This window comes from Lactobacillus sp. UMNPBX1 (genome assembly GCF_002554085.1).
Classification (GTDB): Bacteria; Bacillota; Bacilli; order Lactobacillales; family Lactobacillaceae; genus Lactobacillus; species Lactobacillus crispatus.
Genome location: NZ_PCZI01000006.1, coordinates 57,672 through 104,275 on the forward strand (window position 1 = coordinate 57,672; position 46,604 = coordinate 104,275).

General features: G+C 37.9%; 54 protein-coding genes and 1 other annotated feature (1 of these 55 only partly in view). Of the genes, 45 read left to right on the plus strand and 9 right to left on the minus strand.

The genetic code is table 11. The features are described from left to right. On the minus strand, window positions 1–478 hold the 5' end (the start) of the coding sequence (locus CP352_RS04895; protein WP_013086967.1) for a C69 family dipeptidase. 935 nt of this gene lie to the left of the window's left edge; the window shows 478 of its 1,413 coding nt (coding positions 1–478); it begins with the start codon at window positions 476–478; its stop codon lies off the left edge, out of view. Between the two features lie 108 nt (window positions 479–586). Here CP352_RS04895 and CP352_RS04900 point away from each other — a divergent pair, with 108 nt between their 5' ends. The 8 genes from CP352_RS04900 to CP352_RS04935 all read left to right on the plus strand — a co-directional run bounded on the left by CP352_RS04900 (window position 587) and on the right by CP352_RS04935 (window position 6,800). Next, window positions 587–829 carry a hypothetical protein gene (locus tag CP352_RS04900; RefSeq protein ID WP_005721791.1) on the plus strand — a complete coding sequence of 81 codons (243 nt, stop codon included), beginning with the start codon at window positions 587–589 and terminating at the stop codon, window positions 827–829. Between the two features lie 127 nt (window positions 830–956). Beyond that, on the plus strand, window positions 957–1,580 hold the full coding sequence (locus CP352_RS04905; RefSeq protein ID WP_065990758.1) for a TetR/AcrR family transcriptional regulator: 624 nt from the start codon (window positions 957–959) through the stop codon (window positions 1,578–1,580). Between the two features lie 218 nt (window positions 1,581–1,798). Next, window positions 1,799–2,440 (plus strand): IS607 family transposase, encoded by a 642-nt coding sequence (locus CP352_RS04910; protein WP_089143626.1) that lies wholly within the window; start codon window positions 1,799–1,801, stop codon window positions 2,438–2,440. Then, window positions 2,421–3,665, plus strand: a complete 1,245-nt coding sequence (locus CP352_RS04915) for a transposase (RefSeq protein ID WP_233186910.1) — start codon at window positions 2,421–2,423, stop codon at window positions 3,663–3,665. The genes CP352_RS04910 and CP352_RS04915 overlap by 20 nt, the downstream gene beginning before the upstream one ends. Window positions 3,666–3,883: 218 nt before the next feature. Next, window positions 3,884–4,423 (plus strand): NADPH-dependent FMN reductase, encoded by a 540-nt coding sequence (locus CP352_RS04920; protein WP_089143628.1) that lies wholly within the window; start codon window positions 3,884–3,886, stop codon window positions 4,421–4,423. Between the two features lie 13 nt (window positions 4,424–4,436). Beyond that, window positions 4,437–4,985 carry an NADPH-dependent FMN reductase gene (locus tag CP352_RS04925; protein ID WP_005720960.1) on the plus strand — a complete coding sequence of 183 codons (549 nt, stop codon included), beginning with the start codon at window positions 4,437–4,439 and terminating at the stop codon, window positions 4,983–4,985. 91 nt (window positions 4,986–5,076) lie between these two features. Further along, on the plus strand, window positions 5,077–5,868 hold the full coding sequence (locus tag CP352_RS04930; RefSeq protein WP_089143629.1) for a tyrosine-protein phosphatase: 792 nt from the start codon (window positions 5,077–5,079) through the stop codon (window positions 5,866–5,868). Window positions 5,869–5,870: 2 nt separating this feature from the next. Then, window positions 5,871–6,800: an FAD:protein FMN transferase gene (locus CP352_RS04935; protein WP_005720962.1), complete on the plus strand. Its 930-nt coding sequence runs from the start codon at window positions 5,871–5,873 to the stop codon at window positions 6,798–6,800. A 92-nt stretch (window positions 6,801–6,892) separates the two neighbouring features. Here CP352_RS04935 and CP352_RS10990 read toward each other — a convergent pair whose 3' ends face one another. Further along, window positions 6,893–7,060, minus strand: coding sequence for a putative holin-like toxin (locus CP352_RS10990; protein ID WP_158182144.1), 168 nt, complete (start codon window positions 7,058–7,060; stop codon window positions 6,893–6,895). A 156-nt stretch (window positions 7,061–7,216) separates the two neighbouring features. Then, complete coding sequence (locus CP352_RS04945; RefSeq protein ID WP_005720964.1) at window positions 7,217–7,753, minus strand: CvpA family protein; 537 nt, start codon at window positions 7,751–7,753, stop codon at window positions 7,217–7,219. Window positions 7,754–7,914: 161 nt separating this feature from the next. Between CP352_RS04945 and rsmG the strand changes: the two genes are divergently transcribed. The 11 genes from rsmG to CP352_RS05000 all read left to right on the plus strand — a co-directional run bounded on the left by rsmG (window position 7,915) and on the right by CP352_RS05000 (window position 18,919). Further along, entirely contained in the window at window positions 7,915–8,637 is a 723-nt protein-coding gene (rsmG, locus tag CP352_RS04950; protein WP_065990754.1) for a 16S rRNA (guanine(527)-N(7))-methyltransferase RsmG, read from the plus strand. A gap of 17 nt (window positions 8,638–8,654) precedes the next feature. Continuing rightward, entirely contained in the window at window positions 8,655–9,491 is an 837-nt protein-coding gene (gene noc, locus CP352_RS04955) for a nucleoid occlusion protein (RefSeq protein WP_065990753.1), read from the plus strand. Between the two features lie 18 nt (window positions 9,492–9,509). Next, window positions 9,510–10,289, plus strand: a complete 780-nt coding sequence (locus CP352_RS04960) for a ParA family protein (RefSeq protein WP_005721788.1) — start codon at window positions 9,510–9,512, stop codon at window positions 10,287–10,289. Continuing rightward, the gene (locus CP352_RS04965) at window positions 10,267–11,154 is read left to right on the plus strand and encodes a ParB/RepB/Spo0J family partition protein (RefSeq protein WP_057726584.1); all 888 of its coding nucleotides are present in this window, start codon (window positions 10,267–10,269) and stop codon (window positions 11,152–11,154) included. Before CP352_RS04960 ends, CP352_RS04965 begins: the two co-directional genes overlap by 23 nt. Further along, window positions 11,147–11,410 carry a DUF951 domain-containing protein gene (locus CP352_RS04970; protein WP_005723772.1) on the plus strand — a complete coding sequence of 88 codons (264 nt, stop codon included), beginning with the start codon at window positions 11,147–11,149 and terminating at the stop codon, window positions 11,408–11,410. The genes CP352_RS04965 and CP352_RS04970 overlap by 8 nt, the downstream gene beginning before the upstream one ends. 53 nt (window positions 11,411–11,463) lie before the next feature. Further along, window positions 11,464–12,564, plus strand: a complete 1,101-nt coding sequence (ychF, locus tag CP352_RS04975; protein ID WP_005720971.1) for a redox-regulated ATPase YchF — start codon at window positions 11,464–11,466, stop codon at window positions 12,562–12,564. An 8-nt stretch (window positions 12,565–12,572) separates the two neighbouring features. Beyond that, the gene (locus CP352_RS04980) at window positions 12,573–13,358 is read left to right on the plus strand and encodes a DUF1129 family protein (RefSeq protein ID WP_089143632.1); all 786 of its coding nucleotides are present in this window, start codon (window positions 12,573–12,575) and stop codon (window positions 13,356–13,358) included. A gap of 146 nt (window positions 13,359–13,504) precedes the next feature. Next, window positions 13,505–15,229 (plus strand): ABC transporter ATP-binding protein, encoded by a 1,725-nt coding sequence (locus tag CP352_RS04985; protein ID WP_057726581.1) that lies wholly within the window; start codon window positions 13,505–13,507, stop codon window positions 15,227–15,229. 21 nt (window positions 15,230–15,250) lie between these two features. After that, entirely contained in the window at window positions 15,251–17,104 is a 1,854-nt protein-coding gene (locus tag CP352_RS04990) for an ABC transporter ATP-binding protein (protein ID WP_089143669.1), read from the plus strand. Between the two features lie 63 nt (window positions 17,105–17,167). Further along, window positions 17,168–17,500, plus strand: a complete 333-nt coding sequence (locus tag CP352_RS04995; protein WP_089143633.1) for a hypothetical protein — start codon at window positions 17,168–17,170, stop codon at window positions 17,498–17,500. Window positions 17,501–17,677: 177 nt separating this feature from the next. Next, entirely contained in the window at window positions 17,678–18,919 is a 1,242-nt protein-coding gene (locus CP352_RS05000; protein WP_089143634.1) for an RNA-guided endonuclease TnpB family protein, read from the plus strand. 223 nt (window positions 18,920–19,142) lie between these two features. Here CP352_RS05000 and CP352_RS05005 read toward each other — a convergent pair whose 3' ends face one another. Further along, entirely contained in the window at window positions 19,143–19,436 is a 294-nt protein-coding gene (locus CP352_RS05005; protein ID WP_081307150.1) for a toxin-antitoxin system HicB family antitoxin, read from the minus strand. Between the two features lie 187 nt (window positions 19,437–19,623). On the opposite strand from CP352_RS05005, the gene CP352_RS05010 reads away from it, so the two are divergent. The 25 genes from CP352_RS05010 to CP352_RS05140 all read left to right on the plus strand — a co-directional run bounded on the left by CP352_RS05010 (window position 19,624) and on the right by CP352_RS05140 (window position 42,854). Next, window positions 19,624–20,310 (plus strand): response regulator transcription factor, encoded by a 687-nt coding sequence (locus CP352_RS05010; RefSeq protein WP_005720977.1) that lies wholly within the window; start codon window positions 19,624–19,626, stop codon window positions 20,308–20,310. Window position 20,311: 1 nt separating this feature from the next. Next, window positions 20,312–21,466 carry a cell wall metabolism sensor histidine kinase WalK gene (locus CP352_RS05015; protein ID WP_005723778.1) on the plus strand — a complete coding sequence of 385 codons (1,155 nt, stop codon included), beginning with the start codon at window positions 20,312–20,314 and terminating at the stop codon, window positions 21,464–21,466. Between the two features lie 52 nt (window positions 21,467–21,518). Next, the gene (locus tag CP352_RS05020) at window positions 21,519–23,090 is read left to right on the plus strand and encodes a UDP-N-acetylmuramoyl-L-alanyl-D-glutamate--2,6-diaminopimelate ligase (protein ID WP_005720979.1); all 1,572 of its coding nucleotides are present in this window, start codon (window positions 21,519–21,521) and stop codon (window positions 23,088–23,090) included. Window positions 23,091–23,099: 9 nt separating this feature from the next. Continuing rightward, window positions 23,100–23,849 (plus strand): aspartate/glutamate racemase family protein, encoded by a 750-nt coding sequence (locus CP352_RS05025; protein ID WP_089143635.1) that lies wholly within the window; start codon window positions 23,100–23,102, stop codon window positions 23,847–23,849. A 141-nt stretch (window positions 23,850–23,990) separates the two neighbouring features. Continuing rightward, window positions 23,991–24,314: a bacteriocin immunity protein gene (locus CP352_RS05030; protein WP_023488155.1), complete on the plus strand. Its 324-nt coding sequence runs from the start codon at window positions 23,991–23,993 to the stop codon at window positions 24,312–24,314. Window positions 24,315–24,462: 148 nt separating this feature from the next. Further along, window positions 24,463–24,687 carry a hypothetical protein gene (locus CP352_RS05035; RefSeq protein ID WP_005726533.1) on the plus strand — a complete coding sequence of 75 codons (225 nt, stop codon included), beginning with the start codon at window positions 24,463–24,465 and terminating at the stop codon, window positions 24,685–24,687. A gap of 281 nt (window positions 24,688–24,968) precedes the next feature. Further along, window positions 24,969–25,154 carry a hypothetical protein gene (locus CP352_RS05045; protein ID WP_005720986.1) on the plus strand — a complete coding sequence of 62 codons (186 nt, stop codon included), beginning with the start codon at window positions 24,969–24,971 and terminating at the stop codon, window positions 25,152–25,154. Window positions 25,155–25,361: 207 nt separating this feature from the next. Continuing rightward, the gene (locus tag CP352_RS05050) at window positions 25,362–26,765 is read left to right on the plus strand and encodes an FAD-binding oxidoreductase (RefSeq protein WP_089151075.1); all 1,404 of its coding nucleotides are present in this window, start codon (window positions 25,362–25,364) and stop codon (window positions 26,763–26,765) included. A 146-nt stretch (window positions 26,766–26,911) separates the two neighbouring features. Beyond that, window positions 26,912–29,218: a glycoside hydrolase family 31 protein gene (locus CP352_RS05055; RefSeq protein ID WP_089151074.1), complete on the plus strand. Its 2,307-nt coding sequence runs from the start codon at window positions 26,912–26,914 to the stop codon at window positions 29,216–29,218. Between the two features lie 164 nt (window positions 29,219–29,382). Continuing rightward, a complete protein-coding gene (locus CP352_RS05060; RefSeq protein ID WP_061205100.1) occupies window positions 29,383–29,568 on the plus strand; it encodes a hypothetical protein in 186 nt (61 codons plus the stop codon). 227 nt (window positions 29,569–29,795) lie between these two features. Continuing rightward, window positions 29,796–30,353 (plus strand): hypothetical protein, encoded by a 558-nt coding sequence (locus tag CP352_RS05065; RefSeq protein WP_061205101.1) that lies wholly within the window; start codon window positions 29,796–29,798, stop codon window positions 30,351–30,353. Window positions 30,354–30,368: 15 nt separating this feature from the next. Next, window positions 30,369–30,578 (plus strand): helix-turn-helix transcriptional regulator, encoded by a 210-nt coding sequence (locus CP352_RS05070; RefSeq protein ID WP_065990707.1) that lies wholly within the window; start codon window positions 30,369–30,371, stop codon window positions 30,576–30,578. 132 nt (window positions 30,579–30,710) lie between these two features. Next, the gene (locus tag CP352_RS05075; RefSeq protein WP_089145816.1) at window positions 30,711–30,905 is read left to right on the plus strand and encodes a hypothetical protein; all 195 of its coding nucleotides are present in this window, start codon (window positions 30,711–30,713) and stop codon (window positions 30,903–30,905) included. A gap of 33 nt (window positions 30,906–30,938) precedes the next feature. Then, the gene (locus CP352_RS05080; protein WP_089151073.1) at window positions 30,939–31,361 is read left to right on the plus strand and encodes a hypothetical protein; all 423 of its coding nucleotides are present in this window, start codon (window positions 30,939–30,941) and stop codon (window positions 31,359–31,361) included. Window positions 31,362–31,631: 270 nt separating this feature from the next. Next, the gene (locus tag CP352_RS05090; RefSeq protein ID WP_233186911.1) at window positions 31,632–31,859 is read left to right on the plus strand and encodes a hypothetical protein; all 228 of its coding nucleotides are present in this window, start codon (window positions 31,632–31,634) and stop codon (window positions 31,857–31,859) included. A 39-nt stretch (window positions 31,860–31,898) separates the two neighbouring features. Then, entirely contained in the window at window positions 31,899–32,795 is an 897-nt protein-coding gene (locus tag CP352_RS05095; RefSeq protein ID WP_089145322.1) for an ABC transporter ATP-binding protein, read from the plus strand. Further along, a complete protein-coding gene (locus CP352_RS05100; RefSeq protein ID WP_198995328.1) occupies window positions 32,788–34,002 on the plus strand; it encodes an ABC transporter permease in 1,215 nt (404 codons plus the stop codon). The genes CP352_RS05095 and CP352_RS05100 overlap by 8 nt, the downstream gene beginning before the upstream one ends. Before the next feature lie 308 nt (window positions 34,003–34,310). Beyond that, entirely contained in the window at window positions 34,311–35,066 is a 756-nt protein-coding gene (locus CP352_RS05105; protein WP_005721017.1) for a DeoR/GlpR family DNA-binding transcription regulator, read from the plus strand. Window position 35,067: 1 nt separating this feature from the next. Next, window positions 35,068–35,982 (plus strand): 1-phosphofructokinase, encoded by a 915-nt coding sequence (gene pfkB / locus CP352_RS05110; protein ID WP_013086927.1) that lies wholly within the window; start codon window positions 35,068–35,070, stop codon window positions 35,980–35,982. Between the two features lie 20 nt (window positions 35,983–36,002). After that, window positions 36,003–38,000 (plus strand): fructose-specific PTS transporter subunit EIIC, encoded by a 1,998-nt coding sequence (locus CP352_RS05115; RefSeq protein ID WP_098034883.1) that lies wholly within the window; start codon window positions 36,003–36,005, stop codon window positions 37,998–38,000. Between the two features lie 193 nt (window positions 38,001–38,193). Next, a complete protein-coding gene (locus CP352_RS05120) occupies window positions 38,194–38,472 on the plus strand; it encodes a helix-turn-helix transcriptional regulator (protein WP_041811225.1) in 279 nt (92 codons plus the stop codon). A 253-nt stretch (window positions 38,473–38,725) separates the two neighbouring features. After that, entirely contained in the window at window positions 38,726–39,619 is an 894-nt protein-coding gene (locus CP352_RS05125; RefSeq protein WP_061205106.1) for a metal ABC transporter solute-binding protein, Zn/Mn family, read from the plus strand. 27 nt (window positions 39,620–39,646) lie between these two features. Further along, window positions 39,647–40,294, plus strand: coding sequence for a metal ABC transporter ATP-binding protein (locus tag CP352_RS05130; protein ID WP_089147708.1), 648 nt, complete (start codon window positions 39,647–39,649; stop codon window positions 40,292–40,294). After that, window positions 40,294–41,088 carry a metal ABC transporter permease gene (locus CP352_RS05135; RefSeq protein ID WP_061205108.1) on the plus strand — a complete coding sequence of 265 codons (795 nt, stop codon included), beginning with the start codon at window positions 40,294–40,296 and terminating at the stop codon, window positions 41,086–41,088. Before CP352_RS05130 ends, CP352_RS05135 begins: the two co-directional genes overlap by 1 nt. Before the next feature lie 251 nt (window positions 41,089–41,339). Then, window positions 41,340–42,854 carry an L-lactate permease gene (locus CP352_RS05140; RefSeq protein ID WP_098034884.1) on the plus strand — a complete coding sequence of 505 codons (1,515 nt, stop codon included), beginning with the start codon at window positions 41,340–41,342 and terminating at the stop codon, window positions 42,852–42,854. An 85-nt stretch (window positions 42,855–42,939) separates the two neighbouring features. On the opposite strand, the gene CP352_RS05145 is transcribed toward CP352_RS05140, so the two are convergent. The 5 genes from CP352_RS05145 to CP352_RS05165 form a co-directional block, all read right to left on the minus strand. Next, window positions 42,940–43,416, minus strand: coding sequence for an S-ribosylhomocysteine lyase (locus tag CP352_RS05145; protein ID WP_068813222.1), 477 nt, complete (start codon window positions 43,414–43,416; stop codon window positions 42,940–42,942). Between the two features lie 57 nt (window positions 43,417–43,473). Then, entirely contained in the window at window positions 43,474–44,592 is a 1,119-nt protein-coding gene (locus CP352_RS05150) for a 5-methyltetrahydropteroyltriglutamate--homocysteine S-methyltransferase (RefSeq protein ID WP_098034885.1), read from the minus strand. 216 nt (window positions 44,593–44,808) lie between these two features. Further along, window positions 44,809–45,057 (minus strand) — a binding site (T-box leader). A gap of 115 nt (window positions 45,058–45,172) precedes the next feature. After that, window positions 45,173–45,580: a type II toxin-antitoxin system death-on-curing family toxin gene (locus CP352_RS05155; protein ID WP_089143643.1), complete on the minus strand. Its 408-nt coding sequence runs from the start codon at window positions 45,578–45,580 to the stop codon at window positions 45,173–45,175. Between the two features lie 3 nt (window positions 45,581–45,583). Then, the gene (locus tag CP352_RS05160) at window positions 45,584–45,799 is read right to left on the minus strand and encodes an AbrB/MazE/SpoVT family DNA-binding domain-containing protein (protein ID WP_005723825.1); all 216 of its coding nucleotides are present in this window, start codon (window positions 45,797–45,799) and stop codon (window positions 45,584–45,586) included. A 147-nt stretch (window positions 45,800–45,946) separates the two neighbouring features. Further along, complete coding sequence (locus CP352_RS05165) at window positions 45,947–46,141, minus strand: hypothetical protein (RefSeq protein ID WP_065990698.1); 195 nt, start codon at window positions 46,139–46,141, stop codon at window positions 45,947–45,949. Window positions 46,142–46,303: 162 nt separating this feature from the next. On the opposite strand from CP352_RS05165, the gene CP352_RS05170 reads away from it, so the two are divergent. After that, a partial coding sequence (locus CP352_RS05170; RefSeq protein WP_143465300.1) for a helix-turn-helix domain-containing protein occupies window positions 46,304–46,604 on the plus strand: 301 nt, incomplete at its 3' end.

Consider the following 46,604-nt stretch of genomic DNA (forward strand, 5'->3'; position numbering starts at 1 on the left):
TTCCGTCAGCTTCTGCTGCACCATATTTTTCTACAATTTCTCCTAAGCGCTGAACGCCTTCACGTGCGGATTTAACATAAGGTAAAACTACGGTGACCATTGCTTCTTCTAAGATTCCTTTGTCAGTATCAAAGGGGTCAACAGCTAAAACGCGGTCATTTGCGTAGGCACTTTCGGTGGCGCTCATTGCCACATGATATTCATTAATTCCGTCTTCTTCGAACACTCCGTACTTATCTGTCCATTCTGGGGTTGAAGAATAAGAGTAGCTAGCTGTTGGTAAATCCATTTCAAACTTATTGTCTTTGGATTTAAAATGGTTTTTCTGTACATTATCTCGATGTGGATTAAAGGCTAAATGCTTAGGCCAAGCAGTCTTAGCATCTTCATTACGACCGATGATGATACTGCCAGAAAGAGAGGCCTTTTTCCCGATTAAAATTGAGGTGCATGATGAGCGCCAAGCTGAAACTTTCATTGATAAAAACACGCTTTCTAATTCTTTTGATTTTGTAATATAATTATAATAGAAATTTTTAAATTTTTAATTTTATTTGTTTTAGAACAAAAAAGAGGTTGCAATAGAATGAGTAGTAAACCAGAAAATAAATCGATTGAATTGACAACGGATTATGCAAATCATTCGATTAATATGAAGTTCTCAGATAACCTGACAGATGATCGTGAACGCGGCTATATTTTATCTGCTGCATTCTTTTCGTTTTGTGCTGCACAAGGATTGGACAAGCAAGCAGTTATTGAAATGGCTTCTTCACATTATGATCAATTTACAGGAGACAACGGCTCATCGCTATTTAAGCGATTATAATATTTTTTAATAAGTTAGTGTATAAGACTTGCAATTGTTATTTTTTTGGATATATTATATTGATGAAGAAAAGAAAACAAGTGTATTGAAAAGCACATGTTTTATACAATGATTGAGGTGCATTAAAATGGCAAGAAAAAAAGAAATTAGTAAAGACAAAATTTTAGATACAGCCTACAAGATGGCAATCAAGGATGGTATTGAAGGTTTGACTGCTCGTGGCATTGCTAAAGCAGGACACTTCTCAACCCAACCTTTGTATCTAGAATTTAACAACATGGATGATCTTCGCAATCAAGTTTTGAGAAGAATCTCTAATGACTTGAGAACTCATACTTTACAACAAAAGTACGTTGGTGAACCTTTGATTGACTTGGATTTGTCATACATTGATTTTGCTCAAGCTCATGTTAACTTGTTTAGAGCAATGTTCGTTGATGGCAAGTTTGGTAGCAAGATCATCGCTGACACTTTGATGGAGCTTGGAACTGAAAAGTTCAAGGAACAATATCCTGATGTTGATTACGATGATCAAAAGATTCATGACATCGTAATTGCTAACTGGATTTCTACTACAGGTATGGCTGCATTGGTTGTTAATGAGATTGCAAGCTTCAGCCAAACTCAAATCGTCAATGTGTTGAATGCTCAAATCCACGATGCTATGCTTAACAATCGTCTCAGCGAAACTCAAGAAAACCCAATGTTTGCTGCCGACGAAGAAGCTTCGCTTAAGGATAACTTGGCATAGAAATTTCACCAATCATTTGTGCTTTTCATTCAGTAGAGGGCGCCTTCATTATCGAAGGCATTTTTTCTTGTTGTTATTAAAATTAAAATGACATAAATTAAGCTACATTAGTCTATAATGATAACTAAGAGTTAATTACTAGTACATCAAAGCATATATAGTTGTGTATGATAATCTATAATTATAAAATAGACTTATTGAAAGGGTAAGTTTATTTTATGGAAAAAATTTTAAAAATTGGCGAAGCTGCTAAAATGCTTGGCGTTCAAGTTCATACTCTGCAAGTTTGGGATAAAACTGGAAAGCTTAAAGCTCATCGTACTCCAACCAATCAGCGTTTTTACTATGAATCTGAAATTCGAAAAGTTATAGGATTGCCGACTGAACCGCCAATAAAAAGGATCAATGTTGCTTATGCTCGTGTGTCTTCACATGATCAAAAGAATGACTTAGCTCGACAGCTTGAGTATATTAAAAATTTTGCACAAGGCAATCAAATACCTCTTGATCGTGAAATAACCGACATTGGCTCAGGTTTAAACTATAAAAGATCTAAGTGGAATAATCTCCTTGAAGATGTTGAAAATAAGAAAATAGCTAATATCTACATCACCTATAGAGACAGATTTGTAAGATTCGGGTTTGACTGGTTCGAACGATTTTGCAAGCGTCATGGTACTAATATTGTTGTTTTAAATGATGTTGATACTTCACCAGACAAAGAATTGGTTAGCGATTTAACATCAATCATACACGTATTTTCATGCCGACTTTATGGTTTAAGAAGATATGAAAAGAAAATCGAAAACGATAAGCATTTGAAAGGAGATGAAAATAAGAATGACAAGGATAGTGACTAGAACCTATCGTCTTTATCCAGACAAAACCATGAAAATTGTGCTTGATCAGCTTTGCGATTATCGCAGATGCTGCTGGAATCAAGCATTGGAATTATGGAATGATCTTTATGATGACAGAAGAATTCTGCCTTTTTACGCTTATCGCTTTGTTCCTAATAAGAATGGCATCAAAGAAGAAAAGATTAATCTTAAGACAATGCCCAATTGGCGTCTGGTTCGCAACATGATGGTTGAGCAGAAGCAGGACTGGCAATATCAGTATTCTGCGCATTTGCTTCAACTGGCGGTTCAAGATTTAGGCAAAGCCTGGCAGGCATTTTTTGATAAATCACAAGCCAGACAAGGCAAACCCGGCTTTAAGTCCAAGAAGCTTCCTAAACAGGGTTTTAAAAGCGATCAAGCAAAGTTAAAAGACGGCTTGCTCTATCTTGAAAAATCACGAGAATACAAAGGCGAATGGCATCCAATCAAATTTAAAGGCAGAATACTTTCTGACAAGTTTGGCGTTCTTTCTATTACAAGAAAGAACGATAAATATTACCTGTCCATTCCTTTCAAGGTTGAAGATGCCAAGCCTTGGCCAAAGTCTGGAAAATATACAGCAGTTGATGTCAATGTCGGCCACTTCAATTATACTGAGGGCAAGCAATTGGTTCTGCCCAAAAGCCTGACTAAATCATATAAGAAGATTGCATTCTATCAAAGAATGCTGGCTAAAAAGAGAACCGTCAATGGTCTGATTAAAGGCACGCAATCAAACAGATACGCTAAAGCGAGAGCCAAGCTGCAGCGTGAGTATGAAAAGTGTGCCAATATCCAAAAGGACCTGATGCATAAGTTCACTATTAAACTGGTTAAAGACTATGACAAGATCGTCATTGAAGAGCTGTCGGTTAAAGACATGCTCATGAGTCACGCAGCTTCTAAAGGCGTGCATCGGTCTATGTTTGGAACTTTCAGACAGCTTTTGGCTTATAAGTGTGAATGGTATGGCAAGGAATTGATTGTTGCCAACAAGCTTTATCCATCAACGCAAAGATGTGCCAATTGCGGATTCGTCAAAAAAGGCGATGAAAAGATCACCTTAAAAGGCAATCAAAAGCATGGCACCAAGCACAATGAATATGTCTGCTACAAATGCGGATATAAAAATGACCGCGATCAAAACGCGGTCAAAAACCTGTATGCTTTAATTGAGCATCCGGAGCTGAACAAAGCAGCTTAAAGATAAAACAAATTATTAAAAACGAGGCTGGGCTTACAGCCTTTATGTCGGAAGAGTCGGTCAATGCGATTGCCTCACTGGATGAGATATCGGAATACTGATGAGGACGCCGATAAGAAAAATGCAAATACGTTAGACCATAATGCGTACAAATTAAACAAGATACTGTACACATTTATATACATTTTTCATAGCAGGATTTTTGAAAGGTGGTTTTTATGAAGGTATTAGCTTTATCGGGCTCCAATGCCGATAACTCATTTAACGAAAAATTACTTAAAGTCATTATTAAGGACTTAGGCGATAAGTATGATTTTGACTTTGCGACTGTTAAGGGCTTGCATATGTATAAAGAAGGCGTTGATGCTCCTGCTAGCGTATTAGCTTTAGGTAAAAAAATTGCTGATGCAGATATGGTTTTGATCGCTTCACCAGAACAGCAACACTCAGTTTCAAGTGCCTTAAAGAGTGCACTTGAATGGCTTTCTAGTTCTGTTCACCCATTCCATGATAAGCCAGTAGTTATTGTGTCAACTTCACCAATGCCTCAAGGTGCGTCTCGTTCGCAAACTCGCTTGAAGAGCATTTTGGGCGCACCTGGTTTTAGTGCTCATGTCTTTGCTGGTGACGAATTTATGATGGGTTTGGCACCAAAACAATTTGATGATAAAGGCGACTTGACCGATGCAGGTACACTTAAGTTTTTGAATCACTTCTTTGATGAAGTTGATGATTGGTATGCACAACTTACTAAGTAGGGGGCTTATTTAAATGAAAATTTTAGCAATTGTTGGTACAAACGCTCCATTTTCTTTCAATCGTTTTTTAGCAAAATTTATTGCTAAGCGTTATGGTGAGCAAGCTGATATTGAAGTTAAAGAAATCGATCAACTTAAGCCTTTCTGTAGAACTGATGAGCCAGATGATGTTACTAAGAAGTGGATCGAGGATGTTAAGAATGCGGATGGTGTAATTTTGGCTACACCAGAATATGATCACTCAATTCCAGCTGCCTTAAAGAGTGCGCTTGAATGGTTAGGTTCACATGCTGGTCCTAATGTGATGAAGATGAAGCCGGCTGCAGTTGTTGGTACTTCATACGGTATTCAAGGATCTAGTCGTGCGCAAGAAGATGCTCGTGAAATCTTGCTTTCACCAGACATGAGTGCCAATGTTTTGCCAGGCAATGAAATCTTAATTGGCGGTGCTGCAAGCAATTTTGATAAAGAAACTGGCGATTTGACCAATGAAGATTACATTAAGCAACTAGATGCTATGATGGCTAACTTTATTAAATTTGTTGAACAAGCTAACAAATAATTTTGCGTGACTTGCCACGTGATAGTAAAATTACCGGATAGGGACACTATCCGGCTTTTTTATCAAAATACTTAATAAAGAGATGAAATTAATGAAACCAAATATTTTGCCATTAGAAAAAGTTTGTAATCCGCGTGATTTAGGGGGATATGTTGGCTATCAGGGACGTAAGGTCAAGATGCATCGGTTATTAAGAACGGGCAAGATTAGCAACATAACGAGACATGATCAAGAGTTTTTGCTCAATTATGGCTTGACTAAGATTATTGATTTGCGTTCACCAACTGAATGTGACCATTGTCCAGACAGCAAAATCCCTGGCGTAGAGCATTTCTGTATTCCAATTTCTGTTGATGACAACACCAAAGGCGGTAAGAGAGACTTAACCCAAGTATTCGCAACTTATCGTCAAGATCAGTATGCTGGCTTTAGAATGATGTGTGAGCGTTACAAGTCACATGTATTGAAAGAACACGCTCAACATAGCTTGAATAAAATTTTAGAGCTGTTGGCCAATACTGAAAAAGGTGCTGTACTTTATCATTGTTCAGAAGGAAAAGACAGAACTGGATTGGTAACTGTAGTCTTGTTATATTTGCTTGGCGTAGATATGGAAACAATTAGACAGGACTATTTGTACTCAAATTATATGCTTAATAACTATCGGGCCAAAAGAGATAAAAAAATGCAAGAAGAGGGCGAGAATCTTTGTTTTCGCGCTAATATGCGAATTTTAGGTTCAGTTTCTGATGCTTTTTTGGATACTTCATTAATCGCTATTGAGCAGAATTTTGGTAGTTTCGATAACTTTTTACAAGAAAAAATTGGCGTAACGACAGAACTACGTGAAGCGTTGCGTGATTTATATTTGGAAGAGAAATAATTATGATTAAAGATTTAGCATTAGAGCAGGTGGTTGGTGATCATCATGCTTTAGGAACTTCAATTACATTGCAGATTTTTGGTACTCAAAATCGTGATCTATTGCAAAAATCATTTGATTTAATTGATCATTACGAAGATATTTTTACCGTTAATCGAGATGAATCTGAAGTAATGGATATCAATCATGCTGCTGGAGAACATCCGGTACAGGTCTCTAGTGCTGTGTATGGTTTGGTTAAATTGGCAGTAGAAAAGAGCCGTGAGAATTTTGGCTTTAATGCTCTGATTGGACCAGTTGTTAAGCTTTGGCATATCGGTTTTAAAGGCGCACATGTTCCTAAAGATGAAGAAATTAAAGATAGAATGCTGTTAACTGACCCATTTAAGGTGGTTTTAAATGACAGTGACCAATCTGTTTTTCTTAAAATGAAGGGCATGGAGCTGGACCTAGGTGGAATTGCTAAGGGCTGGATTGCCGACCGAATTCGTGACTTGTGGCGTGCATATGGCGTTGAAGCAGGAATTATTAATCTGGGCGGTAATATCTTGTTAGTTGGTGATTCGCCTAAAAGAATTAGTGGCCAGTGGTCAATTGGTGTGCAAGATCCTAAACAGCCGCGAGGCGACAATATTACGTCAGTTATGGTGCCTGAATGCTCAGCCGTTACTAGTGGGACATATGAGCGCTACTTAGTAGTTAACGGTAAAAAGTATCACCATTTGATTGATCCTAGAACCGGGTATCCTGTAAAGACTGATTTAGCTGGTGTGACTACTTTTACCAAAACATCGGTTGAAGCAGAAATTGAATGCAAACGATTATTCTTTGCTGGCAAGCCACTAAAGGGTTGGCATGATAACCCTGATCGAATTGGTGCAATCTTTGTTTATAATGATGAACATATTGAATATGATAATTTCGGTGATTAGTGAAATATGCTATAATAACTAAAGAAAAAGGAGTCCTAGGGACTCCAAGCAGCCCGCTTTAAGAGCGGCGGCTTCAAATGTTAAATTTTACGTTAAACGCTACTCAATAACTGGTCAAAGTATGTTTGAGCGGCGTTTTTTATTTTTTTGTGGTGGTCAATATATGTCAGCAAAGCCAACAAAAATGTACCGAACAAAAGCATCAAGGAGATACTCTCGTAAACCGACATGGCTGGAACCCTTTCATCAATGTAGCCCATAGGCCTCACCTCCGGGGAAAAACAGCCGCCGTTCATAAAACTTCCTGCGCTAATAAGTATATCGAATGTTGGTTCATAAATGTAGTATTAATTTAGTTAAAACATATCAAGAAAGATCTGCTCAGTATGATACAAGCAGATCTTTTTTGATATATTTTATCCCACAGTTTTGCCAATATTAAAGATATTATTGAAGACACCGTTTGAAAGCCCCGGTGTGTTGTAAATGATAAACCTCAAAAAACTAGAATCAATTGTTTGCTGCATAAACCATGGATTTTGTAGTGCATTGAACATGGACAAAACTACATAAACAACAAAATAACTAGCAATTAGGGAGGCTAGAGCACCCAAGACATTGTCGAGAATACTGCCTAAGTTAGTCGCATGTGGATTTTTGTTAGGAATCCAGCTTTTGACAATCTTCATGATCATTTTGCCCACGAAGAAAACAATAAAGAAAGCGACAAAGCGTGCAATCATTAATTCCACGTTGTTAGTGGAGTTAGTCTTAATCATTTCTCCAGTGTATTGTGTGTATAGCCAATTACCGAATGGATTTTGCATGAAAATGGCAACCATAAAGACAATGGCGGAACAGATTAAACCGATGATATAGCGTGTAAAGCCTGTTTTATAGCCTAAATATGTTTTATATGCTAAGTAAGCTAAAACAATTAAAGTAACAATCATATTTTTAACTCCTTTGCGCCTTATTATACCCTATTTTGCGGGCGGCAAAACTTTGACGATTGAGTAAAAATACTTCATAATTGATAAGATGAAATATCTTTACTAATCAATGCATTTTGCGTTAAATTTAGAGGTGTGAAACACGGTTTCACGGGTGAAAAATGAATCCTGAAAAATTTATTTTAGAACTATCAAAACACAATTTTAAATTAACTGACCAACAAATTGAACAATTTAAAATATATTTTAATTATTTGATCGAAGTTAATGAGCATGTCAATTTGACACGAATTACCGAAGAAGATGAGGTTTACCTTAAGCACTTTTATGACAGTATTACGCCGCTGTTTACTTTTGGCGATGTTTTTAAAGATGGTGCCACTCTTTGTGATGTTGGTGCTGGTGCTGGTTTTCCATCAATTCCGCTCAAGATTTTGCAGCCAGAATTGAAGATTACTATTGTTGATTCTTTGGCAAAACGATTGACTTTTTTAAAGAACTTAATTACTAAGTTAGACTTGAAAGACGTCGAATTAGTTCATGGCCGCGCTGAAGACGTTGGTCAAAATAAGCTTTATCGAGAAAAGTTCGATGTCGTTACTGCTCGTGCGGTTGCGCGGATGAGTGTTTTGAGTGAATATTGCTTGCCTTTGGTGAAAAAAGATGGTTACTTTATTGCCCTCAAGGGACCAAAAGCCGAAGATGAATTGGATGATGGTCAAAAAGCTCTTGAATTGCTGGGCGGTAAGCTGATTAAGGAAGAAGAATTGACTCTACCTGAGAGCGAAGAAGAACGAACTCTAATCTTAGTTCAAAAAGTCAAAGCAACACCTAAAAAGTATCCACGTCAAGCAGGCACCCCGCGGCGCAAACCGATTCATTAAACAGAAAGGGGTATATTATGTCATTATTTTCTTTTATGCATCATGATGATGAAATTCCTAAGAATAAACAGGTTCAAGATCTTGAATTGAGCAAGATTGTTCCTAACCGCTATCAACCACGGCGTGAATTTTCTGATGATTCAATTAAAGAATTAGCTGAAACACTTGATAAGGATGGCTTGCTCCAACCTATCGTAGTTCGTGAAGGTGGCGATGACGAGCAATATGAGATTATTGCAGGTGAAAGGCGTTATCGTGCAGCTAAAAGCTTGAGCTGGCAAACTATTCCTGCGATCGTCAAGAATATGAGTGATGATCAAGCTGCTTCATTAGCTTTGATTGAGAACTTACAGCGTGAAGACTTAAATCCAATTGATGAGGCAAAAGCTTATACTAATTTAATGGAATTGAATGATTTGACTCAAACTGCTTTGGCTAAAAATATGGGTAAGTCTCAATCTTATGTGGCTAACAAATTGCGCTTATTGAAGCTGGATGATAATGTGCAGCAAGCTTTGATTGCTGGCAAAATTACCGCTCGTCATGGTCGTGCAATGATCGGCTTAAGTAATGCAGATCAAGATCGCGTTTTGACAGAAATTGAAGCAAAAGGCTTAAACGTTAAACAAACTGAAGAGATTGTGCAAGATGTGGATGCTTACTTTAACCCTAAGCCTAAGGCTAAAAAAGAAGCTAAGCGGGTCGTTAGCCGAGTTCCTAAAGACTTAAAGGTACAAATTAACACCATTAAGAAGGCGGTTAAGTTAGCCGAAGACTCAGGAATTAAAGTCAAAGTAACAGAAAATAAAGATCCGGATGATTATAAGATCACAATTGAATTGAAAAGGAAGTAATAGGGAAGGATGAACAATATGGTAAATGTAATTTCGGTTGCAAACCAAAAAGGTGGCGTAGGTAAAACCACTACGACCATCAATTTAGCAGCCTCAATTGCCGACCGTGGTTATCGCGTTTTAATTGTGGATATTGATCCACAAGGTAACGCTACCTCTGGTTTAGGAATTGAAAAATCAGAGATTGACCAGGACATTTACAATGTTTTGATTGACGAAATTCCTATTCAAGATACTATTCACCATACTTCAACGCCAAAGCTAGATATGGTTCCAGCCACAATCAACTTGTCCGGTGCTGAAACGGAATTAATTTCAATGATGGCTCGGGAGACACGCTTAAAGTCAGCTTTAGATGCAATTAGCGATCAATATGATTTTGTCTTTATTGACTGTCCGCCATCATTAGGGCAACTTTCAATTAATGCTTTTACTGCATCTGATTCAATTTTGATTCCAGTTCAGAGTGAATATTATGCTATGGAAGGACTTAGCCAACTTTTGAACACAATTCGTTTAGTCCAAAAGCATTTTAATAAAGATCTTGGCGTAGAAGGCGTTTTGTTAACAATGCTTGATGCCAGAACTAACTTGGGTGCTGAAGTGGTTAAAGAAGTGCAGTCCTACTTTAGCAAGAAAGTTTATAAGACCATCATTCCTCGAATTACTAAATTAGCTGAGGCCCCAAGTTATGGTCAGCCAATTACAGAATATGCACCAAAATCTCGTGGTGCCAAGGTATATGATGATTTAGCAAAAGAGGTGTTAAAAGCTCATGACAAGAGACTCAAGAAGTAAAGAGCCAAGAAAAAAGGGCGGCCTAGGTCGTGGTCTTGAAGCCTTATTTGAGGATGAGCCTCAAGTTCAAGAGGCAGAAGAAGTCCAAGAACTCGATTTGGGCGATATTCGGCCGAATCCTTATCAGCCTAGAAAAAGATTTGATGATAAGAGCTTAAAAGAACTGTCGGATTCTATTAAGGAAAATGGTGTTTTCCAGCCAATTATCGTGCGCGAATCAGTTAATGGATATGAGATCATTGCTGGTGAGCGTCGTTTCCGTGCTTCTAAATTGGCTAAGAAGAAGACTATTCCAGCAATTATTCGCAAGTTTAACGAAAGCCAAATGATGGAAGTGGCAGTTCTAGAAAACTTGCAGCGTGAAGATTTAACTCCACTTGAAGAGGCGCAAGCTTATGAAATGCTGCAGAAGAATCTTGGCTTAACGCAAGAAGAAGTTTCGAAGCGGATGGGTAAGTCGCGACCATATATTGCTAATTATTTGCGTTTGCTCACTTTACCTAGCAAGACTAAGCGTTTACTCCAACATGGTGAACTGTCGATGGGACAAGCTAGAACGCTTTTAAGTTTGAAAGATAAGGAAAAGATTGATGCGCTGGCTAAGCGAGTAGTCAAGGAAGGGATGCCGGTGCGTAAGGTTGAAGCGGTAGTCAGTGAATTGAACGCTAAAAAACCTCGCAGCAAAAAGACCGTCAAGAAATCGGCCTTTATCCGGGCTAGCGAAAGCCAATTGGCTAATAAGTTTGGCTCTAGCGTAAATATTTCAGAAACACAAAAAGGAAAAGGACATTTGTCAATTGATTTTGCTTCAACTGATGAATTGAACCGCATTCTTGATTTGTTAGGTGTTGATTTAGATGGCTAAAGAAATTGTTTATAATTTGGCTGATACAGTTCAAATGAAAAAGCCTCATGCTTGTCAGACTAATGATTGGGAAATCCTGCGCATGGGTGCTGATATCAAATTAAAATGTATGGGTTGTGGGCACATAGTCATGATGCCGCGCAGCGAGTTTAACCGGAAGCTAAAAAAGCTATTAACTAAGGCGAATGATCCGGTTAATGCAAAAAAAGAGCAATATGTGCCAAAAGATCGTATCGCTCGGCCAAATTTTGGATAAAATAGACAAGTAAGTAAAAATAAAAAATTGATTTTAGAAAAAGAGGACAACAAATGTCATTAACTGCTGGTATTGTTGGTTTACCAAACGTTGGTAAGTCAACTTTGTTTAATGCGATTACTAAGGCTGGTGCCGAAATGGCTAACTATCCATTTGCCACCATTGAACCAAATGTCGGAATGGTTGAAGTTCCTGACAAGCGTTTGGCAAGAATTCAAGAATTGATTCCTGCTAAGAAGATTGTGCACACAACTTTTGAATTTACCGATATTGCTGGATTGGTTAAGGGTGCTTCAAAAGGTGAAGGTCTTGGTAACAAGTTCTTGGAAAATATTCGTCAAACTGATGCCATCGTTCACGTTGTTCGTGCCTTTGATGATGACAACATTACCTCAGTTACTGGTAAGGTTGATCCAGAAGAAGATATTAATACTATTAACTTGGAACTTGCTATTGCGGACCTCGATGCTGTTAACCGCAGAATCAATAAGGTAAAAAAGGTTGCTCAACAAGGCGATAAGGAAGCCAAGGCTGAAATGGCTGTTTTGAATAAATTGCAGCCAGTACTTGAAGAAGGTAATGCTGCCCGTTCAATTGACTTTAATGAAGATGAACAAAAGATTGTTAAGGGCTTGTTCTTGTTAACTTCCAAGCCAGTTATCTACGTTGCTAACATTGCTGAAGACTCAATGGCTGATCCAGAAAGCGACAAGTATTACCAAATTGTTAAGAAGCATGCCGAAAGCGAAGGTGCAGAATGCTTAGGTATTTCTGCTGCAACTGAAGAAGAAATCGCTGGTATGGCTGATGATGAAAAGAAAGAATTCCTTGAGATGGAAGGCGTAGAAGAATCAGGCTTGGATCGTTTGATTCGTGCTGCATATCATATCTTAGGCCTTAGAACTTTCTTTACTGCCGGTGGTCCTGAAACCCGTGCCTGGACTTTCCACAAAGGGATGAAAGCTCCACAAGTTGCTGGTGTTATTCACTCAGACTTTGAGCGTGGTTTTATTCGAGCTGAAGTTGTTTCATTTGATGATTTAGACAAGCTTGAAACTATGCAAAAGGTTAAAGAAGCTGGTAAGCTGCGTCTTGAAGGTAAAGATTACGAAGTTCAAGACGGTGACATTATTGAATTTAGATTTAACGTCTAGGAGTAAGAATGGCTGAAGAGACAAAGAGAGAACAAGATCAAACAAAAATTAACACTGAAAAACAAGCTAAATTAAAGAAGCAAGCTGAGCTTGATACTCAGGATGAAAAAATTAAGCAGGAAGATCCAAAAGCTTTGCGTGAAAAGTTGAGTAACAAGAACAGTGACTATGTTTTTCGTCTAGAAAAAGAACTGCAAAAACAAGGTTCAATGTCACGTGCTGATGCAGTTGCGATGACTAATGGCTTGCTCAGTGAAATTATTATTGCCCAACGTCATGGGCAACCAGCCAATGGGCTTTACCTGGCTTCACCAGCAATTAAAGCTGAACAAATGCTTCATCCTAAGAAAAAGCCAGTGGCTACACCAACTTGGCAATTGATGGTTGATGGTAGTTTGCTTTATTCAGCACTGTTTTTTGCCATCTTTGGGGTAATGGCTTCATTTGAAAGTGGCAAACAAGCTTACAACGCACAGTGGGGCGTGTTAACTTTAGCAAGTATTGGTATTTTAATGGGTATAGTAATGGTCAAGTACAATGACTTACTGGTACCACAGGCAGGAAAACGACCTTCATGGGTTAAACTGATTCTAGGTGGAGTAGTTGTTGTGGTAATTATGCTTGTTGTATTGACCGTTTTGGCAACTCCATTATTACGTCCTATTAACCCTGTTTTGCCAGGACCAATTGATGTGGCTATTGCGGTAGTTGCTTATGGTGTACGTTATTTATTCAGAAAGCACTACAATATTATTGGTTCCGCATTTGCACCAAGGCCACAACAACATAAATAATTTACCTGTTTTGCAAGCATGTTAATTGAATTTCCGTAAAAATAAGCACATACTTAAACTTAATATAGATAAAAAAGATAAATGGAGATGATCCATTTATCTTTTTATTTGCGAGATTGAATAAAAGAATAGAAGGGTGGGTCTCTATGATCAAAACATTGAGCAAATCAATTAGGCAATATAAAAAATTGTCTTTGCTCTCACCAATGTTTGTTATTGGTGAAGTTATCATTGAAATGCTGATACCATATTTGGTCGGAATTTTGATTGATAACGGAATTATGAAGGGGGATATGTCCTATATTAGTAAAATGGGGCTATTGCTATTAGTGTTAACCATTATTTCGCTAATTTTAGGCGCTAGTGCGAGTTATGTCTCAGCTCATGCAGCTGCTGGTTTTGCCGCAAACTTGCGCCAAGACATGTTCTACCATATGCAGGACTATTCTTTTGAAAATATTGATCACTTTTCAAGTGCCAGTTTAGTTACACGTTTGACTACTGACGTTAACAACGTGCAAATGGCATATCAAATGATCATCAGAATTGCTGTTAGAGCACCAATGATGTTCATCGTTTCAATTATTATGTCAATTATTATTAGCCCGCGTTTATCATTAATCTTTGCAGTTTTAGGACCGGTTTTTGCAATTGCTTTGGGCTTGATTATTAAAACAGCTTATCCATACTTCCCTAAGATTTTTAGAGGGTATGACCGAATGAACCAAGTTGTGCGTGAAAATGTACGTGGTATTCGTGAAGTTAAGACTTACGTCCAAGAACAACCGCAGATTAAAGAATTCAAGAAGTCATCAGGTTTTATTTACAAGTTATTTGCGACTGCACAAAAGATTATGTCTTTGAACGCATTAGTAGTTGCAGCTGTTTTGAATATTTCAACGCTGTCAATCTGCTGGTTCGGTGCGAAAGAAGTGGTTGGCGGTAGTTTACAAACTGGTCAATTAATTTCAATGTTTACTTATTCAAACTCAGTTTTGTTTAGTTTAAACATTTTAGCTATGATTACTACGCAATTGGTTATCTCAGGTGCCAGTGGTCGTCGTATTGCTTCAGTGATTACGGAAGAACCAACAATTGAAGATCCTAAGAAGCCATTGAAACGTTTGACCAATGGTGAAATTATCTTTGATCACGTTAGCTTTAAGTACGAACCTGCGGACAAGGCTGATGCTTTAAAAGATATCAATTTGCACATTAGGCCAGGTGAAACAATCGGGATTATTGGTGAAACAGGTTCATCGAAGTCAACCTTGGTTTCAATGATTCCGCGTCTTTATGATGTTACTTCTGGTGCCGTTCGGGTTGCAGGACACAACGTTAAGTCATATGACTTGAAGACCTTGCGTGATAACGTTGCGATGGTTTTACAAAAGAATGTGCTGTTCACAGGAACGATTAAGGATAACCTCAAGTGGGGTAACGAAAATGCAACCGATGAACAAGTTGTTGCCGCTGCTAAAATCGCCCATGCTGATGGTTTTATTCGTGAAATGCCAGATGGTTATGACACAATGGTGGAACAAGGCGGTAACAACGTTTCTGGTGGGCAAAAGCAAAGAATTACTATTGCCAGAGCCTTGCTTAAGAATCCGAAGATCTTGATCTTAGATGACTCCACTTCAGCTGTTGATACCAGTACTGAGCGACAAATTAGAACGTCTTTGGCTAAAGATATGCCAGAAACTACTAAAATCATTATTTCACAAAGAATTGTTTCAATTAAGGATGCTGATCGGATTATCGTCATGGATCATGGTCAAATTCAAGCTATCGGAACCCACGATGAATTGATGAAGACTAACGAACTTTATAGTTCAATCGCTAAATTCCAGGAAGAACAAGGAAAGTAGGTGAGCAATTTGGATCAAGCAATGGAAAAAAGTAAAAATCAAACAAAGGGTAGCAGAACCAAAATCTTATTGCGCCTATTGAAACTGGTTAATAGTACAAGTCCATGGATGCTCATCGTTTCCATGATCACTATTGTACTAGCAGCTGCCAGCAACGTTATTGGCTCGTTATTCATTGAACGTTTGATCAATAATTATATTGTGCCTTTAACTAAAGAAAAAGTTCCTAACTATGGCCCTCTAGCTACTGCAATTGCGGTAATGTTTGGGATCTATGCGATTGGTTTTTTGTCTAATTACCTTTTTAACATGCTGATGGGTGTTTTAGCTCAAAAAGTGCAATATCGTGTACGTAACGAAATGTTTGTTCACATGGAAAGCTTGCCAATTTCATACTTTGACCAAAATGAATTTGGCGATATCATGTCGCGTTATACTAACGATATTGATACCTTGATGCAGATGATTTCACAGTCAATTCCACAGTTTACTAACTCAGCTTTGAGTTTGTTATTCGTGGTTGTCGCTATGTTCTCACTTAGTTGGCAATTGACGGTCTTCTCCTTCATTATCTTTGCTTTATCATTTGGAATTGTGCGTTACTTAACAGTTAGATCAAGTCACTTCTTCCAAGTTCAACAGAAGAAGCTGGGTCAAATCAACGGTTATAACGAAGAAATGCTTAATGGTTTGAAGGTCATCAAGGTCTTCAGCCATGAGCCACAATCTAAGGAAGGCTTTGACAAATATAATGATGAGTTGCGTCAAGCCTCAGGTAAGGCTAACACTTACGCTACAATTTTATTCCCAATTATGGGTAACATGGGTAACTTGCTTTACGTTTTGATCGCCTTTGTTGGTGGTGCTGCCGCAATTAATAGTTGGGCTCCGCTTTCACTTGGTGCCATTGGTTCATTCTTACAGTTATCTAAGCAATTCAGTATGCCAATTGCCCAAATTTCGCAACAATTAAACTCTATTGTAATGGCTTTAGCTGGTGCAGAAAGAATTTTCAACTTGGAAGATCAAAAGTCAGAAGCTGACCAAGGTACAGTTACTCTTTCTAAGAAAAACGATGAAGTCGGCAGTAAGTGGTACTGGAATGTACCACAAAAAGATGGCTCAACCAAGAAGGTTCAAGTACGTGGTCATATTATTTTTGATCATGTTAACTTTAGCTACGTACCAGATCATCAGATCTTGCATGACATTTCCATTAATGCCAAACCGGGAATGAAGGTAGCTTTAGTTGGTGAAACCGGTGCAGGTAAGACAACCATCTCTAACATGCTTAACCGTTTCTACGATATTGATTCAGGAACGATTACTTATGACGGTATTCCAATTAAAAACATTAAAAAAGATGATTTGAGAAAATCACTTTCAATTGTTTTACAGGAAACCCACCTCTTTACTGGCACAATTATGGATAATATCCGCTTTGGTAATCCAGATGCTAGTGATGATGATGTCTACCAAGCAGCTAAGTTGTCACACGCTGATGAATTTATTCATGACTTAGATCACGGCTATGAAACTGTGATTGATGGTGACGGCGGCGACCTTTCACAAGGGCAAATGCAGCTGTTGTCAATTGCGCGGGCAATGATTGCTGATGAGCCAGTAATGATTCTTGATGAAGCTACCTCAAGTATTGATACTCGAACTGAAAAAATGGTTCAAGCCGGGATGGACAACTTGCTTACTGGTAGAACTAGTTTTGTTATTGCTCACCGTCTGTCAACGATTGTTAACTCAGATTTAATCTTGGTACTTGATCATGGTCATATTATTGAACATGGTAACCACGATGAATTAATCAAGCAAAAGGGTTACTACTATGAACTCTACACTGGCAAGAAGGAAATTCAATAAGCGTTAAACAAGGCAGCTGCTACTTAATCGTGTTGGGATAAGGGCAGAAAGAAGGCCTTTATTATGAAAAAGGGTAGTCTATGGCTGGTATCAATCTTATTGGTACTGCTTGGAGTGATGGTCTACTGGGATCATGGTTTTAAAGATTTTGGTCGGCCGGGAATGATCTTAACTTCAGTTTTACTTGTTTTAACGATTTTAATTGCATTCTTTGCGACAGTTAGTGATACCTTTAATTCTTGGATCGGCTCCTGGTGGGTTGTTCCAGATGGTATCTTATTCGGTTTTGCTAGCATGCTTGATTATGCAACAGCACCTAAGATCTGCTGTTTTGCTTTGCTATTTATCGTCTGCGTTTATGTCGAAACTAAATTGCATGATGATAAGGGAAAGTAAATAGAATGAATACACGTTTTTCATTGATAAACTTGGGACTGATTAAGCAAGGATACCCCGTATTTAATGCGGGGAGGAATTGCACTTTCAGTCCCTTTTTTCCTTTCTATAATTTATATATTTCACTACTTAAATACGATATAATACATAGTGAATATCATAAAGGGGGTGATTATTTTGGATCAGTCTATAACTATTAAAGCACAACTACTTAATATTGATGGTGAAACTGCAAGTGCGTTTAGAGATACTGTGCTTATGTATCGTGATGCTTGCAACTTTATTTCTCAATATGTTTTTGACCATGATTTTGAATTGCATCAAGCTAAATTGAACAAAGCTTTATATCATGATTTGCGTGATAAGTTTGCCCTTAAAAGTCAAATGGCTCAATCCGCAATCAAAACTGTAATTGCACGCTATAAGACGGTTAAGACGCAATTAAGTCAAAAGCCTTATCGCTATGATACTGGCAAAAAAGATTCCAAAGGACATGCTATCTGGTCACAATTTCCACGTGATCTTTCTTGGCTTTGGCAGCCTATTTCCTTTAAACGCCCACAGCTTGATTTACAGCGTGGTCGGGATTGGTCTTACAAAGCTACTACTAATCAGCTATCCTTAAATACCCTGCAAGGCAGAAAGGCAGTTGATTTTGCTTGCAAGGGTTTTGATCAATACCTTGATGAAAGCAAGTGGAAATTTGGCTCGCTTAAACTACTGCAATTTAGAAACAAATGGTATGTACATTTAAGTGCCACAATCTCATTACCTGACTTTCAAGCCTCACAAGCTGAGCATGTTGTTGGAATTGATCGTGGATTGCGCTTTTTAGCTTCTTGTTATGATGAACAAGGCAAAACCCTGTTTTATAATGGGCAGAAAGTATTGCGTAAAAGACGGAAATATAAGAAACTGCGTGCTCAGCTTCAAGCCAAGGGTACTAAATCTGCCAAAAGAAGATTGAAGAAGATTGGTCAACGAGAGAACCGCTGGATGAGCGATGTCAACCATTGCTTAACTAAGACACTCATTGACCATTATGGATCTAACACAATCTTTGCATTAGAAGATTTAACCGATGTGCGCTTTGCTACTGAGAAGTCCTCAAAAGATCGGCGCTATGAAATGGTATCGTGGGCTTTTTACCAATTTGAGCAGTTTTTGACTTACAAAGCCAACTTAAACTCTTCTGCTGTAGTTAAAGTCCCAGCTAAATATACCAGTCAGCGCTGCCCTAAGTGTGGACGGATTCGCAAGGAAAATCGAAATCATGATTTGCATTTGTACGTTTGTGACAAATGCGGCTATAAGTCAAATGATGATCGTCTTGCCTCAATGAATATCCAATTTTTAGGCACGCTATACCGCAGTGGTGAAGAGGCACCGCAGTTTAATAAACAAGCATCTGCCGAGTAAATCTTGGCAGATAAACGGGCATAGTCAACTGCCCGATGATGTAGTCTCTTTAGGTGGGAGTCACAAGACGCTAATACCACTATCTGTAAGCAGATGAGAACTACAAACCCCTGAATTTATTCAGGGGTAGTTGATGATGGAGAAACGTGTATTTTTTAGTACTAGAATTTCCCATAGAAAAATCTTCGAAATTTGTGGTTATATTTCGAAGGCTTTTTTTGATTTATTCTTGTGCTAATTTACTTACAATGAATGCGTTTAAAGAAACATTTTCGTCTTCGGCTTCTTCAGCTAGGTGAGCGTGTAATGATTTAGGCATTCTTAATAATAATTTTCCTGAATATTTTTTGGTTAATGGTTCAGGAATTTTTACATTGCGTCGAAGACAAGATGAAAACCATGCTTTTTTTGCTTCTTCTAGTTCAGCCATTCCTTCTTCTAGATCATCACCATAGGCAATTAGGCCAGGAAGTCTTGGTACTGTTACTCTGTAGTAAGTTTCACCATCATCTTCCATAATTTTTTGAAATTCAGTCTTTTCTTACTGGCTTTTGCCGAAACTTTTCTTCTAATTTTTTAGAAAAAATAAAGATAGGGGATGATCTTAGGCCTTTTTATGAAAAATGGGTAAAATAGGGATAAGATTTGCTAAACTATAAATAGTTAATTCGAAGAATAATAAACAAGAAGGGGGAACATTCCTCGTGAAAATTTTAGTTGTTGATGATGACAAAGAAATCGTAGAACTATTAAGTATCTACCTTAAAAATGAAGGCTATGAACCTGTCGCAGCTTACAGCGGCAAGGAAGCAATTACTAAATTGACCACTACGCCAGATATCGTTTTGATGATTTTGGATGTGATGATGCCAAATATGTCAGGAATCGATGTAATTAAGGAAGTTAGAAAAGACTCCGATATTCCAATTATTATTGTTTCTGCTAAAACCGGTGATATGGACAAGATTCAAGGATTAATCACTGGTGCCGATGACTATGTTTCTAAGCCATTCAATCCACTTGAAGTAATGGCTCGTGTACGTTCACTTTTGAGAAGAAGTCAAAAGCAAGTTAAGAATGAAAAACCAGATATTTTGGAAGTAGGACCATTGGTAATTAACCGTGATTCACATGAAGTTAAGACTATTGATGGTAAGACTATCCAATTAACTGCCTTAGAATTCGGTATCTTATACTTACTTGCTAGTCACCCTAACCGTGTTTTTTCAGCTGATGAAATCTTTGAACGTGTTTGGCAACAAGAATCAATTGTTTCAGCTAAAACTGTCATGGTACACGTGTCACACCTTCGTGATAAAATTCAAAAAGCCACTGATGGTGAGGATGTCATCCAAACTGTTTGGGGCGTAGGTTACAAGGTCGAGGCATAAGATGAAAAAAGAACGCGTCAAGCTAACTGGCGCCGAAAAGAGCGAATTGTTTGCAGAAGGGGTCGTAACGGTCGTCCTTCTGCTTTTATTAAATTTATCAATTATCATTCTGATTCACTTAGCTATTTTGCAGGATGAAAGCCTGGTCAACGGAATCTACTTTCTAAAAAAGACGATCACTTTTGCAGGTGGCTATCATCTTTGGTCCTGGCAAAACGTATTCATCGTCTTAATGGGAGTGGGCGACTTGGTTGTTTTGTACTGGCGCTTGATTCGACGCTATCACCAAATGCAGCTACGTCACATTATTTTGGAACTTCACTATATTGCTAATGGTCATTTTGATCATCGGATTAATTTTCGGGTACGACCAGAATTGCAACGAGTAGTGGATTCGATTAATTCGTTGGTTGATAGTACTGTAAATTCGATTAATGAAGAACGGGCAATTGAGCAATCTAAGGATGAATTGATCACTAATGTTTCGCACGATATCAGAACGCCGCTAACATCAATTATTGGTTATCTTGGTTTGTTAAAAGCAGGAGTGACTTCGCCAGAAGATCAGAAAAAGTATGTCAATATTGCCTATACTAAGGCAGAACAAATGAAAGCACTGGCTAACGATCTGTTTGAATATACTACTTTAAAGTCGACCAATACTAAGTTAAATCTGAATGATTTGCATATTTATTCAATGTTGGAGCAGGTAGCGGCCGGCTTTGAATTAGAAGCAGAAAAAAATGGCATTGAAATAGAGATTGAAGCGCGGCCAAAGAATCTAACGATTAAGGCTGATGCGGAAAAGCTGGTCCGCGTTTACAATAATTTGATTTCTAATGCTTTCAAGTATGGTACAGGGGCAACTAAAATTAAATTGGTAGCCAATTTAGTCAACAAACGTGAAGTAGAGTTGCGCGTTGAAAATAATGGGGCACCAATTCCGAAGAAATCATTAAATAAAATCTTTGAGCGTTTTTACCGGGTAGAAACTTCGCGAAATACTAAGACAGGCGGAACTGGTTTGGGATTATCTATCACCAAAGGTGTGGTTGATTTACACCATGGTACAATTCGCTGTGAATCAAACGAAAAGTGGACTAGTTTTATTATTCGTTTGCCACTTGATCCGAAGAAAGCGTCACCAACACACTAGCTGTGTTATAATTTTGACTGAAATGTTTTAAATACAACGAGGAGAAAAGCTAATGAGTATTTCCTTAAATACCTGTATATTAATCTTAAAAGAGCATCACTTGCTCAAGTCAAGCGCAGTGCAAGATACAGTAGCTACTAAAATGGACTATGTGTCTTATGACTCACGCGATATTCAAACTAATACATTGTTCTTCTGCAAGGGAGCAGGCTTTAGACCAACTTATTTGTCAATGGCTAAAGACAATGGGGCCATTTGTTATGTAGCTGAACAACCATATCCAGAAGGAAAAGGAATGCACGCTTTAATTGTGCGCGATGTTTCTAAGGCAATGGCTCTTTTGTCAGCTGCTTTCTTCCGTTTTCCACAAGATGACTTGTTTGTTGTAGCTTTCACTGGTACAAAGGGAAAGACTACATCAGCATACTTTTTGAAAGGGATGCTTGATCAAGCAAATGGTGGTAAGACAGCTCTGATTTCTTCAGTTAATGATGTGGTCGGTCCTAAGCCTGAAGATAGCTTTAAGTCAAGCTTGACCACACCAGAGAGTTTGGACTTATTCCGAGACATGAGAACGGCTGTTGATAATGGCATGACTCACTTGGTAATGGAAGTTTCTAGTCAAGCATATAAGAAAAATCGTGTCTTCGGTTTAACTTATGATTTAGGCTTTTTCCTGAATATTAGTCCAGACCATATTGGTCCTAACGAACACCCTAATTTTGCAGATTATTTGCACTGCAAATTACAATTGCTTGTTAACTCACGTAAATGTATTATCAACGCTGAAACTGCACACTTTGATGAAGTCTACGCTGCCGCAACAACTACTACCAACCCCGATAGTATTTATTTGTTTGCCCGCGATAATTTTGAAAATCCAGACTTGAAGCAGCCAATTGATTTCAGATTCTCTTCTGAACAATTAGATATGAAAGAAACTCGGTTCAATTTAGTTTGTGCTAGTGATAAGGCACGTAAATTGCCAATTAATGGTGATTATACTTTAAAGATGCTGGGTGATTTCAACGAGTCAAATGGTACTGCCGCAATTATTGGAGCAGGCTTGGCTGGACTTAACCATGATCAATGTGCGAAGGGTATTCGCGATGTTACTATTCCAGGCCGGATGCAAACCGAAAGAACAAAGAAGCACGGCATGGTTGTAGTTGACTACGCTCATAATAAGGCCTCAATGATGGCTTTAATGAGATTTATGCGTAACGAATTCAACGATCCTAAGATTATTGTTGTTGTTGGAGCTCCTGGTGATAAAGGCGTGTCACGTCGTCCCGGTTTTAGTGAAAGTTTGACTGCATACGCAGATAAAGCATTTTTAACTACAGACGATCCAGGCTTTGAAGATCCAAAGAGTATTGCCGAAGAAATTGATTCAGGAATAGATCACTCTAAGTGCGACGTTACTATTGAGTTAGATCGTAAGAAGGCCATTCATGATGCGATTGCCATGGCTACGCCAGATGATGTTGTGCTAATCTGTGGTAAGGGGGCTGACGCTTTCCAAAAAATTCGCGGAGTAAATACCCCATATCCATCTGATATTGTGGTTGCACAGCAGGTAATTAATGAGTTGGAAGGTCAAGAAGAACACTTTAGAAAGTAAGTGAAAATAGTGAAACACTTCTTTAGTATTATTGGCGGCATGGGAACTATTGCCACAGAAAGCTACGTTCGTTTAATTAATCACCGTGTAAAAATAGCTAAGGACCAAGATTATTTAAATTATATTTTGGTTAATGATGCACAAATTCCTGATAGAACGGCTTATATTAAAGATCATACTAAACCAAACTTTTTCTATGATTTACGTGACGATGTTCTGGGCCAAGCCAAATTGGGACCAGACTTCTATGTGATGCCATGCAATACCGCTCACTATTTTTATGATGATTTGGCTGCATTGACTGATATTCCATTTTTACACATGATGAGAATAGCAGTGCATCAATTTATTGAAAAATACCCACAAGAAAAGAAAATTGGCTTGATTGCGACTGAAGGGTCAATTTATGACCATCTATATGAAGATGAAATTCACCGTGTTAAACGAGAAGTTGAATTCGGTGGACCAGAGATTCAGCCAATGGTGACTAAGTTAATTTATCGCGATATTAAGGAAAAAGGCGTCGTTGATGGTAAGCTATATCATCAGATTCTGCAAAAAATGCATGATGATTACGGCTGTAATGTGATTTTGTTGGGCTGCACAGAATTGTCGTTAGCTCAGGAAAAGGCACCAGATCATCCTTACAATGTGATTGACCCACAATCAATTATTGCGGATGTATCGATTGAATTAGCTTTGAAGATTCGTAATGGTATGGATTCTAAAAAAGCATGTGCTAAGTATATGTATAAGTAACTCTGCAATGAGGTAAAAAGCTCTGCTACTTGCAGAGCTTTTTATTAAAATAAATGAATCGATGAAGAACATGAAAGATTCTAAAATGGTTGTAGGGATGCATCCTGATATTAATGAAAAAGTCGAAAAAGAGGGATAAAAATGTATCAAGAAAATAAAGATGATTTAAAACAATGGCTATTAAGTAATATTACTGACCTACTAGTAAATGAAGATACTAAGCCAGAAGAAAGAAAAATCCTACTTGATGCAAAGCATGAGTTAGAAAATGGTGAATCAGCTAATTATGTCTGCAACTTAATTCGAGTTGGTCTTGATCCATTAAGCTGGCAGAGTAAATTGTCATATGATGTGATGAAGTTTCATTATGCAATTACTAGTGATGCTCGTCCCGTATCAGCTAAAGCAGGTGCATGTGGTGGTGCTGCCTTAGGAATGGCTTTTTCAGGTCTTATGGGCAAATAATTATTGATTCAAAAGGGAGATTAAGCGCCATATTTTGCTTAATCTCCCTTATTTTTTACCAAATAAGTCTAAAAAACGACCGAATCTGTCACTTTTGTTTATTGATCTTCAATTTGTGGCACAATATTTTTATGAAAGAGAAAACTTGATGAACAATAAAAACTCTAAACCTAAATTTTCAGGTTTAAATATGCTAATTTCAATTTTAATTGGCTGGGCGATTTTTTTCTTTGGGGCCTGGGCCTGTATGAAATTTAGCTCGGAATTTTTTGCTATGCCTCGCTTTATTGCAGTGATTATAGTTTCTATAGCTGGGGCGGTAGTGATCGGACCAGCTATCTATGGCTTTTTATACTTGGGGAGAAAAAAGTAAATACTAAAAGATGTTGACAAATTGACTAATAAATATTAGTGTATTAGTTAAGTAGTACAGAAAGGACGTGTAGACATGCTGGTAATGAAAATAATTTTTAACGTGCTAATCGCATATTTGATAATTTGCACAGTAATTTCAATCATTAGAACTGTAGGTGCCAAACGCGAAGAGTGGCATGTTTACAACGGCCAGGGCATGAGCTTCAATCAAGCTTTCGTCAGATACTTCATTGAAGATGCGACTCTGGGTCAAGTGACGATATAGCGGGGGATAGATCAATGCTTTACTTAGTATATATTTTAATCGGTATGTTAATTGTCTTGGGTGTTAATTTGTTAATCACTGCATTTTGGGCTTTACATGATATGTATGTGAAAAAAGAAAATGCAGATTTACCTACTTTTAAAAAGTATTTTGTGAAAAACAATAATATTCCAACTAAGATGTCGGATTTATTTAACTAGAAACTGCCGTAAGGCAGTTTTTTTATTTTCATATTTTGTGTAATAGTTATTTAAATAAAAGTCGATACTATCGCATTTTAAAGTGAGGCAGTATGGAAATTTGCTTTTTTAGATAAAAAAATCTTCAGTTCTTGTTTTTGACACCGCTTACAAAAGCGGATACATTAGTTAATATAGGATGTTTCAATTTGGAAAGAAGTGTCAAAGATGGACTTTAAAAAATTAACTGCAACAGATATAGATAATTTGAGTAAATTTATCTCAGATCCAGAGCGATTCATTACTAAGCCAACTGTTCATTGGGATCATGACCAATTTAAGACGGTTAGAGCAATGCCTGACTTGGTAATTCAACCTGAAACTAATGAAGAAGTCGAAAACGTTGTTAAATATGCAAGTGATCATCATATTCCTATCGTTCCGCGTGGTAATTCGACTGGTCTAATGGGTGGCAATTTAACCGTTGAAGGTGGCATTTCACTGGATATGGTGAAAATGAATAAGGTTTTGGAATACGAGCCAGAAAGTCTAACGATGACTGTGCAAGCAGGTATTCGGTTGAAAGATATTGAAGAATATTTAGCCAATAAACCATTTACTTATATGCCAGCTCCAGCAATGCATTGGGCTACAATTGGTGGTAATGTGGATACTAACGCCGGTGGGTTGAAAGCAATTAAATATGGCGTTACTCGAGAACATATCCGCGAATTGAAGGTTGTTTTAACCGATGGTAAGCTCTATAAATTTGGCGCTAAGGCAGTTAAGTCCTCATCAGGTTATTCGTTAAAAGACCTGATCATTGGCTCAGAAGGGACTTTAGGTGTAGTAACTGAAGTTACCATGCGTTTATATCCACGTCCGAAGCAATCAATTAACGCTATTATCCCGTTCCCTACTTTGGATGATGCGATTAAATCAGTGCCAGCAATTTTAGCTTCAGGTGTAGTGCCAACTACTGTTGAATTCATGGGTAGAAAGGTCATTAGTCTCTGGGAAAAGTATTACGATGAAAAATTCCCGATTGCAAATGGCGATGGCTTCATTATTCTAGGGCTTGATTCTTTAACTAAAGAGGAATTGGATGCGGAATTAAAGCTTGCCCTTGCAGCAACGAAGAAGTTTAAAGCAGCTGATGCGGTAATTTTAGATGCTAATTCAGAGGAAGCAAAGAAAATTTGGGCTTGTCGGGAAGCATTACTTTTGGCTATTCAAAAGTCCACGCCAAAGATGGATGAAGTTGATATTTGTGTGCCAATTAATCATATTCCTGATGTTTTGCATAGAGTTGATGAATTGGAACAAGAGGTTGGTATGCGAATTCCTAACTTTGGCCATGCAGGCGATGGTAATTTACATATTTATCTTTGCTCAGATGCAATGAGTGACGAAGAGTTTGAGCAAAAGAGTCATTATGTGATTACCGAACTTTATAAGACAGCTAAAGCTTTGGATGGAAATATGTCTGGCGAGCATGGTATTGGTTATGCCCGCAAAGATTGGTTTGAGGATTTCTATGGTCATGATTACACTGAACTTTTGAGAAAGATCAAGCATGTTTTTGATCCAAATTATGTTTTGAATCCAGATAAGATTTTTCCAATGGAATAAATTAAATAAAACTGCCGTAAGGCAGTTTTTTTGTATTTAAATACAAAAATTTTTGAAGGTGTTTTTTCTGGTATGACCCAATTGATTAGCTTATTGTGCTAAAATTGAAAGCGAATACATAACTTTTGATTTTTTAGAGGTAAATTATGATTAATCAACTTACTGATTTTACTAAAGATGGACAAAAAATTACCTTAAACTATGAGAATGGACCAATGATTTTGACCGTTTTAACACCGGAAATTATGCGATTCTTTCAAGATCGAGGTAATGCTAGCAATTCTTATGCTATCGAAGGCGATAAAGAAATTAAAACTGATTTTACAGTTAAAAATAAAGGCGATCATATTGAAATAGCTACGGCTAAGTTGATAGTAAAAGCTTATGATGATGAAAAAATTGACGTCTTTGATGAACAAGGCAATCCATTGGTCGTAGATTATCGGGGGAAAAGAACCCCAATTGACCGACAGATGGATGAGGAACATTTGAAGCTGGCTGAATCTGAAGGCCATGATGTGGATAAATTACTGGGAAAGCATGACGCCGATTATTATGAAGTAGTCAAGTCACTAGCAGATGACGAAGAATTTTATGGCTTGGGTGATAAAACCGGCTATTTGAATAAACGCCACTATGCCTATGATAATTGGAATACTGACAATCCTGATCCGCAAGTAGAGAGCTTCACCCGTTTGTATAAGTCGATTCCAATTTTACTAGGATTAAAAAATGGTCATCCTTACGGTATCTTTTTTGACAATACTTACCGTAATCATATTGACTTAGGTAAGGAAAGCAACAATTATTATTACTATTCAGCTGATAATGGTAATTTAGATTATTATGTTATTGGTGGGGCCTCACTCAAGGCGGTTGTCACGAATTATACCTACTTAACAGGCCGTGTACCAATGCCACAGAAGTGGACTCTGGGCTATCAGCAATCGCGCTGGGGCTATAGTGTTAGCCAAAAGCAGGTAGAAAAAATTGCGGAAAATCTGCGTAAATATGATTTGCCTTGTGATGTCTTGCATCTTGATATTGATTACATGAAGGGCTATCGTGTCTTTACTTGGCGCAAGGATACTTATGAAGCTCCAGAAGAGTTTATTAAAAAAATGCGTAAATTGGGCTTCAGGATTATTACTATTATTGATCCGGGCGTAAAAAAAGATGATGCTGATTATAAAATTTATCAAGAAGGTATTGAAAAGGGCTATTTCGTTAAGGCAGCAGATGGTACTGTTTATGTAAATGAAGTTTGGCCGGGGGATGCGGTATTTCCAGATTTCGGTCGCCAGAAAGTTCGCCAATGGTGGGCTAAAAATTGCAAATACTTAGTTGACTTGGGCGTTAGTGGCATTTGGGATGATATGAATGAACCTGCTTCATTTAGAGGTGAAATTCCGGGTGATACTGTTTTCCACAACGAAGACGAAGCGACTACGCATGACAAGATGCACAATGTCTATGGCCACAACATGGCTAAGGCAACTTATGAGGGTTTGAAAAAGTATTCAGGTAAGCGGCCATTTGTAATCACGCGTGCAGCATATGCCGGAACTCAAAAGTTTTCCACAGTCTGGACGGGTGATAACCAAAGTTTGTGGCCACATGTGCAAATGATGATTCCGCAATTATGTAATTTGGGTCTGAGTGGCTTCAGCTTTGCTGGTACTGACATTGGCGGCTTTGGAGCTGATACAACGCCAGAATTATTAACACGTTGGATTGAGGGAGCATTGTTTAGTCCGCTTTATAGAAACCATGCGGCACTTGGTACGCGCTCACAAGAACCATGGGTCTTTGGTGAACCAACCTTATCGATATACCGTAAGTATTTGAAGTTACGCTACCGCTTTATTCCTTATTTATATGATGAATTCTACCGTGAAACTCAGACTGGGCTACCAGTTATGCGGCCGTTGGTCTTAAATTATGAAAATGATCCACATGTGTATAACTTAAACGATGAGTATATGGTAGGCGAGGACATTTTGACAGCTCCAGTTGTCCAGCAAGGTCAAACTAAGCGTGCGGTGTACTTACCTAAAGGTGAATGGATTGACTTCTGGAACGGTGTAGAGTATTCAGGTGGGAATACAATTTTAGTTGATGCTCCAATTGATAAATTACCGCTATTTATTAAAAAAGATACGATTCTACCGTGGGGTAAGAAAGTCGACCATATTTCTGATGAACCGGATAAAGATATGACATTCAGAGTATTTGGTAATGGCGGCAAGTATAGACACTATCAGGATAACGGCGTTGACTTTGAGTATCAAAAAGGCGAGTATAACTTGTACGATATTGAAGTTGATCATGATCAAGTGACGGTCAAATTAGCGCATCATGGCTATGCACATGAATATCAGCGAATTATAGTTGAATTAGCTGATCGTAAAGTAGTATTTAACTACTGCGAAGGCGAATATACAGAAGCATAATTTAAATGACAGGAATAACTCCAAATAACAGGGTTATTCCTGTTATTTTTGTTTTTTATTGTATTATTCTAAAAATATTTTTGTTGGATAAAACGTTGATTTATCAAGCTTTATGAAGGATGGCTTACGTGAAGAGAGAAATAAGTGATTGAGAGGTAATAACGATGATGACTGAATTAACTACTGAAACTGAATTAAGATTTAACGTAAAGACTGTTAGTGTTGAAGACATGACCAACATGCTTGAAGAAGACGGCTGGAAGCAAGAATCAATGCATTTTGCAGAAAACAAGATCTCAGCTAATGCAATGGCATCAATGCTTGAAGATTTAGGTTGGAAAGAAAACTAAAAGTCAAAATAAGAAAAATTCTAACTACGATGTAGTAGTGAAGTCACATCGCATTATCAATCAACTAAGAGAGCTAGTATGGAAAATATTCCATGCTAGTTTTTTTATTGTGGAAATTATATATCTGCTTTTATTGCAAAAAAATATTTAATTATTGTATTGCAATTACAAATTATCGTAATACAATAATTAATGAAAAGAGTATTAAACGAAAGAGAGGGAGAAAAATGAAAAAGTTTGTTTTAAATTTGCTTACGGTAATAACGTGGATTTATCAAGTGCTTTGTGTATTTAGCATTGTTACGTTTGTTTTAGCAGGTGGCTTCACAATTTTTGTATTATCACAGCCCGGAGCTGGTGCAGAAATAAGTAAAGGCATGAGTGATGAACTCGGTGTCCAGTTCAGTAGTACATGGATATGGCTAATGCTAGGGATGTTTTGCCTTTTCATTGTTGCCATGGTCGCTCAGTTTCTCATTTGTGGTTACGCACGATTGATTATTAAGAACATTAAACAAGAGATTTATTTTGCAGTAAAAAATTTACAACTGCTGAAAAAACTATTGATTTCAGTATCTGTTTACACAGTCGCAACGATAATTTTCTATATTGGGATTTACAGTAACTACGCAACTTTAACTAAGATTGCTAAAACTTCATCCGTTGACATGATTTATCCAACCAGTATTACTAATAGCTTGTTCTTCCTAGCAATTTTGTACGTAGTTTACCTAGTCTTCAAATATGGGATGAAGGTTCAAGAAGACGCAGATTCAATTATTTAATAGGAAGTGATATAGGTGATTGAAGTGACACTAGATTTTATGCTTTTGAAGCGAAAGATGTCTTCAAAGGAGTTGGCAGAGAAGGTTGGCATCACGCCGGCTAACCTGTCAATCCTAAAGACAGGAAAGGCGCATGGCGTTCGCTTCGACACGTTGAGCAAGATCTGTGAAGTCTTGGATTGTCAACCAGGGGATTTATTAGCTTATAAAAAAGATGAAGAATAAAATGCAAAATCAGTCCGAAAAATGACAGAATTGGACGGTTTTACCTTTTACATGAATGATAGGGATATGATTAATTTAAAAGGATAAAAGATTATTTCCTGGGAGATAATCGCTGAATTAGAGGAAAGAAAAATGCTGTACTTAATTTATATTGTGTTCGGCTTACTGATTGTTTTAGCCGTTAATTATGCCGTTACAGCATTCTTAGCTGTTCATGATTTGCTTAAAAATAGAGAAAAAGATCAATTAAGTTTTGGGGATGCATTCAAGAAATACTTCGCCAAGAACAACAACATTCCGACTAAGTTTTCGGATTTGTTTAATTAAAAATGAAAGACAAATTTCCTTGAGGTAAGAACAATGAATAATGAAAAATTTGCTCGTGAAAACAAGAGAATTATTAAGGGCATGGGAATTGGAGCACTTGTTGGACCAATATTAGCTCTTGTGATGATGTATGTTAAGACCGCTGGTTCGCCTCAACCTTTTCAAATTATTATGTCGATGGGAGCTGGATTGGCTTTCGGTCTAATGATTGGTGGCATTATGTCCGCAAGTTTAGTCCTTAATAAAACGGTCACATCAAAGATTCCATGGCAGAAGAAAGTGTTGAAACTTGCTCCTCAAGTTATTGGTACAGGAGTAGTGGTTGCTGCAGCTAGTGTAGTGATTACTTTAGTAACCAATTGGGGGTCAGTTGATATTGTAAAAACAATTTTTTCAACCGATACTTTATGGCAGTTCTTTGACGGTGTACTTCTAGGTCTAATAACCATTAGATAAAAAGCCGAGGGGATAGATAATGTTGGAAAAAGCTAAAAAACAATTCACTGGTGCTGTGATTTTCTCTGTTATTGCACTAATTGTCGCAATTTTTAGTATTACTGGTAATGGTACAACTTGAAAATTATGTACCGTTATTGTTATCTTGTTGATCTGGTTAGGCTATACAAGTATCGGATATTTTAAGCTTAAAGCAGAAAATGATAGCGACAATTATTAGTATATGTACCACATAATTCCCATAGCAGAAGTTAAAAAGGAATGAATGCCATGAAAAATACAGTTATTTCTATAATTATGATAATTGTTATAGTAATTACACTATGTTGGTTAGTTACTATTCCCCAGGTAATGCGGAACAAAACATCAGATGGTTATCAACTAAGATTTATTAGAAAATCTACTAAGGTATATCCTCATTTTTGGCAAGTATATTGGCGGCAAGCACTGCTGAATGTTTTGGATGTGCTTGCATTCTTTGGCGATAATTATTCTTAGATATTCGATCAATAACATATAAAAGTTGAGGAAAAAATCATGTTAAAAATAGAACACCTAAACAAAAGCTTTGGGTCAACACAGGTTTTGTTTGATGTCAACTTCGATGTACCAGACAGACGTATTCTCGGACTGGTTGGTAAAAATGGGTCGGGTAAGTCGACGATCTTTCATAGTATTTTGAAATTCGTTGATTATGACGGCCAGATTAGTATTGATGGACATTCTTTCAACGCTAAAGATTATGACAATATTGGCTATCTGCCTGAAGAGCGAAGTTTGATGCCTAAGTTAACTATTTCAGATCAGGTAGTGTTTTTGGCTAGCCTTAAAGGGATGCCGGCTAAAAAGGTAAAAGAAGAACTGCCTGATTGGTTATCACGTTTGGCTGTTAAAGGGATTCCAATGGATAAGATTAAGTCTTTGTCTAAAGGTAACCAACAAAAAGTACAGATGATTGCGACTTTAATTCATCAACCTAAATTGATTATTTTAGATGAACCATTCAGTGGACTAGATCCTGTTAATGTCGATCTAATGAAGCAGCTGATTTTGGAAGAAAAAAGAAAAGGCGCTACAATCATTTTTTCTGATCATGATATGCGTAACGTGGAAGAATTGTGCGATGACATCGTAATGATCAATGATGGGCATATCGTCTTGAATGGCCCAGTAAATGAAATTAAGAACAGCTTTGGTTTAACTCGAATTTTTGTCAGGACAGACAAAAGTGCTGCTGAATTATCAGCCTTGCCAGGTGTAAAAGATGTAATTTTGCAAAACAATGGAATGAAGCTGCTTATTCTTGCAGACGAAAAATATGGTAAGGATATTTTTAACCAACTTTCGGCCGGTCAATATATCAAGACTTTTGACCAGGAACCTCCAACTTTAGACGAAATTTTCAAGATGAAAGCAGGTGCTCGTCATGAATAAGATCTGGCTTGTCGCTAAAGAAACCTACCGTAGAGAAGTGAAAACTTGGTCATATTTGTTGATGATTTTAGCACCGTTTCTGCTCGTCTTCTTTTCATTTGTTATCGGAATGGTATCAGCTGGCGGTAGTGATGACAACTATGTCGGGGTAGTTACTTCTAATTCTGCCTTAAAGCAAGCAATTAAAAAGTCAGAAGACTTTGACAACTATAGCACTGAAGCTAAGGCTAAAAAGGCGTATAAAGATGAAGATATCGATGGCTACGTTTTAATTGAACAAAAGAATAATCAATTAGCTGCAACTTACTATAGTGATGAAAAAATGGACAGTGATCTAAAATCAGAGCTGCTAACGAGCCTAAACACCGCCCAGCAACAATTGAATTTAAGTAAGGCCAAGCTAACGACAAAACAGACTCAGTCTTTAGCTACGCGGGCGCAATTTAAGCAACAAGTTAAGCATGTTGAGAAGAAGAGCTTTGACAATGATCCTGTTAAGCAAATTTCCTTCTGGACTTTGCTGATTATCTTGTACATGCTTGTGATCACTTATACGCAAGTAACAGCACAAGATATCGCTACGGAGAAGGGTACCAAGATAATGGAAGTAATCTTTTCGAGTATGCCAGGTGGCGATTATTTCACTGGGAAAATTTTAGGTATTTTTGGTGAAATTATTACCCAAGTGTTAATTTATGTTGTTGGTTTTGTGGCAGTTTATTGCGCGGCCCCATACATCGATGGCTTTAGCGATTTATTTGGACAGTATAAGCCGATGATTGATCAAGCAATTGGCAATCTGGCTTCTTGGGGATTGGTGTTTACGATAATCGGCTTGGTATTGTTTATTATCTTTGCAGCTTTCTGTGGCGCTTTGGTTGCTAAAAGCGAGAATGCCAACAAAGCGGTGGGACCACTATCTACATTGATGTTGATCGGGTTCTTGTTCACAGTCAATATGCAATCAGGTGGGGATACGATTTTTGCTAAAGTATTATCGTACATCCCGTTTCTATCATCATTTGTAATGCCAGCTAGAGTAATTATGGGTAACGCAACTAATTTAGAGGCAGCTATCTCTGCTTTAATTGCTTTAGCCGCTACAGTAGCGTCATTTATCTGGATTAGAAAAATCTATCCAAACTTGATTTTGCAAACAGATGATGTCGGCCCATGGCAAAACTTTAAGCGTAGCTTGAAAGGCTAGACAAAATATATTTAATAGTAAAACGCGCTGAATCAATAATGATTCGGCGTGTTTTGTTTTAGCAAGGTTAATAGATCTTGGGTTCTCTTTCTTAGTCATCTTTGCTGATTCTTAGTCAAATGGAGTAAAATGACTAAGAATAATTCAAAATGATGAAGAAAAGATGTCGTTTCAATCAAAAAACGGCATCTTTTTTTGCATATAAATGAATTTTATTGAACGATAATAAATAAAAATGACACTTTTTGAAGAAAAATGATTGATTTTGGAGGAGAAAGCGAATACAATATTTATCGAGGTGAAAAATGATGCTGACTCAGGAGCGCCAAAGCTTAATCGAAGACTATGTTAATCAACACGAGTTATGTCGCGTGAGTGAATTATGTGACTTAACCGCAACATCTGAATCAACTATCCGTCGAGATCTAATTCAGATGGAAAAAAATGGGATCCTTAAGCGTGTTCATGGCGGTGCCCAATCAGTTAAACATTTTTCTCGTGATGTATCACAAAACGTTCGCTTCAGTTTGAATCATGACGCAAAAATCACTATTGCTAGATATGCCGTGCAGAATTTTGTTCGTCCAGGTGACAATGTCTTCATTGATGCAGGAACAACAACTTATGAGATGGTACCATTTTTAGCAGAGGTTGCTAACGTCAAGATTATTACTAATGGTGTAGAGACTGCTTTATGCAGTTTAAATCACGGAATTAACACAATTCTAATTGGCGGTGAAGTTAAGGACGATACGCATGCTGTTATAGGTCAGACCGCCTTAAGTCAGATTAAGGCAATGAATTTTTCAGCTAGCTTCGTTGGTGCTAATGGAATTGAAAAAAATGGCAATCTAACTACACCTGATCCAGAGGAAGCTGCGGTTAAGGCAGCCGAAATCAAACAGGCAAGACACGCTTATGTATTAACTGATAATAGTAAAATCGGTGAGCGTAACTTTGCTGTGTTTGCCAATACAAGTGATGTGATTGTGGTAACTGATCAACTAAAACCAGGTCAAAAACGGTCATTACCAGTCGGTATTGAATTAGAGGAGGCAAAATAGGATGATTTATACAGTAACTGTTAATCCAGCGCTTGACTATGTTCTTCAATTAGAAAAAGTTAACCGCGGAGAAGTTAACAGAACTAACAATGATTCATTTTTAGCAGGGGGTAAGGGAATTAACGTTTCTCAAATCCTTAACCAATTAAATGTTGATAATACGGCATGGGGCTTCGTAGGTGGCTTCACTGGTAAGGAATTGGTTCGTCAATTGAATCAAAAGAGAATTGAAAGTGACTTCGTTACTATTTCAGATAACACTCGTGTGAATGTTAAGATCCACGCTGAAAAGGAAACTGAAATTAACGCGGCTGGTCCTAACATTACCGACCAAGAAATCACTGCTTTTAAGGATCGTTTAAACGATTTAAAGAAGGGCGACATTGTAGTAATGAGCGGTTCTCTTACTCCAAGCCTTCCAACTGATTTCTATCAATCATTGCTTCCTACTATTAAAGAAGCAGGTGCAGAATTTGTTGTTGATACTACTGGACAAGCTTTACTTGATACTTTGGCATATAAGCCACTAGTAATTAAGCCTAACCACCATGAATTAGCAGACTTGTTTGGCGTAACTTTTGATTCAAGTGATGTGATGCTTGAATACGCACAAAAGCTTTTAGATAAGGGTGCTCAAAATGTGATGGTTTCTATGGCTGGTGAAGGTGGCTTCCTTCTTACCAAGGATCATGTTTACCATGCTAAGGGTGCTGTTGGTACTGCTGTTAACTCAGTTGGTGCAGGTGATTCAATGATTGCCGGCTTCGTTGGTACCTACTACAAGACCAAAGATCCTAAGGAAGGCTTCAGAATTGGAATGGCTTGTGGTGCTGCTACCGCCTTTACTAAGGACATTGCAGTTAAGAGCCAAATTGATGCTGTTCTTCCACAAATCAAAGTTGAGCAAATTTCTTAATAAAAAACGAGGGGAAAAATATGAGAATCAAGGATATTTTAAGCCCTGACTCCATGATTATGGAGCTTAAGGCTAAGAACAAAGAAGATGCCATTAAAGAAATGGCTGACCTTGAAGTAGTAACTGATATCGTTAACGACGAAGATGCTTTTATTAAGTCAATCTGGGCACGTGAAAACGAATCAACTACTGGTATCGGTGGCGGAATTGCGATGCCTCACGCACGTAACAAGTACATCAACAAGGCACGTGTATTGTTTGCTAAGAGTAAGGAAGGAATTGACTACAACTCACTTGATGGTCAACCAGTTCACTTATTCTTCATGATTACTGCACCAGATGGTGCTGACAATACTCACCTTCAAGCATTAGCAAAACTTTCAGGTTTGTTAATTGATCCTGATTTAGTTGAAGCTTTGAAGAATACTAAGACTCCTGAAGAAGTTATCGATCTTTTTGAAAAGGCTGAAGCTAAAAAAGACGAAGAAGACAAGAAGGCAGCTGAAGCTAAGAAGGCTAAGGAAGCTGCTAAGGCTCAAGGTACAAGTGATGACGACAACAAGCCATTGATTGTTGGTGTTACTGCATGTATTAACGGTATTGCCCACACTTACATGGCTCAAGAAGCCTTGATCAAGGAAGGTAAGAAGCGCGGCATCGAAGTTAGAATTGAAACTAACGGTTCAGAAGGGGTTAAGGATAAGTTGACTCCTGATGAAATCAAGCGTGCTAAAGGTGTTATTATCGCTTCTGATAAGAAAGTTGATATGCCACGTTTTGACGGCAAGCACTTAGTTAACCGTCCTGTTGTTGATGGAATTAACAAGCCAGGCGAATTGATTGATGATATTATGGATGGTAAGGCTGACGTTTACCATGCAAGTGCTCAAGACAAGTCAACTGAATCTTCATCAACTGAGAAGCCAGGTTTGTGGGCAGGTATCTACAAGAACTTGATGAATGGTATTAGTCACATGCTTCCATTCGTTATTGGTGGAGGTATCTTAATGGCCATCTCATTCATCGTAGAAAACTACATGGGTGGCGCTAAGACTCCTGCTTTCATCTTTTTAAACAATGCTGGTAACTTGGCGTTTGCCTTCATGGTTCCAGTTTTGGCAGCCTATATCGCTGAATCAATCGGTGATTTGCCAGCCTTAATGCCAGGTTTTGTTGGTGGTTACATGGCCTCTATTGTTAACGGTCAATTCCAAGTTAACGTTCAAGCTCACGCAACTTCACCAGCCGGCTTCTTAGGCGGTATTGCTGCTGGTTTTATTGCTGGTTACTTGATGGTTGGTTTGAAGAAAGTATTTGCTAAATTACCTCGTTCTGTTGAAGGTATGAAGCCAATGCTGTTCTATCCAATTTTAGGATTGCTCTTTATTGCAGCAATTATGTTCTACATCATTAACCCAATCTTTAGTGGCATTAACTTTGCTATTACTCACTTCTTGAACGGAATGGGTACTGGTAACTTGGTACTTTTGACCACTATCCTTGCCGGAATGATGTCAATCGATATGGGTGGTCCTTTCAACAAGGCTGCTTATGTCTTCGCTTCAGGTGCATTTGCTAACGACCCTCACTCAGCTACTGCTGCTATCTTGATGGCTGCTGTAATGGTGGGTGGTATGGTTCCACCATTTGCTACTGCAATTGGTACTACTTTCTTCAAGAACAAGTACACTGTAGAAGAACGTCGTGCCGGTGTTTCTAACTGGGTATTAGGCTTCTCATTCATTACTGAAGGTGCTATTCCATTTGCTGCTGCTGACCCAGGTCGTGTAATTCCATCATGTATCATTGGTTCAGCTGTTGGTGGTGCTTTAGTTGGTTTATGGCACGTTGGTGTTCCAGCTCCTCACGGTGGTCTTTGGGTATCACCACTTGCTGGTAACATCGGTGGTCCAAGCCACATCTTGTACTACTTCTTAGCAACGATTATTGGTTCAATTGTTGCTGGTTTGATCATGAGTTTCTGGAAGAAGAACGTTAAGGACGACCCTAACGAATAAAAAGAGTAAAATAATTTCAGTTATTGATCAAAAATTAACACAATACGTAAAAAAACGTATTATAATATAAATATCTTGATGATCTCTACTTAAATCAAGATACTCTGTTATGTTTTGCGCTACCTTCGGGTAGCGTTTTTTTGTGCCAAAATATACGCTATAATAAATTAAAAAGGATGAATGGGTGAAGAGAGTGGACGAGCAAATTATTCGGATTACTAGGGCGTTGAATCATCCGATTAGAATTCAAATTCTTTATTATCTAAATGATCACCAAAAAAGCAGCGTTAATAACTTAGTTAAGCAATTCGACGTGAGCCAGCCGGCTATTTCACGTCATTTAAGGATTCTAGAAGAAGCAAAGCTAGTTAAGAGTGAACGAGTTAAGCAAGAGCGTTATTACAGCTTAGAAGACACGCACGTGATTAAGATTTTGGATGTTTTGCGGCAGCACGTGAAGGAAGAATTTTAGTCGGGTTTGACAATTATATAAAAATATGTTTATATAATAATGTAATTTTAGAACAAAGCATTGAATAAAATTCAGCAAAATTTTATTGACTTAAATTAGCGGTAGCATCAGGCTTGTGCAGCTCTGGTGCTATTTGTGTACTCTGAAAACAGTTGACATAAGCTCAAAACTAGCTTATTCTAATTTTTAATTAGAGAATTTTTGCTGAGTTTTCTAATTAAATGCTTTTTTATTTTGCACAAGGAGGATTTTTATGCAAAATTTCAAATCTAAAATTACCAAGTTGTTTTCTATTTTAGGATTAGTTAGTGTACTGGCTTTAGTTGTTTCGGCATGCTCAAATAAGAAGTCAGCTAGCGATTCAGATAAGATTAACATAGTAACGACCACAAATGTTTATTCCGATATCGCTAAGAATATTGTAGGTAAATACGGTAGCGCTAAGGCGATTATTAATAATAGCAGCACCGATCCCCATGACTTTGAACCAACTACTGCCGATGCCAAGGAGTTGACTAAGGCTAATATTATTGTGGCTAACGGCTTAGGCTACGATTCTTGGATGAATAAGTTAGCTAGTTCAGTCAATAAAAAGCCGGTCTTAGTTGGTGAAGACTTGATGGGCTTGAAGAGGGGCGATAATCCTCATATTTGGTACAATTTAAGTATGCCAACTAAATATGTTGATTATTTAGTTAAACGCTTGTCTAAGCTCGACAAGAAGCATGCAGCTTACTTTAAGGCTAATGGTGAAAAGTACCTAGCTAAAGTTGCGCAAATTAAGCAACTTGTAAAGACTGACAAGAAAAATAGTAAGCCGGTCTTTGTTAGTGAGCCAGTCTTTGATTATGCTTTGAAAGAAGCAGGCTACAAGATTGGTGACAAGGACTTTGAAGAAGCCATCGAAAATGGTACTGACCCAAGTCCAAAGATGATCAACAAGATGAATGATGAAATTAGAGCAAAGAAGATCGCTTTCTTTGTTAATAATACGCAAGCAAGCAGCTCAACTGTGAAGTCATTTGTAAAATTGGCTAAGGAAAATAATATTCCAGTGTTGAATGTACGCGAAACAATTCCTAACCATACTACTTACTTAGCTTGGATGAAGGAAAACTACCAAAATTTGGCTAAGATAGAAAAATAAATTTTAGTCAAGCAGGGGGTGTGATGAGTGATTTTAGAAGTAAATAATCTCTCGATGAAATTTGATACCAAGACTGTTTTTCAAGATTTAAATTTTGAACTTGAAGCCGGGTCGATGACGGCACTACTTGGACCAAATGGAACGGGGAAGACTACTTTAATTAAGATTTTGATGGGGATGCTAAAGCCGACTGGGGGCAACTTTAAGTTTGATAAGAATGTCAGACTAGGTTATGTGCCTCAATTTCGCAATATCGATGCGGAATATCCTTTATCAATTCGCGCCTTTATTGGCTTGAACGCTCCTTTATTTAAAACTAAAAAGGTGAGAGAGCAGATCGACCATCAATTGGCAGAAACACATTTGAGTCAAATTCAAAATACCCGCATGGGTGAAGCCTCCGGTGGACAAAAACAACGGGCATACCTGGCTCAGGCTTTGCTGGATCATCCCAATGTGATTATCTTGGATGAGGCAACAGCGAGTTTGGACCCAGCTGCTAAGGAAGAATTGATGGGCTTAATTAAGCACTTGAATCAAGAACACAAGATTACCGTTTTGTTTGTGACCCACGATATTCCTTTAGCTAAAAAGTACATGACTGATTACTTGTATCTGAATAAAGGGACAATTAGACAGGGAAAGATGAGTGAGTTTAAGGAGGATTTTGAGTAATGTTTCAATATGAATTTATGCGTTACGCCTTCTTAGCTAGTACTTTTATTGCAATTACCTGTGGGGTAGTTGGCGTCTATGTGGTAGCACGTAATTATGCTTTCCTAGCTCACACCTTGTCTGAAATTGGTTTTGCTGGGGCGGCCTTTGCCGTGTTTATCGGGATTGCGCCGTTATGGGGGATGCTCTTGTTCACCCTGCTAGGTTCGATTGGCGTTGGCGAATTGTCCTTGCACAGTGATCAAAAGGAATCATCAATTAGTGCGATTTCGGCCTTGTTTATTGGGCTAGGGGTACTTTTCTTAGCTATCTCGGGCTCGAATAGCCGTTATGCGACGAATATTTTGTTCGGTAGTATCATCGGCGTTGATAAGCAAGGCGTAATTCAATTAGTTGTTTTATCAATTTTGGTTTTGCTGCTGATTATTTTGGTAGCGCGCAGCCTGAATTTTGATTCCTTTGATCATATTGGAGCCGTGGCCCACGGTGTACACACTGGCTGGGTTGGCATTGCCTTTTTGGTTTCCTTAGCCATGTCAGTAGCGATCGGAGCCCAGATCGTTGGTTCATTGCTGGTCTTCATTTTGCTAACGCTGCCTTCTTCAACAGCCCGTTATATTGGCAAAACGATCCCGGCGATGATCGGTTGGTCTGTTTTCTTTGCCTTGGTTGGTGTATGGGCCGGATTATATCTCGGCTTCATTACCAACTGGCCGGTAACATTCTTTATTGCAACGATTGAGGTAGTAATCTATTTAGTCGCTTATACTCTTCATGTGATTAAACATCGTTAAAATTAAAAGCCAGGTTGAGCTAGTCAGCCTGGCTTTTTTGGTGTAAAAAAGAACTACTCTGTTCCACGGAGTAGTTCTGAAATGATGTGAGAAAATTTACTTTCTATTAATTGTTATATAGTTTGTTGGCGAAACTTGCAAGTAAAATTTGTGAAAATTGTAATTTTCGCTAAAGTTTGGTATCTAATTTTAACTTTTTACCTAAATAATGATTAAATATTAAGAGATACTTTTAATGATGGAGACTTTTGATGTGGATTAGATTCGCGATCGCGTTGTTGCCAATTATTTGGTTAATCATCTCATTGGGCGTAATGAGAATGCCAGCTGCACGTGCTTGTGTGATTGGGCTGACTTTAACCATGGCATTAGCGATCTTTAGTTTTAAGTTGCCAGTGTTAGATACGATGACTGGCGCACTGGAAGGAATTATCATGGGCATTTGGCCGATCATGTTCGTAATTGTGATGGCCTTATTTGCGTATAATGTTACTACCGAATCAGGTGGTATGAAGACCATTCAAGATATGCTGGCGACGATTTCAACAGACAAGCGGATTATTGTTTTGATTATCGCTTGGGGCTTTGGTGGCTTTTTGGAATCAATTGCTGGTTTTGGAACCGCGGTAGCAATTGCGGCAGGAATATTGATTGCCTTTGGCTTGGATCCGATTCGCGCATCAGTCATTAGTTTGATTGCTAATACAACTGCGACGGCTTTTGGTGCAATTGGATTACCAGTTTTAACTTTAGCTGAAGTGACGGGTCTACATCAAGAAAAACTATCCTTCATCGTGACATTGCAATTATCTATTTTGGTAATACTGGTACCATTTATTTTAGTTATCTTGACTGAAGGCAGCATTAAGGCAATTAAAGGTGTAGGCTTTATTACATTGATGTCAGGACTGGGAATGGCTATTCCCCAGGTAATAGCTGCAAAATTTGTAGGGGCAGAATTGCCTGCAATTGTTGGCTCATTGTGTTCAATTGCGATTACAGTCTTATTAACTAGATGGCATGATGATGAAGAAGAGCCAGATGTTTTACGCCCAAATGCTAAGGAAATGCTCAAGGCGTGTACACCATTTATTTTGGTCTTTATCTTTGTGATCTTTGCTTCTTCATTAGTTCCAGCTGTCAATGATGTACTTAATAAAGTAACCACTAATCTTGTTGTTTATACAGGAAAGAACCCAAATACATTGTCAATTAGTTGGTTATCTTCTCCTGGAACATTAATTTTTGTAGCTACATTAATTGGTGGGGCGATTCAGGGCATCAGTTTGAAGAAAATGATACAGATTTTGGGGCAATCAATTAAGAGCGTGTGGAAAACTACAATTACGGTTTGTGCGATTGTAGGCTTGGCTAAGGTAATGGTTTATGCTGGTATGACGAATGCCTTAGCCGTAGCGCTGGTTAGCCTGCTGGGACCAGTTTATCCATTGTTTGCGCCGTTAATTGGTGCACTAGGAACATTTTTAACAGGATCTGCTACATCAGCTAATGTTTTATTTGGTAATTTGCAGTATACTGCAGCAACGGACTTAGGCGTAAGTAAGTACTGGGTTGTAGCCTCGAACATGACAGGGGCCACGGCAGGGATGCTTTCACCGCAGAATATTGCAGTAGCAACCGGCTCAATTAATCGTGAGGGAGACGAAGGCGAGATCCTAAAAGAAACGGTCAAGTGGGGCGGTTTGTATTTGGTAGTCTGCTGTGTCTTCTTGTATATAGTTGGCTTAGTTGCCGGGATGATATAAGTGAAAAAATAAGAGCTAGTAGTTCACTAAAATGAATTGCTAGCTTTTTTAATTATTTACTATTTTTCAGTTAAACCTTTAAATTTTATTCAACCACATGTCTTTCAAATGGATCATCAGAAATGCCTTCAGCCAAAATATCTCTTGACCATTGCTTAGCAGAGAACAATGAGTGGTCGCGGTAATTACCACAAGATTCAATCGTTGTCCCTGGCACGTCTTCCCATTCAATATTGTCGCGAATTTCTTCTAATGATTCCTTAAGCGCCTTGGCAACTTCAGTAGTTGATGGGGTGCCCCAAACTAGAAGGTGGAAGCCAGTCCGACAGCCAAATGGTGAACAATCAATGTAGCCGTCGATGCGGTCGCGTAAAAGACCGGCTAAAAGGTGTTCAATTGTGTGCAAGCCGCCAGTAGGAATGGCATTCTTATTAGGTTGAACCAAACGCAAATCGAAGTTGCTGATCTTGTCGCCTTTTTGGCCTTCTTCAACGGTGATTAACCGAACGTAAGGTGCTTTAACTTTAGTATGATCTAATTCAAAACTTTCAACTTTTCCCATGAATTTTTCTCCTTTGTTTAAATCTGTTTATCTTGATTTTAACTAGTTAGGTGCCATTTAGCCCCAAACTTGCTTGGCGGTGTCGACAACTAACTTAATCTTTTTCCATTGGTCATCTTCGGTCAACGTGTTGCCTTCTTCAGTTGAGGCAAAGCCACACTGTGTGCTTAAAGCGAGATTATTTAGTGGGTGGAATTCAGCAGCTTCTTTAATTCTAGCGATTAATTTTTGTGGATCTTCTAATTCCGCTTTCTTACTGGTTACTAAACCCAAGACCACAAGTTTGTCGTTAGGAATTTGTGCAATTGGATCAAAACTGCCAGATCTATCATTGTCAAATTCAAGATAAAAGGCGTCGACATTTTCTTTAGCAAAAACATAGTCCGCTACTGGACCATAACCTCCTTGGGCTGCCCAAGTTGAGTGATAGTTACCGCGACAAATATGAGTTGATATTCGCAAATCTGTTGGCAAATCTTTGATTGCATCATTGTTAAGCTTCAAGTATTTTCTTTTAAGGTCGTCTAATGAAAAGTCATCTTGTAAATGACTTTTCCAATAGCGCTTATCTACAATCATACCCCAAGTACAGTCATCGAGTTTAATGTCGCGACATCCTGCATCGTATAAGGCTAAAATTAAGTCTCGGTATGCTTTAGAAATATCGGTGAGTAAATCTTCTTCTGAACTATAAATCTTTTTAAGTGCGGCAATATTTTCTTCTCCACGAACAAGTTCTGCGTAAAATTGTGCGGGAGCTGGAATACTTTGCCGTGGGATTACGTTAGCGCCAGTTTCATCGACAACCTTTTTTAAGTATTCAAATGATGAAAGATCTGGATGTTTACCAGTAAATTTAATTTTTCCCTCAACTTGGGCAGAGTCGTTACGAGTTTCTTCATCGTGGAAGAAATAGCCGTGGGCTTGCTTAGTATGTTTAATACCCCCAAAGCCCCAGAAGGTATCAAGATGCCAGTAACTTCTTCTAAATTCACCATCAGTTACGATTTTAAGACCATGATCAATCTCTTTTTGAACTAATTCTCTGATCTCTGTATTTTCAACATGAGTTAATTCTTCTTGTTTAATTTTTCCTTCTTCAAATTCTGCGCGAGCCTTTTTTAATTCTGCGGGTCTTAAAAAGCTACCAACGATATCGTAATGTAATTCTGTCATAATTTTTCTCCTTAGTTTTGCTTCGATGTTTTATTTAACGATGAAAAGTCCGATGATAATCAAGATCAACCAGACAAGGGTGCACATTCGATTAAATGCCTTTTTACTGATGATGATTCGTGAACTTGTAGTTTTGATAGGTTTATCCATTGTCTGGCTCCTTTCTGAAAAATTAAATAAGCAAAATAAAAAGCGCCCTTAGCATAGAACTTCTATGCTAGGGACGCCTAAGCGTGTTACCACCCAAATTCAAGCTAGCTTCACAGCTAACTCCTTACTAAGTACTCCCAGGATTGGGAAGACTCGGACGGGGTAACGATCGTCACTCGTAAATTGCTTACTTAATAGCTTGCTCTTTAAAATAGCTCCAAGACCATATTCGTTACTCTCAACCACATCGGCTTGCACCAACTCCGACTCTCTGCAGAAGTCTTAAGTAATTACTCATCTCTTCTAAGCTTTTATTAATTTAATTGTCATTATAATACGACGATGAAAAGAAGAAGTCAAGGAAATTTTTGAAAAATCGGTATCATTAACAAATAATCGGTATCAAATCTCACGAAATGATACCGATTTTTTAATTTTCATGAATTACTTGGTTAATCCATTGGTAAATTTCTTGGTAATTTAGTTCATTGTCATCTATTTGGGCAATTTTTAAGATTTGATTTGCTAGATCTTGCCAATCACAGGTTAATTCATAAGAGTTTCGTCTTAAAAATAGTAAGAATGCAATTGCTGTAGTTCGTTTATTTGCATCTTCAAAAACATGCTTTTTAACTAATTTAATTAATAAAATCCCAGCTTTTTCAGCAAAAGACGGATATAATTCTTGTCCAAAACTAGTTTGCTTAGGTTGAGCAATTAAAAAATGAAGGGCTTCTGCATCCCTAACGTGAGGTTTTTGTCCCGTTGCACCTTCTCTTTGAATAACCCTTGCATTGATTACTAAAATATCCTTTTCTGTTAGATAATTGATCTTCATTGACTACTTATCCTTTAAGTACTCTAACATATCCCAGTAATCAGAAATTAAGCCATCTATTTCTTTTAAATTTTCAGAATTAGGACGGTCTGATTTTTTGATTTTTACTTCAACAATATCGCCTACTTTGAGATTTTGCTCTTTTACTTCCTTAGCTGGGATATTGATAGCTAAGGAAGAACCATTTTTAACGACCTTTTTATATAAAGTTTCAGCCATATTTTTCACCTTTTCTCGCACTATAATACTTATATACGTATTATACATATTGAACGATAAATATGCCAAGCAATAAATCAAGATCATCAACAAAAAAACGGTATCAAATCTCACGAAATGATATCGATTATTTTTGTATGAGCGCGATTATTGATGATTTTCGTCAAAATCTTTTTGAGCCTGATAATTCTGTTCAAAGATTTCATAGCGCTTTTGTTCTTCGGTTAACTTTTGCTTTGCATACTGGGTAAGACTTGTTACATCTTGGTCAGCCTCATAAGTAATGTATTGAGCTTTATCGTCTTTTTCAATGATCAAGAATGGCATTTGAATGGTAAGCAAAGCGGACTAATACATCGTCAATGTATTTTTGTGAGTAATGAAGCATATTTATTTCTTCCGCCGATTGTAAAATCAAGTTGAACACTTTATAAAAATAAAAGTCCATCTGGACCTGTTTGATAGAATGTTAATATCCACAAAAACATCTATTGGAGGTCACAAATGGACTCTTTACATTTTACCATGAATCAGCACGTTAAAGGCAAGCATTTATCATTTGAAGAGCGGGTTGTTATCCAAACCCGTTTAAAAGATGGTTGTTCTATTAGAGCGATTGCTCGCGAATTGAGCTGCTCTCCTTCTACAATTAGCTATGAAGTTAAACGTGGTACTGTTTCTCTCTATCATGGCAAGCAGCAGCGTTATAAGGCTGAACATGGTCAGAGTGTTTATCAGATTAATCGTCGCCACTGTGGTCGTAAATCAGACTTCTTGAAGAAAGCAGACTTTATTAGCTACGTCA

Excerpts from the sequence above, each read along its gene's own strand:
- pfkB (WP_013086927.1), top strand. The coding sequence starts at position 35,068 with ATGATTTATACAGTAACTGTTAATCCAGCGCTTGACTATGTTCTTCAA.
- CP352_RS04945 (WP_005720964.1), bottom strand. The coding sequence starts at position 7,753 with ATGATTGTTACTTTAATTGTTTTAGCTTACTTAGCATATAAAACATAT.
- CP352_RS05015 (WP_005723778.1), top strand. The coding sequence starts at position 20,312 with ATGAAAAAAGAACGCGTCAAGCTAACTGGCGCCGAAAAGAGCGAATTG.
- CP352_RS05150 (WP_098034885.1), bottom strand. The coding sequence starts at position 44,592 with ATGACAGAATTACATTACGATATCGTTGGTAGCTTTTTAAGACCCGCA.
- CP352_RS05060 (WP_061205100.1), top strand. The coding sequence starts at position 29,383 with ATGATGACTGAATTAACTACTGAAACTGAATTAAGATTTAACGTAAAG.
- CP352_RS05045 (WP_005720986.1), top strand. The coding sequence starts at position 24,969 with ATGCTTTACTTAGTATATATTTTAATCGGTATGTTAATTGTCTTGGGT.
- ychF (WP_005720971.1), top strand. The coding sequence starts at position 11,464 with ATGTCATTAACTGCTGGTATTGTTGGTTTACCAAACGTTGGTAAGTCA.
- CP352_RS04930 (WP_089143629.1), top strand. The coding sequence starts at position 5,077 with ATGAAACCAAATATTTTGCCATTAGAAAAAGTTTGTAATCCGCGTGAT.
- CP352_RS04980 (WP_089143632.1), top strand. The coding sequence starts at position 12,573 with ATGGCTGAAGAGACAAAGAGAGAACAAGATCAAACAAAAATTAACACT.
- CP352_RS05145 (WP_068813222.1), bottom strand. The coding sequence starts at position 43,416 with ATGGGAAAAGTTGAAAGTTTTGAATTAGATCATACTAAAGTTAAAGCA.
- CP352_RS10990 (WP_158182144.1), bottom strand. The coding sequence starts at position 7,060 with ATGGGCTACATTGATGAAAGGGTTCCAGCCATGTCGGTTTACGAGAGT.
- CP352_RS05100 (WP_198995328.1), top strand. The coding sequence starts at position 32,788 with ATGAATAAGATCTGGCTTGTCGCTAAAGAAACCTACCGTAGAGAAGTG.
- CP352_RS05090 (WP_233186911.1), top strand. The coding sequence starts at position 31,632 with ATGAAAAATACAGTTATTTCTATAATTATGATAATTGTTATAGTAATT.
- CP352_RS05095 (WP_089145322.1), top strand. The coding sequence starts at position 31,899 with ATGTTAAAAATAGAACACCTAAACAAAAGCTTTGGGTCAACACAGGTT.
- CP352_RS05030 (WP_023488155.1), top strand. The coding sequence starts at position 23,991 with ATGTATCAAGAAAATAAAGATGATTTAAAACAATGGCTATTAAGTAAT.
- CP352_RS04985 (WP_057726581.1), top strand. The coding sequence starts at position 13,505 with ATGATCAAAACATTGAGCAAATCAATTAGGCAATATAAAAAATTGTCT.
- CP352_RS04905 (WP_065990758.1), top strand. The coding sequence starts at position 957 with ATGGCAAGAAAAAAAGAAATTAGTAAAGACAAAATTTTAGATACAGCC.
- CP352_RS05020 (WP_005720979.1), top strand. The coding sequence starts at position 21,519 with ATGAGTATTTCCTTAAATACCTGTATATTAATCTTAAAAGAGCATCAC.
- CP352_RS04900 (WP_005721791.1), top strand. The coding sequence starts at position 587 with ATGAGTAGTAAACCAGAAAATAAATCGATTGAATTGACAACGGATTAT.
- CP352_RS05160 (WP_005723825.1), bottom strand. The coding sequence starts at position 45,799 with ATGGCTGAAACTTTATATAAAAAGGTCGTTAAAAATGGTTCTTCCTTA.
- CP352_RS04970 (WP_005723772.1), top strand. The coding sequence starts at position 11,147 with ATGGCTAAAGAAATTGTTTATAATTTGGCTGATACAGTTCAAATGAAA.
- CP352_RS04965 (WP_057726584.1), top strand. The coding sequence starts at position 10,267 with ATGACAAGAGACTCAAGAAGTAAAGAGCCAAGAAAAAAGGGCGGCCTA.
- CP352_RS05035 (WP_005726533.1), top strand. The coding sequence starts at position 24,463 with ATGAACAATAAAAACTCTAAACCTAAATTTTCAGGTTTAAATATGCTA.
- CP352_RS05135 (WP_061205108.1), top strand. The coding sequence starts at position 40,294 with ATGTTTCAATATGAATTTATGCGTTACGCCTTCTTAGCTAGTACTTTT.
- CP352_RS05005 (WP_081307150.1), bottom strand. The coding sequence starts at position 19,436 with ATGGAAGATGATGGTGAAACTTACTACAGAGTAACAGTACCAAGACTT.
- CP352_RS04910 (WP_089143626.1), top strand. The coding sequence starts at position 1,799 with ATGGAAAAAATTTTAAAAATTGGCGAAGCTGCTAAAATGCTTGGCGTT.
- CP352_RS04915 (WP_233186910.1), top strand. The coding sequence starts at position 2,421 with ATGACAAGGATAGTGACTAGAACCTATCGTCTTTATCCAGACAAAACC.
- CP352_RS05075 (WP_089145816.1), top strand. The coding sequence starts at position 30,711 with ATGCTGTACTTAATTTATATTGTGTTCGGCTTACTGATTGTTTTAGCC.
- CP352_RS05125 (WP_061205106.1), top strand. The coding sequence starts at position 38,726 with ATGCAAAATTTCAAATCTAAAATTACCAAGTTGTTTTCTATTTTAGGA.
- CP352_RS04935 (WP_005720962.1), top strand. The coding sequence starts at position 5,871 with ATGATTAAAGATTTAGCATTAGAGCAGGTGGTTGGTGATCATCATGCT.
- CP352_RS05115 (WP_098034883.1), top strand. The coding sequence starts at position 36,003 with ATGAGAATCAAGGATATTTTAAGCCCTGACTCCATGATTATGGAGCTT.
- CP352_RS05155 (WP_089143643.1), bottom strand. The coding sequence starts at position 45,580 with ATGAAGATCAATTATCTAACAGAAAAGGATATTTTAGTAATCAATGCA.
- CP352_RS04990 (WP_089143669.1), top strand. The coding sequence starts at position 15,251 with ATGGAAAAAAGTAAAAATCAAACAAAGGGTAGCAGAACCAAAATCTTA.
- CP352_RS04995 (WP_089143633.1), top strand. The coding sequence starts at position 17,168 with ATGAAAAAGGGTAGTCTATGGCTGGTATCAATCTTATTGGTACTGCTT.
- CP352_RS04920 (WP_089143628.1), top strand. The coding sequence starts at position 3,884 with ATGAAGGTATTAGCTTTATCGGGCTCCAATGCCGATAACTCATTTAAC.
- CP352_RS05105 (WP_005721017.1), top strand. The coding sequence starts at position 34,311 with ATGCTGACTCAGGAGCGCCAAAGCTTAATCGAAGACTATGTTAATCAA.
- CP352_RS04925 (WP_005720960.1), top strand. The coding sequence starts at position 4,437 with ATGAAAATTTTAGCAATTGTTGGTACAAACGCTCCATTTTCTTTCAAT.
- noc (WP_065990753.1), top strand. The coding sequence starts at position 8,655 with ATGTCATTATTTTCTTTTATGCATCATGATGATGAAATTCCTAAGAAT.
- CP352_RS05140 (WP_098034884.1), top strand. The coding sequence starts at position 41,340 with ATGTGGATTAGATTCGCGATCGCGTTGTTGCCAATTATTTGGTTAATC.
- CP352_RS05080 (WP_089151073.1), top strand. The coding sequence starts at position 30,939 with ATGAATAATGAAAAATTTGCTCGTGAAAACAAGAGAATTATTAAGGGC.
- CP352_RS04960 (WP_005721788.1), top strand. The coding sequence starts at position 9,510 with ATGGTAAATGTAATTTCGGTTGCAAACCAAAAAGGTGGCGTAGGTAAA.
- CP352_RS05055 (WP_089151074.1), top strand. The coding sequence starts at position 26,912 with ATGATTAATCAACTTACTGATTTTACTAAAGATGGACAAAAAATTACC.
- rsmG (WP_065990754.1), top strand. The coding sequence starts at position 7,915 with ATGAATCCTGAAAAATTTATTTTAGAACTATCAAAACACAATTTTAAA.
- CP352_RS05065 (WP_061205101.1), top strand. The coding sequence starts at position 29,796 with ATGAAAAAGTTTGTTTTAAATTTGCTTACGGTAATAACGTGGATTTAT.
- CP352_RS05050 (WP_089151075.1), top strand. The coding sequence starts at position 25,362 with ATGGACTTTAAAAAATTAACTGCAACAGATATAGATAATTTGAGTAAA.